The organism is Sutcliffiella horikoshii, from assembly GCF_008180725.1.
Taxonomy (GTDB): domain Bacteria; phylum Bacillota; class Bacilli; order Bacillales; family Bacillaceae_I; genus Sutcliffiella_A; species Sutcliffiella_A horikoshii_B.
In genome coordinates this window covers 1-53,431 of the sequence record NZ_VTEV01000015.1, presented here as the reverse complement: position 1 = coordinate 53,431, position 53,431 = coordinate 1, and the positions used below count along the sequence as shown (strand labels likewise).

General features: G+C 41.6%; 80 protein-coding genes. 76 read left to right on the top strand and 4 right to left on the bottom strand.

Translation table 11 applies throughout. The features are described from left to right. Positions 1–88 precede the first annotated feature (88 nt). Positions 89–1,228, bottom strand: a complete 1,140-nt coding sequence (gene queG / locus FZC76_RS21940; RefSeq protein ID WP_148990234.1) for a tRNA epoxyqueuosine(34) reductase QueG — start codon at positions 1,226–1,228, stop codon at positions 89–91. 122 nt (positions 1,229–1,350) lie between these two features. Between queG and FZC76_RS21935 the strand changes: the two genes are divergently transcribed. From FZC76_RS21935 to FZC76_RS21910, 7 genes are all read left to right on the top strand, one after another. Further along, positions 1,351–2,022: a B3/B4 domain-containing protein gene (locus tag FZC76_RS21935; protein WP_148990233.1), complete on the top strand. Its 672-nt coding sequence runs from the start codon at positions 1,351–1,353 to the stop codon at positions 2,020–2,022. A gap of 55 nt (positions 2,023–2,077) precedes the next feature. Further along, a complete protein-coding gene (locus tag FZC76_RS21930) occupies positions 2,078–2,827 on the top strand; it encodes a nuclease-related domain-containing protein (protein ID WP_148990232.1) in 750 nt (249 codons plus the stop codon). Between the two features lie 595 nt (positions 2,828–3,422). Beyond that, positions 3,423–4,313, top strand: coding sequence for an amidase domain-containing protein (locus FZC76_RS21925; RefSeq protein WP_148990231.1), 891 nt, complete (start codon positions 3,423–3,425; stop codon positions 4,311–4,313). A gap of 66 nt (positions 4,314–4,379) precedes the next feature. Continuing rightward, positions 4,380–4,880: a tRNA (uridine(34)/cytosine(34)/5-carboxymethylaminomethyluridine(34)-2'-O)-methyltransferase TrmL gene (gene trmL, locus FZC76_RS21920; protein WP_088017409.1), complete on the top strand. Its 501-nt coding sequence runs from the start codon at positions 4,380–4,382 to the stop codon at positions 4,878–4,880. A gap of 648 nt (positions 4,881–5,528) precedes the next feature. Next, entirely contained in the window at positions 5,529–7,424 is a 1,896-nt protein-coding gene (locus FZC76_RS21915; protein ID WP_148990230.1) for a PrkA family serine protein kinase, read from the top strand. 94 nt (positions 7,425–7,518) lie between these two features. Further along, entirely contained in the window at positions 7,519–7,674 is a 156-nt protein-coding gene (locus FZC76_RS23330) for a hypothetical protein (protein ID WP_187442186.1), read from the top strand. 307 nt (positions 7,675–7,981) lie between these two features. Next, positions 7,982–8,956, top strand: coding sequence for a DUF444 family protein (locus FZC76_RS21910; RefSeq protein ID WP_262372760.1), 975 nt, complete (start codon positions 7,982–7,984; stop codon positions 8,954–8,956). Here FZC76_RS21910 and FZC76_RS21905 read toward each other — a convergent pair. Beyond that, on the bottom strand, positions 8,941–10,491 hold the full coding sequence (locus tag FZC76_RS21905) for a recombinase family protein (RefSeq protein WP_148990229.1): 1,551 nt from the start codon (positions 10,489–10,491) through the stop codon (positions 8,941–8,943). The two genes, FZC76_RS21910 and FZC76_RS21905, sit on opposite strands and share 16 nt — an antisense overlap. A 286-nt stretch (positions 10,492–10,777) precedes the next feature. Beyond that, positions 10,778–10,981 (bottom strand): helix-turn-helix transcriptional regulator, encoded by a 204-nt coding sequence (locus tag FZC76_RS21900; protein WP_262372759.1) that lies wholly within the window; start codon positions 10,979–10,981, stop codon positions 10,778–10,780. Between the two features lie 52 nt (positions 10,982–11,033). Between FZC76_RS21900 and FZC76_RS23610 the strand changes: the two genes are divergently transcribed. Further along, a complete protein-coding gene (locus FZC76_RS23610; protein WP_262372758.1) occupies positions 11,034–11,165 on the top strand; it encodes a hypothetical protein in 132 nt (43 codons plus the stop codon). A gap of 187 nt (positions 11,166–11,352) precedes the next feature. Here the strand turns inward: FZC76_RS23610 and FZC76_RS21895 are convergent, their stop codons facing one another. Then, on the bottom strand, positions 11,353–11,718 hold the full coding sequence (locus tag FZC76_RS21895) for a helix-turn-helix domain-containing protein (protein ID WP_148990227.1): 366 nt from the start codon (positions 11,716–11,718) through the stop codon (positions 11,353–11,355). A gap of 261 nt (positions 11,719–11,979) precedes the next feature. Between FZC76_RS21895 and FZC76_RS21890 the strand changes: the two genes are divergently transcribed. The 68 genes from FZC76_RS21890 to FZC76_RS21595 form a co-directional block, all read left to right on the top strand. After that, the gene (locus FZC76_RS21890) at positions 11,980–12,231 is read left to right on the top strand and encodes a helix-turn-helix transcriptional regulator (RefSeq protein ID WP_262372757.1); all 252 of its coding nucleotides are present in this window, start codon (positions 11,980–11,982) and stop codon (positions 12,229–12,231) included. A gap of 38 nt (positions 12,232–12,269) precedes the next feature. Then, positions 12,270–12,446, top strand: a complete 177-nt coding sequence (locus FZC76_RS23325) for a hypothetical protein (protein WP_187442187.1) — start codon at positions 12,270–12,272, stop codon at positions 12,444–12,446. A gap of 46 nt (positions 12,447–12,492) precedes the next feature. Further along, positions 12,493–12,936 carry a hypothetical protein gene (locus FZC76_RS21885; RefSeq protein ID WP_222928525.1) on the top strand — a complete coding sequence of 148 codons (444 nt, stop codon included), beginning with the start codon at positions 12,493–12,495 and terminating at the stop codon, positions 12,934–12,936. A 51-nt stretch (positions 12,937–12,987) separates the two neighbouring features. Further along, positions 12,988–13,143, top strand: a complete 156-nt coding sequence (locus tag FZC76_RS23320; protein WP_187442185.1) for a terpene synthase family protein — start codon at positions 12,988–12,990, stop codon at positions 13,141–13,143. Positions 13,144–13,282: 139 nt separating this feature from the next. Further along, on the top strand, positions 13,283–14,692 hold the full coding sequence (locus FZC76_RS21880) for an AAA family ATPase (RefSeq protein WP_187442184.1): 1,410 nt from the start codon (positions 13,283–13,285) through the stop codon (positions 14,690–14,692). Between the two features lie 5 nt (positions 14,693–14,697). Further along, on the top strand, positions 14,698–14,925 hold the full coding sequence (locus FZC76_RS21875) for a hypothetical protein (protein ID WP_148990224.1): 228 nt from the start codon (positions 14,698–14,700) through the stop codon (positions 14,923–14,925). A 9-nt stretch (positions 14,926–14,934) separates the two neighbouring features. Continuing rightward, entirely contained in the window at positions 14,935–15,186 is a 252-nt protein-coding gene (locus tag FZC76_RS21870) for an AbrB/MazE/SpoVT family DNA-binding domain-containing protein (protein WP_148990223.1), read from the top strand. Between the two features lie 11 nt (positions 15,187–15,197). After that, positions 15,198–15,833, top strand: coding sequence for an AAA family ATPase (locus FZC76_RS21865; protein WP_148990222.1), 636 nt, complete (start codon positions 15,198–15,200; stop codon positions 15,831–15,833). Between the two features lie 13 nt (positions 15,834–15,846). Then, positions 15,847–16,830, top strand: a complete 984-nt coding sequence (locus tag FZC76_RS21860) for a metallophosphoesterase family protein (RefSeq protein ID WP_148990221.1) — start codon at positions 15,847–15,849, stop codon at positions 16,828–16,830. After that, a complete protein-coding gene (locus FZC76_RS23605; protein ID WP_262372756.1) occupies positions 16,827–17,117 on the top strand; it encodes a hypothetical protein in 291 nt (96 codons plus the stop codon). The genes FZC76_RS21860 and FZC76_RS23605 overlap by 4 nt, the downstream gene beginning before the upstream one ends. Then, positions 17,102–17,566, top strand: a complete 465-nt coding sequence (locus tag FZC76_RS21855; protein WP_262372755.1) for a hypothetical protein — start codon at positions 17,102–17,104, stop codon at positions 17,564–17,566. Before FZC76_RS23605 ends, FZC76_RS21855 begins: the two co-directional genes overlap by 16 nt. A gap of 10 nt (positions 17,567–17,576) precedes the next feature. Then, on the top strand, positions 17,577–18,095 hold the full coding sequence (locus FZC76_RS21850) for a hypothetical protein (RefSeq protein WP_148990220.1): 519 nt from the start codon (positions 17,577–17,579) through the stop codon (positions 18,093–18,095). Further along, positions 18,077–19,759, top strand: coding sequence for a DEAD/DEAH box helicase (locus FZC76_RS21845; RefSeq protein ID WP_148990219.1), 1,683 nt, complete (start codon positions 18,077–18,079; stop codon positions 19,757–19,759). Before FZC76_RS21850 ends, FZC76_RS21845 begins: the two co-directional genes overlap by 19 nt. Before the next feature lie 49 nt (positions 19,760–19,808). Further along, positions 19,809–20,516 (top strand): hypothetical protein, encoded by a 708-nt coding sequence (locus FZC76_RS21840; RefSeq protein WP_148990218.1) that lies wholly within the window; start codon positions 19,809–19,811, stop codon positions 20,514–20,516. 28 nt (positions 20,517–20,544) lie between these two features. Beyond that, positions 20,545–23,622, top strand: a complete 3,078-nt coding sequence (locus tag FZC76_RS21835; RefSeq protein WP_148990217.1) for a DNA primase small subunit domain-containing protein — start codon at positions 20,545–20,547, stop codon at positions 23,620–23,622. Positions 23,623–23,634: 12 nt separating this feature from the next. Beyond that, on the top strand, positions 23,635–23,853 hold the full coding sequence (locus FZC76_RS21830; protein ID WP_148990216.1) for a hypothetical protein: 219 nt from the start codon (positions 23,635–23,637) through the stop codon (positions 23,851–23,853). Positions 23,854–24,111: 258 nt separating this feature from the next. After that, on the top strand, positions 24,112–24,822 hold the full coding sequence (locus FZC76_RS21825; RefSeq protein WP_148990215.1) for a GIY-YIG nuclease family protein: 711 nt from the start codon (positions 24,112–24,114) through the stop codon (positions 24,820–24,822). Positions 24,823–24,837: 15 nt separating this feature from the next. Then, positions 24,838–27,270, top strand: coding sequence for a bifunctional 3'-5' exonuclease/DNA polymerase (locus tag FZC76_RS21820; protein ID WP_148990214.1), 2,433 nt, complete (start codon positions 24,838–24,840; stop codon positions 27,268–27,270). Beyond that, positions 27,271–27,603: a nucleoside triphosphate pyrophosphohydrolase family protein gene (locus FZC76_RS21815; RefSeq protein WP_262372753.1), complete on the top strand. Its 333-nt coding sequence runs from the start codon at positions 27,271–27,273 to the stop codon at positions 27,601–27,603. Then, complete coding sequence (locus tag FZC76_RS21810; RefSeq protein WP_148990213.1) at positions 27,600–27,935, top strand: hypothetical protein; 336 nt, start codon at positions 27,600–27,602, stop codon at positions 27,933–27,935. Before FZC76_RS21815 ends, FZC76_RS21810 begins: the two co-directional genes overlap by 4 nt. Further along, on the top strand, positions 27,871–28,164 hold the full coding sequence (locus FZC76_RS21805) for a hypothetical protein (protein ID WP_262372752.1): 294 nt from the start codon (positions 27,871–27,873) through the stop codon (positions 28,162–28,164). Before FZC76_RS21810 ends, FZC76_RS21805 begins: the two co-directional genes overlap by 65 nt. Then, positions 28,148–28,606, top strand: a complete 459-nt coding sequence (locus tag FZC76_RS21800) for a hypothetical protein (RefSeq protein WP_148990212.1) — start codon at positions 28,148–28,150, stop codon at positions 28,604–28,606. Before FZC76_RS21805 ends, FZC76_RS21800 begins: the two co-directional genes overlap by 17 nt. A gap of 16 nt (positions 28,607–28,622) precedes the next feature. Further along, positions 28,623–29,018: a hypothetical protein gene (locus FZC76_RS21795; protein ID WP_148990211.1), complete on the top strand. Its 396-nt coding sequence runs from the start codon at positions 28,623–28,625 to the stop codon at positions 29,016–29,018. Then, positions 29,015–29,800, top strand: coding sequence for a hypothetical protein (locus tag FZC76_RS21790; protein WP_148990210.1), 786 nt, complete (start codon positions 29,015–29,017; stop codon positions 29,798–29,800). The genes FZC76_RS21795 and FZC76_RS21790 overlap by 4 nt, the downstream gene beginning before the upstream one ends. Then, positions 29,797–30,510, top strand: a complete 714-nt coding sequence (locus tag FZC76_RS21785; RefSeq protein ID WP_148990209.1) for a sigma-70 family RNA polymerase sigma factor — start codon at positions 29,797–29,799, stop codon at positions 30,508–30,510. The genes FZC76_RS21790 and FZC76_RS21785 overlap by 4 nt, the downstream gene beginning before the upstream one ends. Then, the gene (locus tag FZC76_RS21780; RefSeq protein WP_148990237.1) at positions 30,510–30,716 is read left to right on the top strand and encodes a hypothetical protein; all 207 of its coding nucleotides are present in this window, start codon (positions 30,510–30,512) and stop codon (positions 30,714–30,716) included. Before FZC76_RS21785 ends, FZC76_RS21780 begins: the two co-directional genes overlap by 1 nt. Continuing rightward, entirely contained in the window at positions 30,709–31,062 is a 354-nt protein-coding gene (locus tag FZC76_RS21775) for a BC1872 family protein (RefSeq protein ID WP_148990208.1), read from the top strand. The genes FZC76_RS21780 and FZC76_RS21775 overlap by 8 nt, the downstream gene beginning before the upstream one ends. Then, a complete protein-coding gene (locus FZC76_RS21770) occupies positions 31,040–31,543 on the top strand; it encodes a hypothetical protein (RefSeq protein WP_148990207.1) in 504 nt (167 codons plus the stop codon). The genes FZC76_RS21775 and FZC76_RS21770 overlap by 23 nt, the downstream gene beginning before the upstream one ends. Positions 31,544–31,657: 114 nt before the next feature. After that, positions 31,658–31,888 (top strand): hypothetical protein, encoded by a 231-nt coding sequence (locus FZC76_RS21765; protein WP_148990206.1) that lies wholly within the window; start codon positions 31,658–31,660, stop codon positions 31,886–31,888. A gap of 2 nt (positions 31,889–31,890) precedes the next feature. Further along, positions 31,891–32,679: an HNH endonuclease signature motif containing protein gene (locus FZC76_RS21760; protein WP_148990205.1), complete on the top strand. Its 789-nt coding sequence runs from the start codon at positions 31,891–31,893 to the stop codon at positions 32,677–32,679. After that, positions 32,676–32,843, top strand: a complete 168-nt coding sequence (locus FZC76_RS23315) for a hypothetical protein (protein ID WP_187442183.1) — start codon at positions 32,676–32,678, stop codon at positions 32,841–32,843. Before FZC76_RS21760 ends, FZC76_RS23315 begins: the two co-directional genes overlap by 4 nt. Before the next feature lie 34 nt (positions 32,844–32,877). Then, positions 32,878–33,162, top strand: a complete 285-nt coding sequence (locus FZC76_RS21755; protein WP_148990204.1) for a hypothetical protein — start codon at positions 32,878–32,880, stop codon at positions 33,160–33,162. Between the two features lie 40 nt (positions 33,163–33,202). Continuing rightward, entirely contained in the window at positions 33,203–33,364 is a 162-nt protein-coding gene (locus tag FZC76_RS23310) for a hypothetical protein (protein WP_187442182.1), read from the top strand. 61 nt (positions 33,365–33,425) lie between these two features. Further along, positions 33,426–33,617: a hypothetical protein gene (locus FZC76_RS21750; RefSeq protein ID WP_148990203.1), complete on the top strand. Its 192-nt coding sequence runs from the start codon at positions 33,426–33,428 to the stop codon at positions 33,615–33,617. Between the two features lie 45 nt (positions 33,618–33,662). After that, on the top strand, positions 33,663–33,902 hold the full coding sequence (locus FZC76_RS21745; protein WP_148990202.1) for a hypothetical protein: 240 nt from the start codon (positions 33,663–33,665) through the stop codon (positions 33,900–33,902). Then, complete coding sequence (locus FZC76_RS23600; protein ID WP_262372751.1) at positions 33,886–34,020, top strand: hypothetical protein; 135 nt, start codon at positions 33,886–33,888, stop codon at positions 34,018–34,020. Before FZC76_RS21745 ends, FZC76_RS23600 begins: the two co-directional genes overlap by 17 nt. Before the next feature lie 14 nt (positions 34,021–34,034). Continuing rightward, entirely contained in the window at positions 34,035–34,169 is a 135-nt protein-coding gene (locus FZC76_RS23595) for a hypothetical protein (protein WP_262372750.1), read from the top strand. Continuing rightward, positions 34,169–34,411 (top strand): DUF7446 family protein, encoded by a 243-nt coding sequence (locus FZC76_RS21740; RefSeq protein WP_148990201.1) that lies wholly within the window; start codon positions 34,169–34,171, stop codon positions 34,409–34,411. Before FZC76_RS23595 ends, FZC76_RS21740 begins: the two co-directional genes overlap by 1 nt. 15 nt (positions 34,412–34,426) lie before the next feature. Further along, positions 34,427–35,032 (top strand): hypothetical protein, encoded by a 606-nt coding sequence (locus tag FZC76_RS21735; protein ID WP_148990200.1) that lies wholly within the window; start codon positions 34,427–34,429, stop codon positions 35,030–35,032. A 119-nt stretch (positions 35,033–35,151) separates the two neighbouring features. Next, positions 35,152–35,697 (top strand): spore protease YyaC, encoded by a 546-nt coding sequence (gene yyaC, locus FZC76_RS21730; RefSeq protein WP_148990199.1) that lies wholly within the window; start codon positions 35,152–35,154, stop codon positions 35,695–35,697. Positions 35,698–35,710: 13 nt separating this feature from the next. Beyond that, on the top strand, positions 35,711–35,869 hold the full coding sequence (locus tag FZC76_RS23305; protein ID WP_187442181.1) for a hypothetical protein: 159 nt from the start codon (positions 35,711–35,713) through the stop codon (positions 35,867–35,869). Then, complete coding sequence (locus tag FZC76_RS21725) at positions 35,866–36,231, top strand: IDEAL domain-containing protein (RefSeq protein ID WP_148990198.1); 366 nt, start codon at positions 35,866–35,868, stop codon at positions 36,229–36,231. The genes FZC76_RS23305 and FZC76_RS21725 overlap by 4 nt, the downstream gene beginning before the upstream one ends. Beyond that, on the top strand, positions 36,224–36,526 hold the full coding sequence (locus tag FZC76_RS21720) for a hypothetical protein (protein ID WP_148990197.1): 303 nt from the start codon (positions 36,224–36,226) through the stop codon (positions 36,524–36,526). Before FZC76_RS21725 ends, FZC76_RS21720 begins: the two co-directional genes overlap by 8 nt. Beyond that, positions 36,514–36,777: a hypothetical protein gene (locus tag FZC76_RS21715; protein WP_148990196.1), complete on the top strand. Its 264-nt coding sequence runs from the start codon at positions 36,514–36,516 to the stop codon at positions 36,775–36,777. Before FZC76_RS21720 ends, FZC76_RS21715 begins: the two co-directional genes overlap by 13 nt. 103 nt (positions 36,778–36,880) lie before the next feature. Next, positions 36,881–37,279 (top strand): hypothetical protein, encoded by a 399-nt coding sequence (locus tag FZC76_RS21710; RefSeq protein WP_148990195.1) that lies wholly within the window; start codon positions 36,881–36,883, stop codon positions 37,277–37,279. After that, positions 37,279–37,554: a hypothetical protein gene (locus FZC76_RS21705; RefSeq protein ID WP_148990194.1), complete on the top strand. Its 276-nt coding sequence runs from the start codon at positions 37,279–37,281 to the stop codon at positions 37,552–37,554. Before FZC76_RS21710 ends, FZC76_RS21705 begins: the two co-directional genes overlap by 1 nt. After that, complete coding sequence (locus tag FZC76_RS21700) at positions 37,547–37,750, top strand: hypothetical protein (RefSeq protein ID WP_148990193.1); 204 nt, start codon at positions 37,547–37,549, stop codon at positions 37,748–37,750. Before FZC76_RS21705 ends, FZC76_RS21700 begins: the two co-directional genes overlap by 8 nt. Then, positions 37,747–38,073, top strand: coding sequence for a hypothetical protein (locus tag FZC76_RS21695; RefSeq protein WP_148990192.1), 327 nt, complete (start codon positions 37,747–37,749; stop codon positions 38,071–38,073). Before FZC76_RS21700 ends, FZC76_RS21695 begins: the two co-directional genes overlap by 4 nt. Positions 38,074–38,375: 302 nt before the next feature. Then, positions 38,376–38,735: a hypothetical protein gene (locus FZC76_RS21690; RefSeq protein WP_148990191.1), complete on the top strand. Its 360-nt coding sequence runs from the start codon at positions 38,376–38,378 to the stop codon at positions 38,733–38,735. A gap of 142 nt (positions 38,736–38,877) precedes the next feature. Next, positions 38,878–39,255: a phBC6A51 family helix-turn-helix protein gene (locus tag FZC76_RS21685; RefSeq protein WP_316246632.1), complete on the top strand. Its 378-nt coding sequence runs from the start codon at positions 38,878–38,880 to the stop codon at positions 39,253–39,255. Between the two features lie 484 nt (positions 39,256–39,739). Further along, the gene (locus FZC76_RS21680) at positions 39,740–39,934 is read left to right on the top strand and encodes a hypothetical protein (protein WP_148990189.1); all 195 of its coding nucleotides are present in this window, start codon (positions 39,740–39,742) and stop codon (positions 39,932–39,934) included. 43 nt (positions 39,935–39,977) lie between these two features. Further along, complete coding sequence (locus FZC76_RS21675) at positions 39,978–40,286, top strand: BC1881 family protein (protein WP_148990188.1); 309 nt, start codon at positions 39,978–39,980, stop codon at positions 40,284–40,286. Positions 40,287–40,301: 15 nt separating this feature from the next. Then, positions 40,302–42,077, top strand: coding sequence for a phage terminase large subunit (gene terL, locus FZC76_RS21670; RefSeq protein WP_148990187.1), 1,776 nt, complete (start codon positions 40,302–40,304; stop codon positions 42,075–42,077). A gap of 11 nt (positions 42,078–42,088) precedes the next feature. Next, positions 42,089–43,573, top strand: a complete 1,485-nt coding sequence (locus tag FZC76_RS21665) for a phage portal protein (protein ID WP_148990186.1) — start codon at positions 42,089–42,091, stop codon at positions 43,571–43,573. Then, on the top strand, positions 43,563–44,486 hold the full coding sequence (locus tag FZC76_RS21660; RefSeq protein WP_148990185.1) for a phage minor capsid protein: 924 nt from the start codon (positions 43,563–43,565) through the stop codon (positions 44,484–44,486). Before FZC76_RS21665 ends, FZC76_RS21660 begins: the two co-directional genes overlap by 11 nt. A 78-nt stretch (positions 44,487–44,564) precedes the next feature. Next, complete coding sequence (locus tag FZC76_RS21655; protein WP_148990184.1) at positions 44,565–45,161, top strand: hypothetical protein; 597 nt, start codon at positions 44,565–44,567, stop codon at positions 45,159–45,161. Positions 45,162–45,187: 26 nt separating this feature from the next. Beyond that, a complete protein-coding gene (locus tag FZC76_RS21650; RefSeq protein WP_148990183.1) occupies positions 45,188–46,099 on the top strand; it encodes a major capsid protein in 912 nt (303 codons plus the stop codon). Between the two features lie 53 nt (positions 46,100–46,152). Next, positions 46,153–46,329 carry a hypothetical protein gene (locus FZC76_RS21645; protein ID WP_262372747.1) on the top strand — a complete coding sequence of 59 codons (177 nt, stop codon included), beginning with the start codon at positions 46,153–46,155 and terminating at the stop codon, positions 46,327–46,329. Between the two features lie 21 nt (positions 46,330–46,350). Then, on the top strand, positions 46,351–46,749 hold the full coding sequence (locus FZC76_RS21640; RefSeq protein ID WP_262372746.1) for a hypothetical protein: 399 nt from the start codon (positions 46,351–46,353) through the stop codon (positions 46,747–46,749). A 1-nt stretch (position 46,750) separates the two neighbouring features. Further along, positions 46,751–47,083, top strand: a complete 333-nt coding sequence (locus tag FZC76_RS21635) for a hypothetical protein (RefSeq protein WP_148990182.1) — start codon at positions 46,751–46,753, stop codon at positions 47,081–47,083. Next, complete coding sequence (locus FZC76_RS21630; protein ID WP_148990181.1) at positions 47,080–47,517, top strand: HK97 gp10 family phage protein; 438 nt, start codon at positions 47,080–47,082, stop codon at positions 47,515–47,517. The genes FZC76_RS21635 and FZC76_RS21630 overlap by 4 nt, the downstream gene beginning before the upstream one ends. After that, complete coding sequence (locus FZC76_RS21625) at positions 47,514–47,921, top strand: minor capsid protein (protein ID WP_148990180.1); 408 nt, start codon at positions 47,514–47,516, stop codon at positions 47,919–47,921. Before FZC76_RS21630 ends, FZC76_RS21625 begins: the two co-directional genes overlap by 4 nt. Before the next feature lie 3 nt (positions 47,922–47,924). Continuing rightward, complete coding sequence (locus tag FZC76_RS21620) at positions 47,925–48,455, top strand: hypothetical protein (RefSeq protein ID WP_148990179.1); 531 nt, start codon at positions 47,925–47,927, stop codon at positions 48,453–48,455. Between the two features lie 36 nt (positions 48,456–48,491). Further along, the gene (locus tag FZC76_RS21615; protein ID WP_148990178.1) at positions 48,492–48,866 is read left to right on the top strand and encodes a hypothetical protein; all 375 of its coding nucleotides are present in this window, start codon (positions 48,492–48,494) and stop codon (positions 48,864–48,866) included. Between the two features lie 32 nt (positions 48,867–48,898). Beyond that, positions 48,899–49,213: a hypothetical protein gene (locus FZC76_RS21610; RefSeq protein ID WP_148990177.1), complete on the top strand. Its 315-nt coding sequence runs from the start codon at positions 48,899–48,901 to the stop codon at positions 49,211–49,213. A 15-nt stretch (positions 49,214–49,228) separates the two neighbouring features. Continuing rightward, the gene (locus FZC76_RS21605; protein ID WP_148990176.1) at positions 49,229–52,015 is read left to right on the top strand and encodes a phage tail tape measure protein; all 2,787 of its coding nucleotides are present in this window, start codon (positions 49,229–49,231) and stop codon (positions 52,013–52,015) included. Further along, positions 52,012–52,845 (top strand): phage tail family protein, encoded by an 834-nt coding sequence (locus FZC76_RS21600; protein WP_148990175.1) that lies wholly within the window; start codon positions 52,012–52,014, stop codon positions 52,843–52,845. The genes FZC76_RS21605 and FZC76_RS21600 overlap by 4 nt, the downstream gene beginning before the upstream one ends. 13 nt (positions 52,846–52,858) lie before the next feature. Continuing rightward, positions 52,859–53,431, top strand: a 573-nt coding sequence (locus tag FZC76_RS21595) for a hypothetical protein (RefSeq protein WP_148990174.1), incomplete at its 3' end; no start/stop codon positions are given.

The following is a 53,431-nucleotide window of genomic DNA, read 5'->3' as shown; positions in this document are numbered from 1 at the left end:
TTGGGGTCTTTTTTGTTACTTTTGATGTTCATAGCTAAAAAAGCCACAGAGCAATATTATGTTCTGTGGCTTTCGTATGTGTTTCACTCTACTCAGTAAGCATGCTAATTCCTTTTTCAAGTTCTTTTAACACTTCAGGATCTTTTTCTTTTGTTTGATAATGTTGCAGTGCTTCTAGAGCTTGCTTGTCCCCAATTTTTCCTACTGCCCAGGCTGCTGTTCCCCTTATTACCGGACGAGGATCATTTTTTAACAAGCTTAGGAGATCTGGTATAGCCGAAAAATCTTTGTAATGGGCCAGCGCGATAATGGCATTTCGTTGTATCGGTTTTTTTCCACGCCAGGAACCGGAGATCTTACCAAAGTTCTCTTTGAATTCTTTGTTGGAAATGGTCAAAAGAGGTTTTAGCTTCGGTTTTACGATTTCAGGATCAGGCTCCATTTCAGGATGAAGGTGAAAATCTTTTCCTTTATTTTCAGGGCACACAGTCTGGCAAGTATCACAGCCGTAAAGTCTGTTACCTAATTTGGTGCGATATTCTTCTGCAAGGAAGCCTTTTGTTTGTGTCAGGAAGGCAATGCATTTATTAGAATCGAGTTGTCCACCTTGAACGAGTGCACCTGTAGGACATACTTCCACGCATTTATTACAGGTCCCACAGTTGTCTTCAAGAGGTGTATCAGGTTCAAAGGGTAATGTAGTAATCATTTCCCCTAAATACACATAAGAACCAAATTCAGGCGTTATAATGGCACAGTTCTTGCCGCTCCAGCCTATACCTGCGCGTTCTGCAACAGCCCTGTCACTTAGCTCACCGGTATCTACCATAGATTTCGTTAGAGCGTCTGGACGTCTTTCTTTTATAAATGCTTCTAACAATCTAAGTTTCTCCCGTAAGATATCATGGTAATCGACACCCCAAGATGCACGGCAAAATATCCCTCGACGTTCTTCACGAGTGCTTCTTGGAGCGTCTTTTAATTTGGAGGGGTATGCAAGAGCAATGGCAATAATGCTTTTAGCCTTGGGAACTAGTAGTTCTGGGTTTGTACGTTTTTCAATATCAGGTTCTTCAAACCCGGATTGGTAGTTGAGTTGCTGTTGAGTGATTAGTCTCTCTTTTAGACCGGTGAACACTCCAGCACTTGCAAAGCCAATCTTATCGATGCCTATTTGTTTACTATAGGCGATTATTTCTTCTTTTAGTTTGATTGTTTCCTCATTCAATGTGAACACCTCCTTTATTGTATTTTAGCCAACCTATATTTTAACATATTTAAAAGCAAGAAGTAGTATGGATCAAGTTATATGATACAATTACCATAATAATGAAAGGAAGGATGGGCTAGATGAGAGTATTGGTTGATAGAAGTGTTAAAGACAGAGTTACCTCTGGAAAATTCGGTATCATTAAATATAATGATATTACTGTTAGTTCGTCACCACAGATGTTAAAAGGCAGAATTCGTCTTTTCCAAGAATCGCTTCACTTGGATTTAGAAGATAAGGATATGAAAGATATTCCGGGGGTCGCAGAGTGGCGCTCTGTATTCAAGGAAACAGGGATAGATGCATCTAGGTATCGCCCATCCGTGGAAGCGTTGTACCGTAGAATAAAAAAAGGACAATTCCTTGAGCCATTCAATTCTGCTGTGGATTTGAACAACTTTTTTTCAATGAAATATGAAATTCCCTTTGGAATCTATGATGCTGAGAAGATTGTTGGTGATGTAACGGTTGCAGTTAGTGATGAGACTGCAAGTTATGAAGGGTTGAATGGAAGGGATATTAAGTTATCTAAAATGCTTCACACTAGAGATGAGGCAGGACCATTCGGGAGTCCTTTTGTCGATAGTCGCAGGACGGCAGTTTCAGAGGGGTGTACATCTGCGCTGCATGTTGTGTATTTTAAGCCTTCCATGAAAAGTGGCGAATGTGAAGAAATGCTTGCCGCGATTAGCGAGATGTTTCTACAGGTTCATGGTGGAACGAGCGAGTATGGAGTATTTGGTTTTGGATGAAAAGTAGGTAATTAGGTTTGCCTGCTTTTTTTAATTTTGGAAGGGAGTGTTGTGGATGAGTATTATGATGAAGGAGCGTTTTGAATCAGAGGAGCTGAAATTATTAAGAATGCTTAAGGCTCGAGAAGGTCTCGTGGATGATAGCCGATTTTGGAATCTCGAAAAAGGTTATCAGGGGGAGGTGCTTTTTGATAAATGGTTTTCTGGCTTAGAAGGGGATTGGATTGTGGTGAACGACCTGCTGCTGGATTTCGCAGGCAGTTTGTTTCAAATTGATTCCCTCGTGATTGGAGGGGATAGGGTGTATTTGTTTGAAGTGAAGAATTTTGAGGGTGATTTTTTACTTGAAAAAGACAGGTGGTATTCTGGCAGTAAAGAAATAAAAGATCCCTTATTACAAATGCAACGATGTGAAACCGCCTTAAGGCAACTCCTCAGAAGCCTCGGCTATCAACTCCCCATAGAATCAAACCTCATATTTGTTAACCCCGAGTTTAATCTATATAATTGCCCACCTAAATTACCAATAGTGTGTTGTTCCCAATTAAATCGGTTTTCTACTAAATTATTGAAGCAATCTTCTGGTTCTGCAAAGTTAACTGCACGTCACTCTCGTTTGGCTGAGAAGCTGTGTGAGCTGCATATTATGAAGTCACCGTATGAAAGACTCCCTGAGTACAAATATGAGGATTTGCGGAAGGGGATTGTTTGTGTTGGGTGTGGGGGGATGGATATGCGCCATCATTATAGAATGATGGATGTAAAATATGCGGAAGTAAGGAAGATTTGGATATGGCTTTGGTAAGGGCTATAAATGAGTGTTGTAGTTTGTTTCCACGGATGAAGATCACTACAAAGATCATTCATGATTGGATTGGGGGTATGGTCTCTAAGAAAGTAATTCAAAGGGTTTTGCACAATAACTTTTCATTAATTGGACATGGAAAGTCGGCTAATTATGTTAGGGATACACAGAGAATAAATGGATCTGGTAATTTAATGTTGAATGACTCCCTTAGCTGGGAAAAGTAGGAAACATTGTCCTCATACGAAGTGAATGACTCCCTCCGCCAAGGGAAAGTAAGAAACATTGTCCTCATACGAAGTGAATGACTCCCTTCGCCAAGGGAAAGTAAGAAACATTGTCCTCATACGAAGTGAATGACTCCCTCGACCAAGGGAAAGTAAGAAACATTGTCCTCATACGAGAGGAATACTTTCGTGGCCAAAACCCAGATACCCAAAAGCATTTAACAAAGATCCAAACCAAACCCAAACTCACCACAAGCATTTCTAAAAAACAAAAAACAAAATCAAAACCAAAAATCCCCTACACATTACCCAAGCCCCCAACATAAACATATCTACAAGGACTATTACCCAGAGAGAGGGGCAAGCCCATGAGAGATAAGCTGAAAGCACATATTCAAGACCGCCTTGATACTTATGTCTACAAAAGCAAGCAAACTAGCAGAACGATTATGAACGATGCTACGATAAAACAAAAACAAGAAGCACATAAGCGAAGAGGAGCGGAGATCGTTAAGTGCAGTGCGACGGCGAGAATACATTCGCTACATGAGGATGAACAACAGCGGGAGGCTAGTGTATTTTATGAGATTCACATTCGGTATCTGATAAAGCAAAAAGAAAATTTGTATCTTGAGGAAGAAGCCGATCAGCGTTATTCAGAATGGATTGACGGGGAACTCACGCAAGACTTCTCTGTACAGGATGAGGGGGATCGGACTTCTCCTCGGTTCATTCCGCCACTAGAAGAGGATGAAAAACAGCAGCCTCTCCGTTTTAAGTATAGTCGTATGGAAGCGGTCAGGTATGCAGAGCAGTATTGGAATAGCTACAACCCACAGTTTAAGAAGTTTGAGGTGAATTGTACAAATTATATTTCGCAGTGTTTGTATGCTGGTGGAGCACCGATGGTCGGGTATCCAAAGAAATCTGGCGGATGGTGGATGCGGAATAATGATTGGAGTTATACGTGGGCGGTGGCTCATGCGCTCAGATGGTATTTACCAAGTGCAAAACAAGGTCTGAAAGCAAAAGAAGTAAGCAACGTATCGCAACTTATGCCTGGTGATGTTATTTGCTATGATTTTGAAGGGGATGGCCGATTTGATCATAATACGATTGTGGTCGCAAAAGATGAGAACGGGGAGCCTTTAGTCAATGCCAACACGTACAATTGTCGGATGAGGTATTGGAAATATGAAGATTCCACTGCGTACACCCCGAATATTAAATATAAATTTTTCCACGTCTTAGACCGTTAGTAGATACTTGATTCCGTTCCGATAAAAAGGTATTGTTGTATAGGATGAAAGTGAAAGAAATATGAGGTGACGATTGTGGGATTACATGTGGTATTATATCAACCAGAGATTCCAGCTAATACAGGTAATATTGCTAGAACTTGTGCAGCTACGAACACAACATTGCATTTGATCAGACCGCTTGGATTTTCGACGGACGATAAGATGTTGAAACGTGCGGGACTTGATTATTGGGAGTTTGTTAATGTTGTTTATTATGACTCGTTGGATGAGTTGTTTGAAAAAAATAAAGAAGCGGAATTCTTCTATATTACGAAGTTTGGTATGAAGCCGCATACTTCATTTGATTACAGCAATCTGGATAAAGATTACTTCTTTGTGTTTGGAAGAGAGACGACTGGGTTACCTAAAGATTTGATTCAGAGTAATTTGGATCAATGTTTGCGCTTGCCGATGACAAAGAATGTAAGGTCATTGAATTTATCCAATACTGCAGCAATATTAATATATGAAGCATTGCGTCAGCAGGACTATCCGAACTTATCCATTGAGTTTCCGGAAGAATAAGAAAAAAAGAGAAGCCCTCTACCTTTCAAGCAACAGTTGAAAGGTAGAGGGCTTCTTTATTTTATACGAATTACTTATTACGTGTACCAGGGCGTTCGTTATAGCCAGCAGTGAAGATAGCTGTAAGGAATGCAATACATACGCCTAAGATTAAGAATCCAGATGTACCCATGTTTGGTTCCTCCTTATGTAGGTTTAGTTCATGTAAGCATACTATCTATATTATAGCCCAATGGACGAGTTATGTGAATGAAATCTGTGGATAATTTTTGACAGTGTTATTTTCAACTCCCTGCTGCCTTTCGTTCCAGGTGTTCGCTTTCCGAGGGGCGAGCCTCCTCTCCTACGAGGACGCCACTGAAAAAGTCTATGAATTAAGATGCAGATTAGACACCGCTGTTGATTTCCGAAAAAGGCTTCACTTTCCTAGGGGCGATGCTGAAGCCTCATCGCTACGCCTGCGGGGTCTCCACCTAGCGCTCTCCCACCGGAGTCTCACACCTTGCACGTCTGGCAACAGGGGGAAGTATTACATTCATTTATGTACGTACAAACTTTTAAAAAAAGCATGTTTCACTCCCACAGCGCATAGAGTATATTAATCACGCAATCACGACTCTTGAAGATGTAATAAAAGGGGAGGTCCTTATGGATATTTTACGTAAAATTGAAAAGTATCGGGAAGAAGAACAGAGGCTGAAGTGGGAAGGAACCTTCGGGCAGTACTTGGAGATTTTGAAAGAGGAACCATGGGTAGCTCAATCCGCACATTCACGGGTTTACAATATGATTAAAGATGCTGGGGTAGAAGAGGTCAATGGGCAGCGGAAGTATAATTTCTTTAGCAATGCCCTTTTTGGTTTAGAAGAAGCGTTGGAGCGGTTAGTGGAGGAGTATTTCCATCCGGCTGCGAAAAGATTGGATGTCAGAAAGAGGATCCTGTTATTAATGGGACCTGTCAGTGGGGGGAAATCCACTCTGGTCACCATTTTAAAACGCGGATTAGAGCAATATACTCATACGGACAGAGGTGCAGTTTATGCGATTAAAGGCTGTCCGATGCATGAGGATCCGTTGCATTTAATTCCTCACCATCTAAGAGATGATTTTTACAATGAATATGGTGTTAGAATAGAAGGTAATTTGTCTCCATTAAATATGATGAGGCTTGAAAAGGAATATGGAGGCAGGATTGAAGATGTGCTGGTGGAGCGTATTTTCCTTTCAGAAAATCAACGTGTCGGAATTGGTACATTCAGTCCATCTGATCCGAAATCACAGGATATTGCGGACTTGACCGGAAGTATCGACTTCTCGACGATTGCGGAGTTCGGTTCTGAGTCTGATCCGCGTGCTTATCGTTTTGACGGGGAGCTGAACAAGGCGAACCGCGGGATGATGGAGTTCCAGGAGATGCTGAAATGTGATGAGAAGTTCTTGTGGCACTTGTTATCCTTAACGCAGGAAGGGAACTTTAAAGCAGGACGATTCGCGTTAATAAGTGCGGATGAGCTTATTGTCGCGCATACGAATGAAACCGAGTATCGTTCCTTTATTTCCAATAAAAAGAATGAAGCCTTGCATTCGCGTATTATCGTAATGCCGGTTCCATATAATTTAAGACTTTCTGAGGAAGAGAGAATTTATGAAAAGATGATTAATGAAAGTGATGTGGCAAATGTCCATATTGCTCCGCATACGCTTAGAGTGGCTGCGATGTTCACGATCCTCACCAGGTTGAAAGAGGCAAAACGTGGCGATATCGATTTAGTCAAAAAGATGCGCCTGTATGACGGAGAATCTGTCGAGGGCTTTAACTCTGTAGACGTTCAAGAACTGAAGAAAGAGTATGCTGATGAAGGGATGAGTGGAATTGACCCACGTTATGTGATTAACCGGATCTCGTCCACCATCATTCGCAAAGAAATTCCGTCTATCAACGCACTTGATGTTCTGCGTTCTTTAAAAGAAGGGTTGGATCAACACGCTTCCATCTCTAATGAAGACAGAGAAAGATTCTTAAACTTCATTTCTGTAGCGAGAAAAGAATATGATAACATTGCGAAGAAGGAAGTTCAGAAAGCATTTGTGTACTCGTATGAAGAGTCTGCGAAGACATTGATGGATAACTATCTTGATAATGTCGAAGCTTATTGTAACAAGGCGAAACTCAGAGATCCTCTTACTGGGGAAGAGATGAGTGCTGATGAGAAGCTAATGCGCTCGATTGAAGAGCAAATTGGTATTTCTGAAAACGCGAAGAAGGCATTCCGTGAAGAAATCCTTATCAGAATTTCTGCTTATGCGCGTAAAGGGAAAAGGTTTGACTACAACTCCCATGAGCGCTTAAGAGAGGCAATTCAGAAGAAACTGTTTGCTGACTTGAAAGATGTTGTGAAGATTACTACTTCATCCAAGACTCCTGATGAAACTCAGCTGAAGAAAATAAATGAAGTGGTGGCCCGTTTGATTGATGAGCATGGATATAATTCCACCTCAGCAAATGATTTATTAAGATATGTAGGAAGTCTATTGAATAGATAACAAATAGGCAGCGGAGCAAATATCCGCTGCTTTTTCCCGTGTATAGGTTTGTATATTCAAAATAAGGGGAAATTAATAGTAAGAGGTGATTACAATGAGTAAAGAGAAAACCTATGAAAATACAATGGCCCCTAATGAAAAAGAGATGGAAAAGCTGGCAAAGGAAATGGAGCAGCTGAAGGAAAATAAAACCGACAAAGAGCGCAGTCCTAAGCAGTATAAAAACAACCAAGAAAATGAAAAAGAATAATCATACCTTCCAGATATTTTGGGAGGTTTTTTTGTTGTATATAAAGATATTCATCGTATAGTACGACCCTCTTGTCGCATAAAATTATTATTACTAACGAATCGTTACACGCTTGTCTCATTTAAAGGAATGCGCGCCCAATTATCTAAATAATCTGTCAATTATTTGAGATATGTGCATAGGATAGAGTAACCAACCCTAATTGTCTATGAGGTTGGATTCATTAAATTTCACCAAGATATTTTATGAAAATAGTGATGAAAAGGTTCCTAGAAACGTAAAATGAATTAAATAGGGAGGGATATCGATGACAATGTCAGATGATACGAATTTTGTAGTGTCCAAAGAGGATTGGTCCCTCCATCGAAAAGGCCACGACGACCAAAAACGCCATCAGGAAAAGGTCCAGGAGGCTATCAAAAATAACTTACCAGATCTTATTACTGAAGAGAATATTGTAATGTCCAATGGCAGAGAGGTCGTTAAGATCCCAATCAGGTCTTTAGATGAGTACAGAATTCGTTATAATTATGACAAGAACAAGCATGTTGGCCAAGGAGATGGAGACAGTCAGGTCGGGGATGTTGTAGCCAGGGACGGATCGGGTCAGCAGAAGGGTCCAGGTAAGGGGCAAGGAGCGGGAGATCAGGCTGGAGAGGACTATTATGAGGCTGAAGTGTCTTTAATGGATCTTGAAGCGGCACTTTTCAATCAGCTGGAGCTGCCAAACCTGCAGCAAAAAGAGCGCGATGAGAATATCATCGAGCACTATGAATTTAATGATATTAGACGCACTGGTCTTATGGGGAATATAGATAAAAAACGCACGATGATGTCCGCCTATAAACGGAATGCGATGACAGGTACGGCCAGTTTCCATCCGATTTACCAGGAGGATCTAAAGTTTAAGACATGGAATGAAGTGGTAAAGCCAGAGGATATTGAGTTTATCGCTCATCATACTGAGGCGAAGGTTGTGAGTGAAGAGGACTTCTTTTCAAAGGGAGAAAGTGGAGGTACAATCTGTTCTTCCGCTTATCGAAAAGCACTGGAGCTTATTGATACGAAATACAATCCAACACGTTTTAATATTTATCCGTTCCACTTTTCAGATGGAGATAACTTGACATCAGATAATCAGCGTTGCGTAAAATTGGTGGCAGAGCTTATGAAGGTGTCCAACATGTTTGGATACGGGGAAGTAAATCAGTATAACTCTACACCATATACACAAAAGAAAAACACTGGAGATTTTCTCTGCAGTGTTTATATCTTAGGGTAAAGCTGGACTTTAAATTGTCCTTGTTTATCCCATCCAGGTTTTCTTAGATACGTGGCTTTTTCTAGTATGGATTTTAGTAGCTTATTCTTTTTAACAATATCCGTTGTGGATCGGTAAGCGGAAATCACTTTCTCCACTTTAGGTACGAATTCGTGCATGTGTTTCTCTTGTAACTTCTCCTGGAGAATCAGATTCTGGATCTGGGAGCACTCATCTTGAAGTCGTTCCATTCGTTCCGTGATATTCTTTTGACGTGTCATGAATACCTCAATCGTGTAAACACCCTGTTCCAGTAGGTCATGCAGGTTGTTTTTTTGTTTTTCTAATTCTTGTAGTTCTTTGGTTTTGTTTTTAAGCAGTATCTCCTTCTCAGGAATCATGGAGGAAACTGTAATGTCCTTCTGGAAAGTAGTCAGCTGTAGTTCTGAGATATACCTTTCCAGTCCTTCCAGTACCCTTTCTTCCACTAAGGGCAAAGAAGATCCTTTTTGTTGCCCCCTGCAGCTCGGTTGGACGCACCGAATAGCCGGGTTTGGTCTGTCTTTTCTGGGTTGGTATTGTAGCGTGTACCCACAAAGTTCGCACTTCATAACTCCTGCCAGTGGGTTAGATAAAGTTTTGGATTCTACTGTAGATGGCCGGTGCCTTCCTGAGTGCGCCTTATTAGCTGCTTCCCAGAGTTCCTCACTGACTAGTGGTTCGTGGGCATTTTCACTGACGATCCAATCCTTTTTATCTACTTTTATTCGTTGGTAGCCGCCTTGCTGCTTTTTGTAACGGTATTTTCCCCAAATGATATGCCCCATGTATGCTTCGTTCTTTACTATCGCTGTAATGGATGATGGGGACCAAAAGTTTTTCTTATTCGGAGGCTTAACACCCAGCTTGTCTAGTTCCCTGGCGATATGCTGTCTTCCGAATCCATCTTTCAACATGGTAAATATCTTTTTAACTACCCAATCATTCTCCGGGTCAGGATATAACTTCAAATCATTGTCTCTCAGATAACCAAAAGGCGGCTTCTTAGAGATAGATTTACCTTCCAAGGCTGATTCCCTTCGACCAGTCTGTAAACGTCTTGTGATGGCCTTGAGCTCCTGCCTAGCTACAAGAGATTTGATACCGAACACGAGCTCCCAGGATTCATCTTCAGGATCATAATAGTCAACTGGAGTCAGTATCTTGGTTCCTGAATACCGAAATGCCCGATCCAGTAATCCTTGGTCTAACATGTCACCACGACCCAAGCGGTCTAGATCAATGACTAGAATAGCGTCCAGAAGCCCTGCTTCCACCCTACGTATTACTTCCTGTATTTTTGGACGCTCTGATATGAATTCTCCGGAAACTAGCTCTTCATGTATCTGGAGGAGGTTATGGCCTTCTGCTTTTAATACTGCCATTAACTGATTACGGTGTTTTCTAAGGGTATCAACATCTCCAATTGTGGTTTCCAGTAACCTCTTCTCTTCCTCGATATCTTTCCTACTTTTACGTAAATAAATATCTACGTTTAATCCTTTTGGTCTATACAATTAAACTCACCCCTACTCAATGTTCAAATGACACTAGCCGAATAAATAATAAATAAAATGTTCTAAAATATATAGAACATCCGTTCGTATTTATGGTAATATAAAGGTACAAATAAATTTACAAATAATGTCGAAATATGGTATACGATTTATGATTTTCGTCGAAAATTCTGTGTTATGCTTAAAAGTAAGATGCATTCAGTAATGCTAAACGACTACCTTTGTCGGTGAGTAGACCCTAATCTACTCAATCTGGTACCTAATGCACCCTTAGGTAAGGCTGGTATTATTCTTCATATAAATCCTCCATGGCAACATTTAAGATCTTTGCTACATTTCTTGCCATACCGTAGGACATGACTTGGTGATTGTTGACATACTTATTAATTTGTTGTTTTGAAGTATCTACTTTTGCTGCTAAGTCTTGTTGTGTCATACCAGCTTTATCTAAAAGGTCGGCAAGTAGGCAACTACCGACACGTTTAGTCAAACTGACACCTCTTTTATGTTGTTTTAAACTAATTTGACTGGGGGCTGTACTATTGGAGCACAAAGAAAAAAGGGAAACGATTTGTTTATCTACAGTCATGGAAAAAATAGAGAAAGAAAACAAGGGAAAATATGGTAAATTTCAACATGAAAAGGTTATTGGCCAGTTTAAAAAGGCTGAATAGCCTTTTTTGTTGTCTTTAATACTTTTGTTTAATTTACTTAAAACCAATTCTTCAAATAAACTCTAAATTAAATAACCTTCTCAAAAACCCTAAATAGACCTCTCAAAAAACCCCTAAATAAACTTCTTAATTCCTCTAAATATTCTCTAAGTAAATTTAAAATTAATTTATTAAACTTATTTCTAAATTAAGAATCAGTATATTTTCTATTATTGCTAATCCAGATGAGAATTTCTTTTAATTTTTCATCATTTACATCTTTATTTTCAAATATAAAATCATACTTTCTCTTTAGTTCTTCTATAGGTAAATGAATATCATTCAAAAAATCTTGTTCAGTTTTAGTAAATAAGCGAGAGTCTGATCTACCTTGTAAATAATCTATAGGAACCTCGAAAAACCTAGCAAATCTTTCAACAGTATCGATATCAGGCTTTCGAACAGCTCTCTCATATTGACTGACAGTGTTTTCAGCTAGTCCTACTTTTAACCCCAGTTGTTTTAAAGTTAATCCACGTTCCTTACGCAGAAGTTTTAATCTCTCTGCAATCATAAATTCACCGCCTTCGAAATACTAATTATTGGAAGAATTAAGGAAAAACATATCATGAATCTAAAATTTATTATACCTATGCAAATTGAAAATTAAAAGCATATATGTCTACAAATTGAAAAGTTTTACCAATAAGTACTAATTCTAAAAATAAAAAATATTTTCAATTTGTGCATTTTCTTATTGACACTCATCAGATTGAGTAGTAATATCAAGATACAAACTTCTCATATTGATGATTTTAAGGTGGTGGTAAACAACATGTGTATGGAAAAAAGTGCATTAAAACAATTTAGAAATGATGCGGGACTCAAAATTAGTGATGCAGCTGATCAACTAGAAATTCCGATGGGTTATCTCTCATTAATTGAAACAGGGAAACGTTCCGTTACTCCAGAAAGAGCAAAACAAATCGCTGACTTGTATGGGAAAAAGGTTAGCGAGATTTTTTTACCCTCTCGCTACTCAGTTCGAGAAGTCGAGCAAGCAACCCAAATAAGCGAAAGTGTGTAGAGGTTACTGCATACAATTAGAAAAAGGGGGAGTTGCTTGTGGGAGAAACACCGAAAGAGGCCTTCATGATCGGGGACACGGAGATCGTGGTTCATTCGCCATTGGTAGCCATGACATCAGAGCAACGGAAAGAATGGTTCCAAAAAGAACTGGAGAACAACAATCCTATCCTTAAAGAAATAATTGCTGCTGCAAATGATTGTTTCCTAGATTGATTGAGTCTAGTCGACAGAAACTGTGCAATAAGAGAGGAGAATGAAAATGAAAAACACAAAAATTATTTCAGGTTTCCCTGCCATTGGAAAAAGTTATTTAACTCAAAATACTGAATTAGTTGTTTTGGATTCAGATAGCAGTAACTTTTCTTGGATTAGGGAAGGTGAAAGACACCCTGACTTTCCAAATAATTATATCCAACATATTCAACAAAACATCGGAAAAGCTGATTATATCTTAGTTTCTTCACACGATATTGTCAGAAAGGCGCTGCAAGAAAACCAAATTGAATATGTACTTATATATCCTTCTAAAAATTTAAAAAATGAGTATTTAGAAAGATACCGAAACAGAGGGAGTGACGAAAAGTTCATCTCTTTTATTGATTCTAATTGGGATGCATTCATTGATGATATTGAAAATGAATCGTTTCCACGATTATTAAAACTAGAAAGTGGAGAGTTTTTAGAAGATGTGCTTATGTCGTAATACGAAGAAGTGGGACGGCTGGCCCAAACTGTGTAAAAGGAGGTTAAATAAATGTTAGCAAAAGAATATGAGAGTGAAGAAGAATCGGAACAGGGATATTGGAATGATGTTCATTGTTATATGGAGGAGAATAATTGTGATAAAGAAACAGCTATCAAAGCTATTGATAAAATATATGATGATTATGTAAGAAAGAGTAACGAATAATCCGAAGAAACTCTTTAAAGGAGGTGAGAACTAATGAAAGCATCGTATTGCTGGTTTGCAACGAAAGTGATGAAAGCCAAAGACGTACAAGCAAATGCCCGTATCTTTATGGACAAACACAAGAAGGGAGCCAAATAATTTGGAGAGTATCCAGCAAGTTAGGATCAAAGGCTTCCAGTCGCATGTTGATAGCGTCTTTACATTCTCCGCAGGATTAAATGTAATCACTGGTCCAAGTGACTCAGGGAAAACAGCCTTAATCAGGGCAGCCAGATGGGTAGCATTTAATGATCCACAAGGGGAAGCATTCATACATGAAGCTGTAGGGGAAGCCGAGGTTACGATTGAATTAGGAAACGGAATATCCATTACAAAGCGAAGACGAAAAGGGAAGACTACATATGAGATATCAACATTAGAACAGCCCTTTGAAAAATCAGAAGTACCAGAAGAAGTAAAACAGGTTCTTGGCATCGTGAAGCAAAGTTTCGGCGATTTTGTAACCGCATTAAATTTCGCCTTCCAGTTAGAAGCTCCTTTCCTTATCAGCGAAACCGCAAGCGCAGGAGCAAAAGTACTGGGGAAGCTCGCAGGGACAGAAGCAGTGGATCTTGCAGTAAAAAGCGTATCGAAAGACACATATGCAGCAAGACAGGAACGAACGACTGCTGATAAAGAAGTGGAAAGCTTAAATGGTAGATTGTTAGAATACCAGAACATTGACAATGAAAAAGAACAACTTGCTCTTGCGGAAATGGTTATCGAGAGAGTGGAGAAAGCAACGGAAGATAAGAAGGTTCTGGCAGAGTTACATCATATCCATGAACTTGCTTCGGAGAAAGTGAAGAGGTACAGTGCTCAACTGGAAAGTTTAGAGATTGTTCCAGTGATTTCAGAAATGATGCAACGAATAGAAAAAAGCCAGCAGCATAAAGAGTCGCTACTGGAAATGTTTAATCGTATGAATAAGGCTACCGCCACAGTAGATGATCTTACTCAGCGATTAAAGGTCCTAGAAACTGTAGAAGCTGCTTCCAAGAAACTATTGGTCGTAGAATCGATGGAAGAAACGCTTACTACTTGTACTACCTTATTACGAGAATACCAGAAATATACTGAAAACGTAAATTATTCTTTACGAATTTTAGAAAAGACATCTAACATTGAACAAGTAAATATAGATTTGATACAGCAGGAATTGGTAAGACTTCAAGAGTTGAAATCGTTGGGGTTAACCTATTTAAGAGTTCAAGCAAGCGTGGATTCTTTAGGGATAAAGGTTGATTTATGCCAAAACATCGGACAAGCTGATGGAATCCTTGGCACCATGAATCAAACCTTACAAACTTTAGAAAAGTTGAAAAACATACACTTGGATTACCAGGCAAGCAAAGCTCATTTACAACTTACATCAAGATCCTACGAAGACTCTTCCAGTAGTTTAATTGACTACAAGGAAGAACTGGAACGTGCTTGGGGAGAAGTTGGTGGAATGTGTCCGCTATGTGAACAACCATTAAATAACCATAATCATAAGGAAAGGGGATAACAAGAATGAAAGATCGTATCGAACGCGCAAAACAAAACCTGAAGCGTGCAGAAACCGCAAAGATCACTGCTGAAACGCAAAAGGAGAACGCTGAGCAACAACTGGAGGAAGTTGTGGCTAAGATGCAAGAAGCTGGAGTCACGCCAGAAACAATCGAAGCAAAGATTCAAGAGTTAGAAAATAAAATTAATGAGGACCTGGATAAAGCAGAGCGCCTCATACCCCAGTTGTAGGCGAAGCAAATGAAAGCAACTGGGATTGTAAGACAAGTTGATGAATTAGGCCGTATCGTGTTGCCAATGGAATTACGCAAGGTGTTAAGCATCAAGGAAAAGGAGCCCATTGAAATCTTTGTGAATGGAAACCAAATCATTCTGGAGAAGTATCAACCAGGCTGCCATCTTTGTGGGGAAGTTAAATTGAACCTTGGTGAAGTGAACAATAAGAAGATTTGCCCTGATTGTGCGGAAAAAGTTTACAAGCTTTATAGATAAGGAGGGTGCCTGTGTACCGGTTAATGAAAGCGAAAGCGGATATGCGCCAGGCATCAGAACGAATTGCCTCCCGAATCGGGCAACGTGATTTACTCTTGGAGCAACGTACTTCCGCATTAGAACGCAAAGAAAAGGCAGAAGCAGAACTTGCCAACTATGATTTGGTCCAAATACTTTTACAAAAGACCAGTGACTTTGCAAGGCAGCAAGCGAAATCACAGATTGAGGAAATTGTGACCAGTGCTTTGTCAGTCGTGTTCGGTAAGGATTACCGATTTACAGTGGTTATCGAAGTAAAAGCAAATCAACCGGTGGCAGAATACTGGTTAGAAAGTGAAGGAGTACAAACACAGCTTAAGCCTCCAGATTACGATCGTGGTGGAGGAGTGGCGGACGTTGTAAGTTTGGCACTTAGACTTGCAGTAGGAGAACTCAGTGGAGTCCGCGGCCCATTATTCTTGGATGAAGTAGGGAAGCATGTCAGTCAAGAGTATGCGCCAAATGTAGCATTCTTCTTGAAAGAATATAGTCAAAAGTTTAATCGTCAAATTGTATTGATTACTCATAACGCGCACCTGGCAGAGATTGGTGACGTGGCGGTTGGTGTGACTCAAAAAGCCGGAAAAAGCCACATTCAGACGTTATAGAAGGGAGGAAAAGATGAAATTACTGTATTTCGGAGATCCTCATATTCGAGGAACGAACCCCCGAAACCGAAAAGACGATTACAAGGAAGCACTTAAAGCGAAACTACTGGAGATATTTAACCTTGCCAAATATAAGGGCGTGGAAGCGATTATCCAGCCGGGTGACACGTTTGATAGACCGGAAGTAACAACGGGAGTATTACTGGAATTTGCAGAGGTCATGAGACAGTCTCCAGTTCCTATATACACAACAGCAGGGAACCATGACATATATGGATATAACCTAGATACTTATCAGCGGACAAGCTTAAAAGTACTGGAATTGATTGTCCCACAGTTCCATGTAATAAACGACCCAAGCATTCCAGTGATGCTAAGTAAGGATGGGGTAGACGTGCAGCTGACTTTTACTCCATATAGTAGCGAGATGGATAAGGACGGCTTTGGTTATAGTCCTACCTGCAAGAAAGAAGAAAACGTATTTTCTATTCATACTTCTCATGGGATGCTGTTAGATCACGAGCCGCCATTTGACCGATATACCACCATTAAAGATGTAAAGACATCCGCTAACCTGGTACTTTGCGGTCACGACCATTCAGGCTTTGGGATATATGAACGATCGGATGGCGTTACTTTTGCAAACATTGGGAGCATAACTAGGTTGTCTGCTTCTCAAACGGAGCTGCAAAGGACTATTCAGGTGTTGTTAATTGAAGTAACAGATTCAAAGACTTGTAAACTGGAAACCATTCCTTTACAAAGCGCGAAGCTGGGGGCAGAGGTTTTAGATCGTACCCGAATAGAAGCGGAAGAAAAGAGGGCATATGCGATGGAAGAATTCTCAGCACTCATTCAATCAAAAACTGGGGAGAAAGCATTGGTGGATATCAACAGTATTGTACAGGCCATCGCAAAGGAGCAAGGGTTAAGCACTGAAGTTGCACAAATTGCATTAAACAAAATTTCTCTATCAAAGGAGGGTATGAGGGCATGATTGTAAACAAACCACAGTTTGATGAAAACATTTTGTCAGAAGGAACGGCTATCCAAGTGACCACGAACAGAGGCTGGGAAGCTGTAAACAATTCATATCAATGGAATGGAATCGTAGTAGCATTCTCACCTCTTCTTATCTCAGTGGCAAGATACAATCCAGAAATGTCCGATGACATGGATATTGTAGATATAAAGATTGAAGAAGTATCGAAAAAGCACAATCCAGTCACGATTAAACTACTTATTCCAGTAACAGAGGAGGAAAAAGAATGTCAGCTTACCTAAAAATCATTTCGCCTGAAAAGGTTCAGGATACCTTTGATCAGTTAGACGCCGTTGTTCAAGATGTAGTAGCAAAAGGTGCTTCGAAAGAAGGTGCCTATGGCAATAAAGCGGAAAAGTTAAAGCTTAAGCGCCAATTGGAAACGGAAGTGGAATTGAAGGAGTCCGAGGCTTTAATGGATATCCGTGGTGAAGGGAAAGAAGCACACGTTATCATGGGCGATCAAAAAGTCAGTCTAACAAATGATAAACTCCGTGACGCCTATCGTAAAAATGCCAGCCGTGCAGAAAGACAAAGACTAGCGGAGGTGGAAGCAGACCTTGCCAAACTGGAAATTCATCAATACCAGGCAAACGATTCCTGGTCCACGGCTGTGGAGGCAGCGGGGGTCGTTAAAGCTAAAGCCAATTTACAAGCTTCTTTATTAAACTTTGTAAGTAAGAACTCTTAGGAGGATGTAAATGGATCCTAAGCAAATAGCATTGAAGAATAAGCAGAGGGAACGGAATCAGCGTGGGAACGATTTTCAGCAGGAGATACGTAGAAGCTGGAGACACATTCCAAATGTCTGGAGACTTCGACTCAAAGACGGAGGCGGAAGTACGAATGCTGCAGATGAACTTACCATTACGAACTACGTAAATGTGTTAGCAGAGTTAAAACGTACAGCGGGACAGAAATTTAAGCTGGGGATGTTAGAACCGAATCAAATCAAAGGACTTATCGATTTTGATGAGGTGACAGAACGAAATTATGGGCTTGTGTTCATCAGCTTTCATAACGTATCCAAAGGTTTAGATGAAGCCTATGCCATTCGTTTAAAGACGGCCCTCCAGTTTATGAGGAAACGTGATCAGCTCCATATACACATGGATGACTTGAGAAACGGCACAGTACCTTCCATTGCTATGAAACGAATCCAAGCAGCTGAACCTACCTTTGACTTGAAGGAGGTGGCAGAGTGCTCCAAATATTTGTAACCAGTAACATTCGTATAAAAGGGGCTCCTACTCCATTAAAAGCAGCAGTCACCAAAGCACTGACATATGATAATCCTGCTTACGTGGACCGTAAAAAGAAGCGCCGCCCAGTGTGGGGAATTGAAGCAAAGATTAAAATGTATTTCTACAACATGGGGGACTTGATTGTTCCCCGAGGGTTTTTGAAAGAACTAAAGACGCAAGTTTCTAACCTGGGCATTAACCCTGATAAAGTCATGGTCAATCGTCAGGTAGAGGTAGACCCTATTAGCTTCGGACAATGGAATCCTAGCTATCAATTGAAAGAAGATCAGCTACCATTCGTCAGTGCCATATTAAATGACAATGGAATCGGCGTAGCACCTGCGGGTAGTGGAAAGACAGTCATGGGAATGAAATACATCCATGAAAAAAAGCAACCAGCTTTATGGTTGACTCATACAAGAGACCTGATGTACCAGACCAAGAAACGAGCAGAAGCAACTCTACTGGGGGTGGGTAAAATCGGCCTAATTGGAGATGGTGTGCTTGATTATGGAGATGGTAAGTTAATCATAGCAACGGTTCAAACCTTACAAGCTAACCCTCATATCGTTGAAGGATTAAAGCAGTTGATAGGAACACTTGTCATTGATGAGGCTCACCACTTTCCAGCACCACAGTTTATTGATGTGGCGGGTCATCTTCCAGCAAAAAATGTTGTAGGGTTGACGGCTACACCGGATAGGAAAGACAACCTTGAAATTTACATGTTCATGGGAATTGGTCCAATCATCTATGAAATTAGCAGGGATGGATTGTATGAAAGTGGACGATTGATAAAACCCGAGATCCGGTTTGTGTACACCGATTTCCAATATGAGCAGGCCAGTGTACGTAACGAAATTAATAGTGTCGATGCCGGGGGCGAGGATCTTGATTACAACGCTCTTAAAAACGAGCTGATTCATGACGAAGCACGGGCAAAGTTAGTTGCGGAAAATATCTTGGAAGCTTCTAAACATGGTGCTCAAATCGTGATAACTGAAAGTGTCCGATACTGCTTTATCCTGAAGGATTTAGTAGAGAAACTGACCATAGAAAAAGGGAAAAAGATGCTTTCCACAGCGGTAGTTCACGGAGGCATAAGCCGTTTCAAATGGCTTAACGCCAAGAATGAAATGGATGCGATGACCCGAGTGAATACTGGGCGAGCAGAAGAGTACCGCCACCATAAGAAACTTGGTTGGCAAGTGAAGGTGGCGGACTACACCGAACAGGAATTCAAAGATTGGCAGGTCACGAAAGGCGAAAGAAAAGCAATACTGGAGGCTGCCGAAAACAAGCAAGTGGATGTTCTGTTCGCTACACAGCTAGCAAGAGAAGGGCTAGACCTTCCACACCTTGCAGTTGGTCACATGGCCATGCCAAAACGTGGGGATGCTGCAGGAAGTAGGAACGGTTCTGCAGTGGAACAAGAAATTGGAAGAATAATGCGTCCTGATCCATTGAACCCAGGGAAAAAAGCCTATTGGTTCGATTACGTGGATTACAACGTGGGGGTCCTGAAAAGTCAATATAACAGCCGCCGTTCTGTTTATAACCGTTTGAAATTGAAAGTTCCGTCCAAACCACGAACTCAGAAACAAGAGATCGAGGATTTCTTGGACAACATGCCCTGGTAACAATGCAACAAACCAATAAATCTATTCAATCTAAAGGAGAAATGTTCACATGAAAACTGAAAACCAAGTAACAACAACTGAAAACCAGGTAGCCGTATCCAATAACAGCAGCAATTACATTTCCGTCATTTTGGAAGAAACAAAACAAGGATTTCTTGAAGCTAACTCAGGGTTAGATCTTGATTTCGTCCGAATGGGTGACTGGTTAAAAATCAGCAAAAAAGGAAACTTCATCGAGAAAGACAACGAAGAAGTAAGCTACGGGGATCGCATTGATGTAGTAGTGGGGCACGGAGAAAAACGTTACACCTTATGGGGGAAAGATAACACTCCTGAAAAAGGGCAAATCATTACGATGGAACAAACACAAGAAGAAGCTGAACAAGCTCTTGCAGCTTGGTTAGAAGAGAATCCGGAAGCAGCGGAACGATATACATTTACAGATATCGATTTACGTTACTTGGCGTATGTAGTTCCTGTCTCCAGTATTGCTGACTCTGCAAAAAGTGGAGACCTGCCTGACATCTATCTAATGTCTTTCCCTAAAGGAGACACAATTGGATGGGGAAAATATGCGATGAGCCTGTTTAAAGGAAAGCACAAAGGCCTTGGTATCCCAAAAGGAACTGGAGCTAACCGAGTAGTTACTCGCTTGGTAACAGAAGAACGTGAGAACAAAGATAAAGAATCTTACCTTGGAATCAAATTTGAACCAGTTGGATTGTTTGTGCCATCAGAATATGGAATTGAAGCATAAAAAGGGTTAACAAAGGGGCGTTTACAGAATGGCTAAGAAAGAACTAACTGCAGAAGATTACAAATATGTAGACGCCTGGTACAGCGATCAAAATGGGAGGCAGATTCCTTGGACCCGTATTCTACGTTCGGATCTTATAAAGTTCCAGCAAGAGGAAGCATTAAACTACAACTGTTTTGCTACGGTCCAAGCATTTGCGAATCCGGAAAAAGTAAAAGGGGAAGCTTACACAGCTCCTCTTTACTTTGACCTAGATCATGCGGAAAACCCCGCAGTAAGCCAGGCAGACGCAGTGAAACTTATTAAGTTTTTCACAGAGGATCTAGATATACGAGAAAAAGATATCTGGGTGTATTTTTCAGGGTCAAAAGGTTTTCACATATTAATCAACAGTCAAGCGTTGGGGATTCATCCAAGAGCGGACCTTCATAAAATCTTCAAGCATATTGCTGGGTATCTCATTCACCGTTTAGAACTTACTTCCATGGACTTAGTGGTCTATTCTGATAGACGCCTTTTACGGTTACCTAACTCTGTTCACCAAAAAACAAAACTCTACAAAATTGAATTAAGTCTAGACGAGGTACGAACCCTTTCCTTAGAAGAAATTAAGGAGAAGGCCAGCACTCCAAGAAGAGAGCCTGTGTTCACCAAAGATTCCCGACTGGAAGGGTTAAAGCTCCGAGGGAAGTCAGGCCATTTCTATCACGATAAGATGCAGGAGTATCTTCAGGCTGCCGCAACAAATCGAAAGTACGATAACGAGGAATTTAATTTCAAAAAAGGCAGTCCTCCCGTTTGTGTGCAAGACATCCTAGAGGGTGGATGGAAGAAAGACGGGGACCGTAACCAGGCAACCGTGCAACTTGCTTGTTACTACAAAGATGCGGGACACAATCGAGAAGACACATTGAAGCAATTGGAAGAATGGGTCTTGAAACACACATCCGCAGGCAGTGACTACCAGAAGAAGCAAAGGCTTGCCAACACCCGAAGCGTAGTGGATGCCGTATTCAGTAAAGACAATACTTACAAATTCGGTTGTGCGTTCATTCGTAGCTTACACGGGCCAAAAAAGCCAGGGGAAAAAGATTACGAACGTGTGGCTTGTGCCGGGGACATGTGCCCTTGTGTGAAGAAAATCAGCGATGAGGATCAGGCAGAACCAGAAGTGCTCCACCTCTCCAAAACTGGAGATGCCAACCTTAGCGGAAAACTTGTGAAAACGAATGTCATGATTGCCGGGAAGAAACATACTCCGTATATCGTGCCTAGTAAGATTGAATACCATTGCTGGGGGAGAGACAGCTGCAAAAAGTATCACTGTCCTTTATACGATATCCCAACCAATACAGGGTTTAAGGATCTCGGAGTACATGACCGGGAACTGATCCAAATGACTGGGGTAGGCGATGACAACATTACCGGAATTCTGAAACAGTTATCTGGAATCCCGAATTGCGGAAAATACAATATTGAACGAATTGAGAACACAAATGTAGATGAATTACTTGTTATTCCAATGGCAGAGGAAGATGAAGAAGCCGAAGCAGGAGAGAGCAACAAATATGTTTTACGAAGGGTGTATGCGGTAGGCGGTCTTCCAGTTAATGAAAATAAGTACTACGAGCTGACTGGTTATGTGTATCCGCATCCGAAGAACCAAGAAAGTACCTTGTTACTAAAAAGCGCAAAACCGCTACAAGATGTGGTGGAGAGCTTCCGGTTAACGGAGGACGTAAAAGAACAGCTTGCCGTATTTCAACCGGCGGACTACACCGGTGAGGCAATTGAAGAAAAACTTGCTGCCATCTGTAATGACCTCACTTACAATGTGACACACATCGTAGAACGGGATGAAACATTGATGGCCATGTTGCTTACCTACCATAGTGTATTACGGTTCAATGTTCCTTGGGACAGTAGACCAATACGTGGTTGGGTGGAGACAAAAGTAGTAGGGGACACAGGTACAGGAAAGAGCGCCATGATTGAGAAAATCATGAAGTTCTGTGGACTAGGTTCTCGAGTAAATGCAGAAAGTACATCCAGAACTGGATTGACATACAAAATGGAACAAAGCGGGGCGAGTGGTGCCTGGTATATAGTGTGGGGAGCATGGCCATTAGCGGATAAAGAACTTCTTTGGATTGATGAAGATACAGGCATTGAGAAGGACGAGTATGGAGAAATGACGCTCGCACGATCAGACGGAAAGCTAGAAGTGAAACGAGCGGTTACAGCAGAAACACCTTGCCGTGTCCGTGCCATCCTTTCAGGAAACGTACCAAAAGGGAAGCGGCTGGCGGATTACGCACAAGGAGTGGAAAGCTTAAAGGATATTTTTAACAACGAGGATATCAGACGTTTTGACGCTGCTATCTTCATGAGGGCAGCGGATGTGGATCCAGCGCTTTATAACCAAAAGCTACCGACTTTTCCTTCTATGATTTCAGCAGAGACAATGAAAAACAACATCCTCTATGCATGGAGTAGGAAACCGGATGATGTGATTTTCACGGATGACACGATTGATCTATTACTGGAGACGTCAACGGAACTTAGTAGGGTGTATGGGAATGCAAATGACATTCCACTTGTAAGTCCTTCTGATCAACGGAATAAGCTGGCAAGACTCGCAACTAGTCTTGCAGCATTAACGCATTCCGTGGACGAAAGTGGAGAGAGAATTGTGGTTCATCCGGGGCATGTCCAGTTTATAGGGGCGTACCTAAAAGAGATCTATAATGCGCCAGGTTGTGGACTTAATTATTACGCGAAGCTTGCAATCAAAGAGGAAGAAATGACAACGGAGAAATTCAAGAAGATAGAACGGGATTTAAGAAGGTTGGATGTTATTAAGAAAGACGGAAAATACTACGAATTTATTAAACTCTTTGCACAACAGCGTTACCTTCGTTTGGGAGACGTAGAGGCAATGCTGAGCATTGAGAAAGAGGATGCCAAGGCCATTGTGAATCAGTTGGCTAGGATGCGGATGGTTACCATGACATCTGGTGGGTACCGCAAGACACCTCGTTTTAATAGCTTCGTAGCTAAGTGTTTCGAACTTGGACTGTTCGATATGGTAGATGACGAATATTAAGGAGTGGTTAAGGTGAAAGTAAAGTTAAGTTTGCGCCAGAAGGAAAGCGGTATTGTTCACGATTTGGAGAGAGACCTCACATCAACCGAATTGTCTGTTTTAAGAGAAGTCGGCTACTTGGTTTATGAAGAAAAGGCCTTCACTTTACAGAAAAACATGACGGTTATCTTACTTGATGAATTAGATCCTACTCCAGTATTACTATTGGTTTTTGTGCACTTTGATAGCTGATTACTAAAAGCTTATGGACAAGCATTAACATTTAGAACACTTATTTTCTAAAATTTTGTTCCGTGGGAAGAGCAGGATTTTAGTTTATATAAATTCAGTAATAATCGAAACCTCACTTTCTTACGGTAAGTCGTGTGTTGGGCACACGAGAACGCAAGACGCCTTCCTTCTTTGGGTCCAGTGGCAACGCGAAGCAAGACAGGGTACACCCTACTGTGGGAGTGGGGTGTACTGAAAAATATTAAGGATGTGAAGAAAATGTGGTTACCAACGTCTGCAGTTTGTGAAAAAGGCAGTACCCCAAAAATAGAACCTTACCCCGGTATATATCGAATTTATGATATTGCAGGAAAACTTCTTTATGTAGGGAGAAGCAAAAATGTACAAAAGAGATTACAGCAGCACTTTAATGGGACAACACACACTGCTTTATTTTGTAAAAATATGCATAAAGCCTTAATAACATACGCTAAGCATCTTGGACAGGATATTAACCTAAGAAAAGCGGAGCGCTTCTTTATACAAAAAACTAAACCTCTTTATAACAAGAAATGTGTAAACCAAGATGAAGAATTAAGTTTTGAAGATTTATTGGACTATGCCCCCGAGGTAAGGTTTTTCAACGCAATCTCAAAATTAATTGAAGAAGGAAAAGCGTACCTAATGAAAATGGGTGATTACGAGGAAAAAGAAGGCTGCTTAATTGGATATGAGGACAACAAATATTATTACTTATTACCAAAAGTAGTGTTTCCTCAAGTTGTTTTATTCTATGAGGAAAAGGGAGAAGAGTTTGATTTAACAACACGAGCCTTGTATAAAAGTCTAGCAGAAGAAAAATTAATTCTTTCAAAAGTAGAAAACGGCACTTTAAGAACAACTTTAAAAAAACGAATACCTGGAAGGCCAGAAACTATGACAAGGCTATTGTTTGTACCGAAGAAAAACAATCGAGGATTTGTAATATAGAAAGAAGGTGTCCACATGAAATTAGGCTCGCTATTCGGAGAAAAACCAAAAACACTAGCAAAAGTACCAGTTAAAAAAACTGGTTTAGTGTTTAAAGACGATGGGTCACCAGTACCCAGCTTGGCTGATGTTTTACCCAAAAAGAAGAAGCCCGGGGAATTTAACATAAAGTGGCCGAAGATTTCGCCACAAAAAGTGAAAGACTACCAACCAATTGTAACTAATGAAGAACTAATACAGTACTTAAAGAAATGTGAAGAAACAGGTCTTGCGGGATTTGACTGGGAAACGGCTGCAGATGAACAAACACGAGAAGAGTACCAAGCTGCAATAAGCCTTTTAGAAGGAGCAGAGGCCTCCGGAGGCATCACAGTGGAAGAAAAAGAATCGGAGATGGAGAGACTAACAGATGCCTATAAACGCACCCCTTTAGATCCTTGGAAAGGGGAGATATGCACGGCTTCCATCTCAGCAGCTCCTCACGAAAGCCGGGTCATTCCTATCAGTCATCGAGTAGGAAACGTATTTGAACCGGAGTTAAGCAGAGAAGAAGCACGAAAGCTGTTCATGGACACACTGGAAACGCATCTTTTCCACAATGACAAAATCATCAAGATAGCAATCAACCTAATCTTTGAATCAAAATGGGCAGCGAAATATGGAAAGTATATTTTGAATCCGGTAGCCGATCCATTGATGATGTGGGTTCGATGCTTACAAATCGTGGCTCCTCATCGATTGAAAAACTTAAAGAAACCAACAACAGGCTGGGGACTAAAGCCAGCAACGAAAGCAGTATTTGGAGTCGAAATGAACGACTTTATGAAACTACTGGAAAGGCACAAAGTAGACTTCTTCGACGAAATAGCTGCGGATAAAGGTGATGGACTTCTCTACTCAGCAGAGGATGCAGATTACGCGGTCCAGCATTACCAGTATTGGTTAGAAGTAGCAAAACAGATACCGAATTATGAGAAATGGCTACATGACATTGAAATGCCCTTCCAGCGTGTTATAGGGCTGATGGAATACTGGGGCATGAAATGGGACAAAGCCCTTGCTACCAAGAAACGCGAAGAAGCGCTGCTGGAGCAACAGAAAGCAGCGGAAGGCATCGCAGAGATTGGAAAAGAGTACTTTGGATTAGACATTAACCCAGGTAAGTCAGGAAAGACCGGCGCGGTAATGGAACTACTCTTTGACCATGTGAAAATACCCGCAGCGAAATTTGGGAAGACAGGTCCAAGTTTAGATAAAGAAGCTTTGATAGACATGAAATTCATGCTAGAAAACAAGCTTCATAACTTGGAAGAAGAAAAGTATCTAGCGGCGGAACTTCCTCCTAACTGGGAAGCGTTAGACCCGGAGAAGGATCCTAATTTAGAGAAGCAGGTTAGGGGTGCCGTAAGGATTGCACAAAGGCCAGAACATCCCTATAAAAAGCAAGGGTTGAAACTTATTGCCCTACTGCAGAGAATCCAGTCTTACAGTACATTGATTTCCTCTCACATCGTAGGTCGAGAGAAGTATCTAAATGAACGAAGCGGGAGGATTCATGCGGGCTACAGTACATTCACAGACACGGGACGATGCAACAGTTTTAATCCGAATGGTCAGAATGTTCCGAGTCCTCACAAGGATGAACTAAAAATCCGTAATTTCTTTGTACCGGCACCAGGAAAAGCATTGTTCTTGATTGACTTCTCAGGGTTTGAACTCCGGCTTATGGCTTGGAAGGCAAAAGATGAAACGATGATAGAGCTCTTTAATAATAACGGTGACATGCATAGAAAGACGGCTTCCGTTTTAACTGGAAAGCCCGAGAAAGAGATCACCAAGATAGAACGAACTAATGCAAAAGCGGGTAACTTCGGAATTTCATATGGTGGAACGGAACATGCCCTGCAAAAAACGTTTAAAGTAGATTACCAAGTTCGTAAGACATTAGATGAATGCTATCAGATCGTAGAGGCAGTAAAAACGGCTTATCCAAGAATTCCACAGTATCAAAGAGAGATAGTCTTGGAGGCACGGGAAGATGGTTATGTATCTACGATGTACGGGTACATCCGGTTGCTACCAGGTATCAACAGCCCTCACAGGGGAGATAGAGGAAGTGCAGAGAGACAAGCTGCTAACACTCCGATTCAGGGGGCTGCGGCAGATGTTATGAAACGTTGCCAGAACGAAGTGTATGAAGCAATTGGACGTAAAGAAGGCGCCATGATGCATGGTAGTACAGACATGATCGCACAAATTCATGATGAAATTATCTTTGAAATGGATGATGACCCGGAGATTATTCAAGCAGCTGGTAACCTTGTAAAAATGATTATGGAAAAAGATCCGATTCCAAACTTCCCGGTACCTGTAGAAGCAGAAGCCAGTGTCGCGTATAAGTGGGGAGAAAAACAAGATTTAGAGGATTGGTTAAAGGGGAGAAGCTAGATGACCATGACACGAAAAGACTTAGAAAGCATTGTAGAAAGCGGTCCAGAGAGCATACAGAAATTTGCTCACCTGCTACTGCAAGTCAATGAAGATGTGTTAAATGAACGACTTAGACAAAACGAAAAATGGGGCCATCAGCGTCATGATCTTGGTACATGGTTAATGATCTTGATTGAAGAGGTTGGGGAATCGGCTCAGGCGATGCAAGTGAAAAAAGGCTGGGGAAAACCAACGGACGCTTCCAATCTGTATGAAGAATTGATTCATGTATCAGCTGTTGCCTCTGCCATTGCGGAGCAAGTCTTGGAAGAGAGTAGGAAGCGGAAATGAGAGAAAAGTCACCGACATTAACCATTAAATCCTCTCATTATGTAGGAGCAATTAAATCAGGCAGTGCTTATAGACCTTCAGGTAAAAGGGTAGGGGTTATTGCTGTTAAGAAAAAAGGGACATCAGATGAAGATTATAACCCCTTAGTCTTGGATTGGGTGGTCTCCCGGTATCGGAAAGACAAACGGACCGGGGCGATTGCTCCAGTTGTTAAGGATCCATATAGTGAGGATTTATTCAACAGTATGTTCAAGAAATGGAGGGAGAATGGTGCAGCAGAAACTATCGAGGCAACAACGAAGAGACCAAGAAAGAAGAAGTCAAAAGTTTAATAGCCGGTCTAGTTTTTCCAAAGAAGAGCTGGAAAAGACAAATGAGATCAGCTACAGCATTGGGGTAGGCTTATCGCTTAAAGCCGTTGCAGAGGTCCTTGGAATCGGAGAAGTGAGGCTTGAAAGAGTAAGGACGAAAATCAAGGAGCTTGAATTTGAACACTTCCATCAGTTAAAGCCGTTTGATCCAAAACCTTTTACGGAGGGTCCTTATGAAAAAACCAAATGATTTCGATATGTTTCTGGCCATGGCAACGGACGTGTTTATTCAAAAGGACACGGATTACGATAGCCGTTTTATGCGGGGGATGATGAAACTGGATGCCCGAACATTGTGGGAATGGGAAGTGGACAAAAAGCTGGACCGCCTTCGTACATGGCTTACCCGTGGTGAGCTTTTGGTAAAAGAAGAGGGTGTGGAGAATTCGGTAGTGGATCTCTTCAATTACACCGTTCAATACGTGTATTATGTACAAGTTTATGTAAACGGAATGAACTATCTGAAACCACACAATATTCAGGGATGGCAGGAAAAACGAGAACGAAACTTTTACCATGTAGCATCCAAGTTAAAGCCGGAGGAATGGGTGAAATTCTTGGAGTCAAAAGGAAGAATTCAGAAAGAGGAACGAGTATTAAAGGCGCTGTTGCTGGAGTTTATGGGAGCTTAAATCTAAAGGGGGAGAAATGATGGTGAAGAAGCAGAAAACGAAAGGGTACAATCGCCGTCAACTAGACAAGCAACTTGATAAAAGCAAACGCAACTTAACAAAGGCCGTGAAAAAGCAAGAAATGATTCAAAGAAAGGGTGTGCAGAAGAAAGTGAGTTCAGAAACTACTTCCCAGTTAACGCAAATGGGAGAAGAGCTTAGGGAGTCTATGGAGATATCCGATCAGTATAAAAGGATGTGGAAGGCGGAGAGGTTAACGGTGATGAGTCAGCATAAGCAAATGGAAGCTTTAGAAGAGAGAGCCGGCAAAAGGTATCGTGAAGGATTGTATCTTGGATTTGTCGGATCTGCAGCAGTGGTTTGTATCATTTATGTACTTTCCATTTTGTTAACTGGAGGGTTTTCCGTATGATACCTAAACAACTGTTGATCGGCGGGGTTCCTTATAAAGTGACTAAGGAAAGCAACATGAAGAATGAAAGGGGTCAGGACCTGGTAGGACACATTTCTTATCTGGATCAAACGATTAAGGTAGACACGGATGTTACCGGAAAAGAAGCCGAAGCAAAAGTAATCTTGCATGAAGTGGTACATGGCCTTCTTTGGGAATTTGGGCTGTGTCGGTATGACAAAGAACCACTTGTGCAAGGTCTGACGCAAGCGATTTGGGATTTCTTAAGAAACAATGACATAGAGTTTCTTCGCGCTAACAACAAGCCTGAACTTTTCAATGGTGGTTTTTTAGATGAAGCACGCTCAAATTTCACAAAAACGATTGAAGTAAAAGTAGAAGACTTAGTTGCTCTACACAAGGCGGAAAAATTAAAAGAAGAACAAAAACCAAGCAAGTTCTTGCCGTTAACTGGAGGCTCTTCCAATAGCTTTCCCCTAGCGGAAGTAGCAAAGGTTACGAAAAAAGAAAAGCCGCAAGAAGAGGTCAATGAACCCGAAGAAGATACCTCCCATTGGGAAACAGGTGTAAAAGTGAAAGACGGGGTGGATTGCTATCGTACCTGGTATCAATGCCCTAACTGCGGCGGAAGAGGAAAAAGATACGTTCCACAAGTACAGACCATCGTTCAGTGTAGGGAGTGCCAGGCACCTTTGAAGAAGGTTCCTGTGGATGAGAACGATCCACTGGCAAGGGATGACTTCGGAAATTACTATACGGCTCGGGAGGTTGTGGAAACATGACCTCAACCGTACAAACTAAAATGATTGATGGTTTGATGCTGCGGAAAGAAGACGCCGTTCTAAAAAATATGAAACTAGTTAGGAAGGTCTGTCATAAATACGACATGATGGCCAAGGTTAACGGGTTAGAATTTCAGGATCTTGAAAACATAGGAGTTATTGGCTTGTTAAGAGCCTATGATGCTTACGATTCAACTGGAGGAGCAAAGTTCGGAACATATGCTTACACCAAAATACTAGCACAGCTCCAGCGTTATTTTGAGGAAAATTCTAGAGGTCCACGGTTCTCGGTGAACGTGATCCAAATAGGAAAGAGCATCAAACGTTATAATCTCGAGCATTTAAGCGATGAAGAGCTCATGGAGAAGTACAACTTAGGACAAGAGAGGCTTCGAATGGTTCGAGATTACCTTAGAGGTATTGGCACTACGCTTTCCCTAGATGCGGAAAATGATGTTCAAAAACCGGGAGGCTCTAAAAGTGATATTGCTGGGTTACATGAGGCCCTCCCAGTTTATGTGGATATGACCAACATCTTTGTTGAGGAATTTATGGCAAAGTTATCTGACAAAGAAAGAAAAGTGGTCATAGCCAGTTTAAATGGCAGAACGAATAAAGAGATTGCCAACACCATGGGTGTTACCGATGCGTGTGTCCGCTTTTGGAAGAAGCAGCTACGGATCAAACTGACCAATTACATGGTGAGTTAATGAAAGCAAGTGAAGCTCTGCTCCGGGCCATCGCATCCAATGGAAACGAGATACCAGCTGTGCAACTAGATGTATGGTTCGGAGAATTAGAGAAAGCTAGACTTGTAACTCGTGTCATCAAGGATGATAAAAACGTATTTTACTGGAAATTGACGGATGCTGCCATTGCCTTTTTAAAAAAGAAGGGAGTCGAGATGAATGAGTAATGTGACATTGCGTATTAAGCCTCAAAGTAAGTTGATTGCAGAGAAAGTGATGGGTTGGGAGTTAGATCAGTACGGGTTTTGGGTAGCGGAGCCATTCGACTTGGATGCGGAGACAGAATTCAACCCAACAGAATCGCTGGAAGATGCTCGCCTGGTAATGGACAAGCTTCGGGAAGAAGGGGAAATCGAACTGTATGCCAACAAGAAAGGCTATACCTTTTCCTTTAAGCGCTACGGAGACGATTTTGCTACTGCGACACTCCATGACAGTCCGATGATGGCGATTTGTTTGACCGCATTAAAAGTGAAGGGGGTTGAGATTAATGGTTCAGTGTTTCAAAAGTAAGCCAGGCACTCACTATGATTTGGCAGTGAAAAAGTATATTGATCTTGTTCCAAAGTGGGGAAATGTAATTGACGAGGTAGCGGAATTATTAGCTGAAAATGTAACGAAAATTGCTTTTGAACCAAAAGAATTGTGGGTTGATTCCAGTGAGATTAAATTCCTAGAAAATCGGAAGCTTTTTACTAAGGATGGTAGGTTGAAAAGCAACACAAAGAGAGCAAAGGAAATTCGAAAAGCTTATCTGGATATCGTTGAATCCCAGGGGCTTACAGAATTTAGAGAGCTGCGAATGATTAATTTTTCTTACGGTGTCATGAGAAGTAGAGGGCAAAAACTAGAAAGTTATATTTCTAGTGAAGGAGATATCTACTTTCGAGCAGATTTTGACCTAGCAAAACGTTCTGATGGTTCAGTCGAATCTATCACGGAAGTCCAGTACCAAGAAAAATACTTGAAAGAACTGAAAAAGAATGAAAAGTGATCCCGTTTTCGTGATCAAGGAAAAGAAAGGGGTCGCTACAGTCATTGAGTGGAACGGAAACACGTATCAGCTGCAGCACCCTAACCAAATAAAACGTGGTGGGAGGAAGGAGAATTGAAAAACTCTTTAGGGGATTTGAATAACCACTTATTTGCACAATTGGAGCGCTTAAGCGATGAAGACATAAAGGGTGACGAGTTAAAAGAGGAGATTGAGCGAGCGAAAGCCGTGACCACTGTTGCCAATCAAATCATCTCTAACGGCACACTCGTCTTACAAGCTCAGAAATTCCATACAGAGTATAAATCAAAAGACCTTCATAAACCTAAAATGCTGGAGGGGTAAGTGTGGGGCATAGATACACAGAGGAGCAACGGGAGTTTATCCGGTCCGTTGCTCCTGGTAGGTATAACGTCGATATCGCTGACTTGTTCAATGAAAAATACGGTACCAATGTTACAGAAAAGCAGATTAACAGTTTTAAGAAGAACCACAGTATTCAGAGCAACCTTCCAAGGAAAAGAAAGTCAGAACAAGAAAAGCTTTTCACTGAAGAACAGGCAGCGTTCATCAAGCAACATGTGAAAGGGATCTCCAATCAAAAGCTTGCTGATTTAGTGAATGAGACATTTAACCTGACCATCACGAAGAGGCAGATGAACACCTGGAAGAAAAACAACAGGCTCTCCAGTGGTTTGAAAGGGTCAGAGGGTATGGATCCTCCGAATAAAGGAACAAAAGGAGTTTACAATGTCGGGGGAAATGAGACGTCTTTCGTCAAAGGGCAGAAGGCTCATAATTACAAGCCAGTAGGGTATGAACGAATGGATGCTGAGGGTTATATCTTAATAAAAGTTCAAGATGAGGGTCCCTGGCATAAGCGTTGGAGACACAAACACAAAGTGGTATGGGAAAAGGTTCATGGTCCTATCCCTAAAGGGAAATGTCTCTTGTTCTTGGATGGAGACAAAACAAACATAACGGTAGATAACTTACTGCTAATCACCAAGAGTCAGTTGGCAAGGATGAATCAACATCACCTGATCACCAATGACGCGGAGCTTACCAAAACTGGTGTGGTGATCGCGGACATCTACAGTAAGATAGGCGAAAGAAAACGGGGGGCAAAGGAATGATAGAACTGAATGAAGAACAGCAGCAGGGTTTAATTGCCGGGATTGAAGAAGGACTAAATCGTATCGGTCTCCAGCTTACAACAAGGGAGCAGCTGATCTTGGATGTGGCCGTTAAAACGACGTTAAAGTCGTTACCTAAGATAGTCGTAGCTCAAAATGACTAACGTACTACCGATCCAATAGGAAGGAAGGTAAGTTATGGCTAAATATAGAAAGAAGCCGATCGTGGTAGAAGCTGAAGTGTATGTAGAAGGGATGGAGGACTATTTCAAATACCACATTCCGATGTTTGGCTTTTTCACAAAGGACGAATGTCTGAGCGCAGGATTCACACCCGATTTTGAGAAAGATAAAATGCCTTTCCTCAAAACTTTGGAAGGAGAACATATCATTAGTGAAGGCGACTATATCATCACGGGTGTCAAAGGAGAAAGATATCCATGCAAACCGGATATCTTTCGAATGACATACGAAAAGGTTTGAGTAGTAGACCCATTAACTACTTAAAAATGGAGGTTGAGCTATGAGCGGAATTGTAATAGTCCATTTTGATGACGATGGAATTTTAGCTTTTACTCTTGAAGCCTTTGAAGATAGGAAAGAGAGAGGGTTGAACGGAGTAAAATACTATGAGCATTGGCTGGATAAAAATGAAGCTAAGAAAAAATACAAATGGTTAATTTAATGTCGTAGTCCGAAAATACGCGGTTGACCGAAACTATGCGGAAAGAACAGGAGGTTAAGAAATGAGTAAAAGATGGATGGTATTAGATACTGCGTCAGGAGACGAGGTTTTTCACGATTCATTAGAAAAAGCAAAAAAAGACTACAATGACGCTATTATCGACATTAAAGAAAGTAAGTATGTCGGAAAAACTACGGTGTATTTATTCGAGGTAAAGGAACAAACAGATTTAACTTTTTATCCCGAAGATTGATGCACTGTACGAGTAAACACGGTAGCAAAAGGAGAGTGGGAGATATTGAATAACATTGAAATTGCTTTGAAATATGTATGTGAAAAGCAAGTGTTCCATATGCACTTTTCATTTGATGAAGAGAACGAAATCTTTATTAACACGACAAACAATATGGATGATTCACAGCATGATTTTTCACTAACCAAAGATGACTACTTGTACTTGAGAGAACAATTCGATAAGCACTTTAACATCAGAGTAGAACAAGCTTTCAAGGAGACAAACAATGTACAAGATTGTTAGATTCCTAATCCTGCTGCCTTTTGAAATTAGTGTGTTTATCTTCATCTTTGTGATGAACATGACGCATAGCCGGAACTGGAAAGATTTTATAAAGGCGATGAAGGATGCTTATAAATGATGGGAGGCCGTTTTATGGAAATCTGTCAATCGTGTAAAGAGCATCTAGTATCGCAAAACACCTCTCCAGCTTCTTTAGGAGAAGACATGTGTCAGGCTTGTTACACAGAATGGGTCGAGACAATCTTTAAAGAAAGAAGGACAGAATAATGCCAAAACAAATTGTTGTTACAGCATTAGGAAATAAAATTGAGTACGCAACAACGAACGGCAAAGGCTTGATAACTGGAAAGCGTGAAGATATTACAGACGAAGCAATTAAGGCGGTTTTCCAACATCTTATGGAAGAACATAAACGAAATGATAAGGGTGAAGAATCTTTCGGTTACGGGTTCAAGGGACTGGGAGAAATACACTATCACCCACCTACTAAAGACCGAAACAACCTATAAAGAAAGGAGCAGCCAATGAATAGAGATCAAGCATATGAACTGGAACGGCTGTTATCAGAGCTTGAAAAGTATGACTACACCTTTATCAAGCCCAAGATTACAAGAGTAAAAGAAATTGTTCAGCCTATTATCATCAACGAGAAAGAAAAAGAGAGTAAGGACAGGTTAAAGCTCAAGTTTTCTTACAACAAGTTCACCCCCAGTACAGAAGTGCAACGTGCCATAGGTGCTTTATCGAACTCCATCGCCTTTTACGAGGAGGCTGGAAGAGATATAGCGACCATACAACGGAAGCAGCAAGACATCCTTCATGCGTTAGAATTAACAGATTTGGATGACGTAAAACTAAACGAGCTGATGAAAGAATTGCAAGAGATCCGTATTTTACGAAGGGTAGCAAAAAACTTTCAAGAAGCGCTGGAACCCCTTTATCATTACGCTACCAAGAACCGGCACATAGTCAAAGAGCTCGGCAGAATACACAATGAAATCATGTTACTACAAAAGAATATAGCGGATAAAAAGTATCATGTAAGGGAAAAAACAGCTCTTGCCGAAGCATTTGAGAATGCAGAAGAGCTAAGTAACCGAGTAGAGAAACTTACATTGGTAAAAGAGTAAAGGAGGTAATGATACATGACTACATTTGGTGTGTTTGTTCTAGGTGCCTTATTTGGATTTATCGGGAACTTAATCGGTGTATTTGGACCTAAAAAGAAGTAAATAAGGAGGCACGGGGGATGGAAAATACAAAAAGCCTTTACCTAACATTGCGTGATTTACTGAAACCACATCTTGGAAAAGAAATTATTGTAGTATGTGTCGGGACCGATCGTTCTACTGGAGATTCCCTGGGCCCGTTTGTCGGGAGTCATTTAGAAAAACGAAAACTGAAGACTATTCAAGTGTACGGCACCATTGATCAACCAGTCCATGCGGTAAACCTAGAAGAACGCATGGCAGCCATCTTCCAGTCTCACCCCGGCGCCTTTATCATCGGTATTGATTCTGCCCTTGGAAGACGCGATTGTGTAGGGGAAATCAGGGTTCGTAATAAGCCGTTGAAACCCGGTGAAGGGGTAAAGAAAGAGTTAATGGAAGTCGGGGAATGTTCCATTACTGGGATTGTGAATGTCGTCGGGTTCATGGAATATTTCGTGCTCGGTAACACCCGTCTGAGTGAAGTCATCAAGATGTCCAATGAGATAGCTAACCTGATTAAGGGTGTCGATAATTATGTTTCTAGAAAAGTAAAAACGCTGGGAGTCGCGGCTCGTATTTCGTAAAGGGAGTGTCGTTTTGGACAAGCGTAAGGGGAAGAAAAAACCGAACAAAGAGCAGCGTGACAAAGCCAGGGCCGAACGTGCAAGCATCTATGAACAAGGATTCGGCCATGGTTATTCCATGGGATATGAGCAGGCGAAAAAGGACATGAAGAAAGGAGAATCAGAGAAATGAACAAGGACACATTCGACAGTTTATCCTACTCCATGATCGCGGCAGCAGATGTTTATAAAAGAATCACAGACCGAATGCTGAAATCAGGGGATTGGGCCACGGTAAAAGGTTGCCATCCAAAATATAACGGCATCACTGGCTATATCCTTCGAATGGACCACAAAGAAAACCGGGCAGAATTGAAAGTTACCAGTAAGAAAGGGAAGCAGGCTCCAGACTACGGTATCCTTTGGGTCCACACCGAATACCTGGTGAAAGCCAACGAAGAGCCTGTTGCCAAAAAAGAGCTTATTGACATGGCACTGGATATGAAGGATGAAGACTGGTTCTTGGAGCTTGTGGGAGGGGTTACACGTGTGTAGGGAAGAGTTAGTGAAATTTATGATGGCGAACTTCATGATCAGTGTGCAAGATGCGGAGAATCTGGTGGAAGGACTGCAAAAAGGCTACTTAACTGGGAAGTGTAATTATGCCATGGTGCTTGGGGAACGGGACAGGAGAATTGAAAGTATAGAAAAGGAGTTTAAGGATTGCTTAGTCACACTTTCCGAGATTAAACACCTTACAAACGATGTTGTTTACAGTGAGGCAAAACTAGAAATTATAAGGAACCTCGCAAATAAGCATTTATTGGAGGCCCGAGTATGCGAGTCATAAAAGACGAGATTTGTAGAATACTAGCCGAGGAAGGAGAAACGTCCATCGTGCGTCTAACGTCAGAATTCGGGACCACTGAAGCACATATCCGGCACCTTCTCCAGCAATTGAACAAGGAAGGCTTTCGCACAGAGGAAGACGAGGACGAAAACGTGTATCTCGTGACATCGTTCTGGGTCCCTACAGCTGCAATCTTCGGGTCATTCGGATTCTTGTTTCTGGCAGCCTGGGTAATCAATTATGTTTCTTGACCGTGTCAGGCAAAAAGGATCTCGTGGGAATTGGATGTTACACGTGTTACGGGTTTTGGTGGCAGGGTTTGACAGAATACAAAACTGGAAGGGGAAATGAGCCATGCGAACATACAATTACAGTACGATTGAAATCATTGAACAACTGAAAATAGGGGAGGTAGCTACCCCAGACAATAAAACGTTTCATGGAGTAAAGCGGACAAATGCCGGGATCATTTGGTGGGACATAAATATCGGGAGGCCTTCAGAAGCAGAAGGAGATTCTCACATGCATCTTTCCCATGAAGTTCTGGCACTTAAATGGCACATCCAAGAGCAGAAGCTATCTCTTACAGAGGCGATGAAGGAGATCCTTGCGGGCAACTCGGTTATCGCGAGAAGGGTAAACGTGGAGGATAATGCCGTCATCACCACCAGATACAACAGAGACAGCAGTGTTATTGATATGAGGGACATTTTCGGGGCTATTTTTATACTGGAAAGGCAGGCGGCTAACTAATGCCCGTTAAATTCATTGTAGTCATTTTAGACGACAACAAATTAGCGAACCACTTAGATCATATCAGCAGAGACATAGAAAGGGAGCATTTCAAGATAAGGTACTTTTCTGTCGGACAGGCGATGGTAGGGCTACAGTTTAAAGGTAATCGTCCTACAGAAGTTATTGACCTGACAACAGTGCGTGATGACGACTATGACAAAAAGTGGCGTACCCATTGCGTCAAACCCATGATTGACCATATTGAACGAAGAAGGAGACGATTATATGAGTAAACAATTCTATATTCTAAATCTGATTTTTTGGTCACTTGGTATGGGTGTTGTTCTGACCCAGACGTATATTTATCACAAACTTGGTACAACGACACCCGTTGTTTTCATGAATGGTCTTAGTCTAGGGATGATTACGGTCTTAATTGTCGTTTACTCTATCCTGCTGTACAAGAAAGTGAAGGAGGAAGGCCAATGAAGGGTCTAACACTCGGGCCACCTGTTATGACGGAAGTGTATAGAGCCACAAACTACGTCGTGTATGATATGCAATGTTTGACTCAGCTGTTGTCTATGGAAGGACTGGAAGATGACACAAAGGCAAGCATTAATGCCACGATCCGTTATCTTGCGGAGGAACTGCAGCAGGAAAAGAGGCACGGGTGCCAGGATTCGGAAGTCGTCGTTTGTGACACGGGAGAAGTTTTTCGTGTTTCGGATGAAGAGGTTCCAGGTAAAAAAGATGAGGTTCAGGAGTCGGAAAACGAAAAATGGAGCAAATGGGAGGAAACAAGAGAATGAGGGAGCTTGTAAACTAGTATATGTAGGGTAAGAAAAACGGCGGAATTTGGACGAATTTGAAGGATTCCAGTATAGGAAACAAAAAATATATAAGTTCAAAAAATTAAGGAGGGGGTAACTACAGTAGTAATTCTCCCTAAAGAATTGAAAACAAAAATAACCCCCTTAATAATTATATATTATATATATTATATTTATATTTATATTTATATATTATATATGTTATATAAGTATTACTATATATAGATGTTTTTTAAGATTTTGAGAATGGGATTTTTTAACAATGCAATTGGGGGTTTTTTATGACCAGCGTGAGCAAGAAGGTAGTGAAGCAATGGCTGGAGTATTATCATGAATTACAAGCTGGAGAAGCTTTGGAGAATGGCTTCAGTTTTGGTGGCCCGAAACCCGAGGACGGAGTCACGAGTGGGCAGCTCAATAAGATCATGTTGGATCAGGCAATCAATGCCATGCCATTGAAACTGTACCAGGCTGCTTCGTGCCGTTTTATTAGGGACTTATCAACGAGAGACGCGCTTAGGGAATTAAACTGTAGCCGAGGGACTTACTTCAAAAGAAACCGGGACTGTATCAACTTTGTTTATGCTTATGTGAACGGGCTAGAGTTTGATTTGGAGAAACTGAAAGAAACTTATAGATAACACTGGACAAGCCTTATACTAAAATGTTAAATTTAAGGTAAGATGAAATACGTGCGTATATAGAACAAAAGGGCTTGGGGTATCTTTCCCGGGCCCTTTTCCTATTTACAGAAAGGAGTGGTGGATCATGGCATTAAAATCATTGCGTACAGAACAACTGATAGCTATTAACTACATTGCCCTACCGAAACGCGGCGGTCTAACAATGCAGCAGATTGCTGATGAATGCAAAGTATCCCGGCAGACTTTATACGAATGGATGAAGGACCCTTTATTTGAATCAGAATTGAAGAAGCAAATGATTAGGAATACACGTGAGCGCTTACCAGAAGCAATTGCCTCCATGATAGACCATGTTGTAGATGGCGGTAATGCGGCAATGATGAAGCTACTACTGCAAATGAATGACATGCTAACCGACTCCGTATCTGTAGATGATAAGCTCACCAAGGCTGGAGATGTAGATGCTATGAAGGAGCGCATAGCTAAGTACAAAGAGAAGAGTAATGTCAACCAGTAGTGTTTTACTGGCTACTTAGTAAGAAGACGTTGGAACGGATAGTTAGACTCTAGGCGACATGGTATGCAATTACACCCACTGCCACCTTCTGCTGGACACTGCCCTAGAATTTTTGGGGCGGCTACCATGCCACGATCTACTACCACGAATGCATAGACATGTATTGTATATACAGGATTGGTAGACATAATTCAGGTTATAGGGAATTCATTCGATGTATAAACGTTGATTTACCAGCGTTTCGAGAACTTCCTGATTTTATCTTTTATTCATAATTTTATTCATTGTTGATTTACCAACGTTTTGAAAGATCGTTCTCAGATTATTTCCCTCAATTCTTGCATAAAAAATGAGTGGAAATTTGGGCTTGAACACCCCCTCCCCCGGGGGGCCACCCGGACGGGCCTCTGCGACTAGGGCTCCTTCAATCCGAGCACCGAAAAAACGTTTGGACTTTCGAAACCCTAAACTGGAGGCACGAACCATGAACCTAAAAAAGGAAAGCTGCCCTTCCAAAGTGAAGAACACGAAATGCGACTGCAAGCTCATTTGCCAAGAGCTTTATGGCAAGGAAGCACGGCGCTTGAGAAAAGAAGCACACGAAGCGCCTCCAGAGACCCGGGAAAAGAAGCACAGGGAATGGCAGCTGTTTGTCGGAAAATATAGCAAGCATCTTTAGGCACCCATTGTGGTGCTTTTTTATTTGGAGGAGGAAAGAAGCTATGACAAGAAGAGTAGATGACTTGCAACGTCATTTGGAAGCTTTGACACGAGCGAATGTGGACCATGTGTATCAAGAGGAGATTCAGGCAACGGTAGCCGAGATCCAAAAGGAATTAGGGATAGGCACGGAACCTTCCCTGACGAACTACAGCACAAAAGAGCTGTGGGAAGAGGTAGTAAAGCGCCAGGGCGTGAAGCAAGTCAAGGTAAACGTGGAGCAGGAAGCAGTGCTGCATGTGTATAACGGTGAAAATAGCAAAGATTATTCGGTGCAAGGACCGGTGTTAGTAGCATTTAATCACGATTAGGAAAGGAGCTCCTTTATGGCATGGGTACAAAACCGCTGGCTGAACCGCAAAGAAAGAGCGGAACTGATCACGACAACTAAAGAAGTCATTGACGTGATGCTTCAGGCAGAAGGGGAATTGACGACCGATGAACTGGAGGAGCTCGATGAATATATACATGAACTGGAGCGCTTAGAGAGGATTCATCGTTCGGAAGTGGATTTACTGTATCTGTCGATGGAATATTTCTCCGAGCGGTTTAACCCGGGGAACACAGGGAACTGGGAAGACTTTGACATTGAATCAACGGAAGACGCTCCAGACTTTCATAAAGAGATATGTCAGCGGATGGATGAAATCTCCACCGAAGAGAAGAATGCAAAAGACGCAACCGCAGCTCCCCGGGGTCATGCAAAGAGTACGTACTTGTCAAAGGCAAATCCACTGAGGGAGATTTTATTCCGCCTAAGAAAATACTTAATTTTGATTTCAGAGACTCCTTCCGTTGCCACAGCTAACTTGGAATGGATCGCGACACAGTTGAAGCACAATAAAAAGTTGATTGCCGATTTTGGTCCTCTCTTGCATGTCAAACAACAAATGAACCCAAGAGACAACAACAACGAATTCATCACAACGGAATACCTTTCTGAAACGGAACGGAAACCATTGACGCTCGTGCAAGCCGCATCTACAGGTCAAGCCTTGCGTGGGCGCTCATGGAATGGGGCACGTCCGGACATGGTGATTTGTGATGATTTGGAAGATATTCGAACGAATGCTGCCACCAAAGAGCAGCGGGAGAAGCTGAAGAACTGGTTTACTCAAACGGTTATGCCATTAGGCGGACCGATGGGAAAACGGACTGCGTTTATCTACATGGGAACCATTGTGCATGCGGAGGCCTTGCTCAATGAGGTCATTCATAAGCGGGCGGATTTCAAGTCCCGTCTATTTAAAGCGTTGATCAAGGAACCGGATAACTTGGATTTATGGCAAGAGTGCGAGTCCATATACAAAGATTTGAATCTTTCAAAAGAAGAACGAAAAGAGAAGGCGGTCGCTTTTTACAAAGAGCACCGGGAAGAGATGGACAAAGGGACGAAAGTACTGTGGCAAGAAGCGCAGCCGATTTTCAAACTCTTCATGTGGAAATGGGATAACGGCAGCAAAGCCTTTAATACCGAGTACCAAAACACCCCGAGGGATGACGAATCGATTATATTTAATCCGGATACGTTTTCGTATTTCACCGATGCGGATCTCATCGATGCGTTTGGGAGACCGTTGCCTCTGGACTTTTACGGCTTTTGGGATATCGCACAAGGAAAAACACGACGGTCGGATTACAATGCCATTGTTACGATTGCGAGAAACCGGGTATCGGGTGCCATGTACATTATGGATGCCTGGGCAAAGAAATGTCAGGCACACATTGCCCTCGACAAAGCGATTGAGTTTATGAAACTTCGAAACTATAAAACATTCGGGGTGGAGACCATTGGGGTCGGGTTTGATATGTACCGGCAGTTGAAGTCAAAAGCCATGAAAGAAATGATTTACTCGAAAATCAAGGCGATTGCGTCCCACCAAGAGAAAAACAAAGAAAAGCGTATAGAGAACTTGGAGCCGTTGGTGGAAAACGGTTTTTTGCGTTTTAGAAAAGAACACAGGCTGTTGATTGAGCAGTTTGAGAACTTTCCAGGCGCTTCCCATGATGATTTACCGGATGCTACTGCAGGAGCGGTGGATTTGGCAGGCGGTGCGAAGCGTACCAGACGGACATACACGAAGAAACCAGTAGGATTGTAGGGGGTGAGAGGATGAGTGTTTTTAAAGTTGGCGGGTATTTTCCACCGGAGGACCACGAAGAACGAATCAAGCGGTATGTAGAAAACAAAAAACTCTTTAAGGGAGAACACTTCGAAGTGTTTCAAGATCAGCGGAAACATTTCTCGAAGAAGCAAGAGGAGCTTTTGTATTTAGCGGTGAACCTCCCGGCCATCATTTGTAAAAAGAGCGCCGATTTTTTATTTGGAGAGCCTTGCGCCTTTAATGCTGGGAATGACGATAATTCCAATGAGCAAAAAGCGTTGGAACGGATTTACTACCAGAATGACTTTAATATCTTAAACTACGAATCAGCCCTCGGTAGTGCCTACAGGGGTGATTCGTTTATCAAGTTACGGTATGGTCAACGCTGGGATGGATTAATAAAAGACAAGAATATTGATCCTTATCGTGTGTTTATAGAGTCTCAAAATGCGGAATACGTGTTTCCAGAGACGTTGCAGACGGATGCAAAGACTATTTTTTGCTACCATATCGCTTTCCCAGTGAAAGAAAAGAGGATTACCACTAGGTACTTCTTGAAAGTAGAGAGTCACTATCCTGGATTGATTGTTTACAGAGAATATGAGCTATCCCCTTTTACAACAGACGTGAAAGGCAATGTGACGCAATATAAAATCATTGCCGAGGTAAAGGACTCCATTCGGGAAGTGAAAACGGGGTTACCGTTTCCGTTGGTCGTACATATCCCGAATTACAGCTTAGATGATGAGTGGCAAGGGATAGACGATTTGAGTGAACACAAGTCACTTTTTGACGAAGTGAACATGCGCTTGAGTTTGATTGCAGAAATTCTTGACAAGCACTCTGACCCTGCCATGGCGGTCCCTACTGGGTCACTTGGGGAAGATGAACAAGGCAACCCTATTTTTCATGCGGGAAGAGATAAAATCTTTGAGTATGAAAAAGGAGACGCCGAGCCGAAGTACATTACTTGGAATGGACAACTAGACGCGGCTTTTAAAGAACTGGAGAAGCTTCTGGATATCATTTTCATTTTGACCGAGATTCCTCCTGTGGTGTTGGGCAAGGATAACAGCGGAACGAGTGGTTCTTCTGGACTTAGTATCAAGTGGCGAATGAACAGCATTCTTTCCAAAGTGAACAGGAAAAGGCAGTATTTCGAGAAAGCCCATAAACGTATCCTGTTGATTGCTCAGTTATTAGAGCATAAGAAGATGAGCCCTGATTATCAGATCATCGAAAACCCGCGTATTCTTTATAAAGACGGTCTGCCGGATGATGAAATGGAAAAAGCGAACATCGCCAACATGCGTACAGGTGGCATGCCGACCAAATCACAGAAAACCGCGATTATGGAGATGGACGGGTTAACCGAAGAACAAGCGGAAAAAGAGATTCAAAGGATTAGAGAAGAAGAACAGCAAGCTTCTTTTGTTTCTGGTTCCATATTCAACGAGGTTCCTAATCAGGAGACTGAAGTAGATGAATCTTAATATAAAAGACCCTGATTACCACTACGATGCTACAAAGATTGCGGAAGAATACCGTAAAGCAAAGATTGCCATAGCTAGGGAGCTAGCACGGGTTGATGTCACAGACTTGTCTAAAAGACAAACGAAAGCGACTTTTGCCCGCATCCTAGTAATCTTAGAAGCTCTCAATGTAGCAGCAGAAGAATGGGTTACTGAAAACATTCCTGCTGCAGTTTATCAAGGTGTGGCTAGTACCTTAGTGGTTTTAGGTGTAGCGGAAACAATCGCAGAAGCTCGTGAATTGGTAAAGTTGAACCCTATCAATAAACGAATGGTGGATGCCATAATTGCAGATACTTTTTCTGATTTGTTGACGGTGACTCAAAACATGGATAGAAAAACAAAGGCCATTTATCGCCAAGTGTTATCGGAAGCCATGCGGTCGAATTACGCGCAAGGAATCAATGGAGTAAAAACGATAAAAGCCGAGACTATCTCCTTGTTAAAGCAAAAACTGGAGGGTTCCGCAAACATTGGAATCATAGATGCTGCCGGACGAAAGTGGAGACCTGAGACCTATGTTGAAACAGTAGCTCTTGAGAAGATGAACCAGGCTTACCGAGAGGCTACTGTGAATGAAGCGGTGCAACGAGGAACACTGTACGGAATCATCTCTTCTCACAATGCTTCGGATGGTTGTAAGTTTCACGAAGGAAGAATTGTGAAACTGGTTCCTGAAGCCCCAGGTAGTTACCCTACAGTGGATGAACTGCGAGCAACCAATCAAATTTTTCATGTCCGATGTAAACATCAGGTCTTACCTATTCGTAATCCTGAAATGTTACCGCAGGCAGTCAGAGACAAGGCGGAAAGACAAGAAGCTACCGGAAGGAAAGCAATCGCTGCCGGTGGAAGAAACCCGAATATCAGTTAGGCCTAAGTTGAGAGTACTTAGGCCTTTTATTATTTACCGAGGCGTTGCTCGAAAAACACGAAAATGGAGGAATGAAAAATGACATTTAAAAAAGTGAAACAACCATTAATTTTAGACCTACAGTTTTTTGCAGAGGACCCGCCAGCTGATCCACCATCAAACGACCCGCAAGACCCTCCGGCTGATCCGCCGAAACAGGATCCACCAAAGGAGCACATGATTCCCAAGTCTCGCTTTGATGAAATTAACAACAACTATAAAACGGCAAAAGAGCAGTTGGACAAGTTGTTGGAAGAGAAGAAAGAACAAGAACGTCTTTCTGCTGAGCAACAAGGGGAGTTTGAGAAGTTGTATAAGCAAGCGAGTTCAGAACTGGAAACCTTTAAAAATCAGCATAGTACAGCCGAAACTAGAGCGAAAGCTTTAGAGGGGGTCATTACGAATATGCTGGAAGCCAAACTTACTAGCATTCCAGAAGAGTTCCATGATTTAATTCCAGATAATTTGTCGCCGGAGCAGAAACTGGACTGGATAGGTAAGGCGGAACAAAAGGGTTTTTTCGGGAAAGAGCAAGAGCAGCCGTTGGGAGGTTCAACAAACCCACCGAAAGCAACGGGGGAGTTAGAAAACCTCAATACTTTTCAGCTTTTACAAGCTGGCTATTCAACAAAATAAAAAGGGAATATTAGGAGGAATGCAAAATGGCTTTAACTTTGCCTGAAGCAGCGAAACTATCAACAGACGTATTACAAAGAGGAGTAATTGAAACATACGCACGAAACAGTGCTGTACTGGAAATGCTTCCGTTTATGGACATCCAAGGTAACTCTTACAGATACAACCAAGAACAAACACTACCTGGTGTAGGTTTCCGTTCTGTTAACGAAGCTTACGAAGAAAGCACTGGAGTAGTTAACCAATTATCCGAAGGTTTAGTAATTGCCGGAGGGGATCTTGACGTCGATCGTTTTATCGTGCAAACGCGAGGAAATGTAAACGATCAGCGCGCTATCCAAACGCAAATGAAAGTAAAAGCGTTGTCCCTAACTTGGACGGACTATTTCTTCAATGGAGACGTAGCAACTGATCCTAAAGGGTTTGACGGTCTTAAAAAGCGATTAACTGGAAATCAAGTTCTTTCTGCGGGAACTGATGGTGGGAATTTAACTATCATGATGCTTGATGAGTTAATTGACTCCGTTGAGGGTGAACCGGATGTAATTTACTGTAACAAAGCCATGCGCCGTGAAATTAAAGCGTTAATCCAAGGACACACAGGATACAGTGAAGGTGACTTTGATGCATTTGGTCGTAAAGTTATGACTTACGGAGGAATTCCTATCCGTGCGGTGGAAGAGAATTCCACTGGAACTGCTATTCTTGGTTTTGGCGAAACACAAGGAACTGCTTCTGATACTTCTTCTTTATACGCTGTGAAGTTTGGTCCTGAACAATATGTGTCTGGTCTTCAAAACGGAGGAATTGACGTAATGGATCTTGGTCAATTACAAGAAAAGCCTGCTTATCGTACTCGTGTAGAGTGGTATAACGGTATGGCAGTATTCCACCCACGTGCAGCAGCTCGTTTAAAAGGTGTTAAGAAGAAAGCATAATTTAGAAGGCGCCCATAGCGGCGCCTTTTATTTTTGAGAGAGGAATGACGATAATGTTTACGATTAAAACTCCGAATAACAAATATAGTGGTGTTACAGAAGGTGTCGCCTTTGCCGATGGTGTAGGGAAAACGGAAGATGAAAATGTGCGTAACGTACTAGTGAATGATTATGGATACGAAGACGTTACCAAAGAGGACAAAAAATCAAAGTCAGGTAAGAAAGATTGACCCTAGATAGGGGTGTTAATTATGCTTTCTATTGTTGATGCCGATGCATATATTGAGACAAATGTTATTGATATAGAGGATTGGCAAGAAGCAGATCAAGCAAAAAAACAACGTATCATTAATGCAGCAAACACCACTCTTCAAAAAAGGTTCAAAAAATATGAAATTCCTGAGCTTGCGGTCTATCATTTTGCGGCTATTCTGGCGATTGTTTTTAGTGACATAAACCGATTACAACAACACGGAGTTGCGGGTATCTCAGTTACGGGGGTTTCTTCCACAACATTTAAAGAGAACAACGTAAAAACTCCAGGCGGTACAACACTCCATAAATTTATCCCAGAAGAAGTCTACGATATGATTAGCGAACTTAATAACGTAAAACTGGCTCCACGTCGAATAGGAAGGTCGGTGAGGTAATATGCCTATTGTTCCTATGAAGCAAGAAATAACTGTAGAACGTGGCAGTACCATTAACCGAGAAGGTAAAGCAATTCCCGATATTACTTTCTCACTTAAATGCCGTGTAGATGAAGGATCCTTTTTGGTTCAGCATAAAACCACCGGCACTATTGGAAGTGAAACGGTAGTTGCTACCCTTAAAATCCTACTGGACAAGCTAGCGGATATTGACTATTCTGATGTAATCACATATCAAAACGAGTTAAATGCCACCATAAAAGGCAAACCCAAAAAGATTAACGTCAAGAGAAGTCTTAGCGGCAAGCCTGTTTTAACGGAAGTGCTTTTATGAGTTTTGAATTTGATGCATCCGAATTCTTTTTTCGTTTGGACGAGATAGAGAATCTACTACTGAAAACCGCTGAGAGAAGCATGACAGACAGTGTCGAAGACCTGGCTCGAATTGCATCTCAGATCGCTCCCATAGATACCTCTACCTTAAGAAAATCGGTTAAAACGAAAGTCACCTGGAAATCTGGAAAGCTTCAGGGTGAAGTTTGGTTTTATGCGGTAGAGCGTTCTCCTAAATACGGCAGATTTAACTATGCACTATGGACACACGAATACATGGGGGATAGTCAACTAGGACCTTTGTCTTCCGGAGCAGGTGGTACAGATGGCTACACTGTAGGGAGTAAATATCTAGAACGACCTTTAAAAGGGGAGTCCAGTAAGTATTTAGTGGAGTGGATGGCTAAGGAATTGAGGAAGGTGTTGGGGTCATGAGGATAAAGGATTTAGTTGACTTCATCGAATCACTTTATTCATTCCCTTATTTTTATAACAAATTTCCGCGAGAGCACGCGCCTGATGAGTGTGCGGCTGTCCGGTTAACTGGGGGATTCCCAGTAGAACAGTGGCTAGGTAAACGTCAACCTTCCTTTCAAATCCTAGTTAGGGGTCTGAAAGATGTAGATGATCCTGACAGTATAACAAAATGTGAGGAGAAAGCTTTCAGCATCCACTCATTATTAACCAATAGAAGAGATTTTAAAATAGGTACAGAATCTGTGGTAGTCATTAGAGCCATGAATTCTGTGCCTATTTATATTGGAGATGACGATGCTGGGCGGCCCATTTACAGTATGAATTTTGACGTGGTTATCAGACCCAATTTAAAGGAGGAATAAAGGATGAGCCAAGAAACATTAAAAGTACCAATCGGTCCTGCTACAGTGGAATATGGGTCTACCATCTTTGATATTACAAAAGGTGGAGTGGAATTCGAAGTTACCACAAATACAAAGGACATTACAGTAGATCAATATGGCGACGCTCCAATTGATACGGTTCTTAAAGGACGTATTTGTAATGTAATGGTTCCATTTGCCCTGCATGATTTAGCAAAGCTAGCAGATGCAATTCCAAACAGTAAATATACGACAGACGGAACGAAAAGCAAGTTAGAAGTTTACGGGGATGCTGGATTCCGTTTACTAAAAACTGCAAAACCATTAATAATTAAGCCTACTGATCCTGATGCAACGGCAGACGACTGGATTACGGTTCCACTTGCGGCAGCATTAGGAGATCCTAAATACACATTTAACAGTGACAACGAGCGTGTGGCACAACTACGTTTTGTTGGGTATCCTGACACAACAAACAAAGGACTGTTATATGTATTAGGAGATGAAACAGTAGTGGAAGGCGGCGCGGGTTAATTCCGCGTCTATTCTTTTTTAGGTGGGTGAAAACAAATGATGGAATCAATTAAAGATTATTTTAATACACCAGACTCTGTTCTTTTAGGTAGCAAGCGGGCAAAGGTGAAAAAAGTAACTCCTGAAGTTTTTTTAGAGTTAATGAAGACTATTGAAACGTTACCAGGTTTAATCTTGAGAGTAGCGGTGACACCAAAGGAACACATGATGGAGACTGCTATCATAGCTGGGGAAATTGCCATGGATGATTTGTTGGCCATAACTTCCGTATTGTCAGGAATTGATCAGGATTACTTAAGAAAAGAAGCCGGTTTATCCGAATTGGTGGACTACCTGACAAAAACTTATAAGAAAAATGATTTCTTCACCATGATAAAAAACGTGAAAAGCCTTCTTCCGAAACAACAGTAACAAAAAATGAGGAAGAGGGCTTACTTTATACATTGGAAGATTGGCTTAAAGATGCGGCCATTTCATTGAACGTCACGCAAAAAGTACTGGAAACCCAGTATTACATGATAGACCTACCGGATCTCCTAGAGAAAAAACGAGTGGAGCAATCCCGACTGAAATTATTAGACCTTCATAATTTAATCGCCTCAAATAACCGAGCATACGAATCGGAAGACTACATCAACCACGTAAATTCCCTGTTAAAAGTAGCAGGTTTTGATGATAGAAACACAACAAAGTTTAACCGTGAAAAAATGGATCGTCTTCACTTTATAACAAAACGTGGAGCGAACCGAACGAATTAGGAAGGAGGTGCGCTCATGGCAACTGAAGCAAATGCTGGCTCCGTCAAGGCAAAGCTAATACTGGAATCAGAAGCATTTAAAAGAGCTATGCAAGAAGCACGAAATGAAATGAGAAGTACGCAAGGAGAGGCCCGAAGTACATCAAGGGATATTGAAACCATAAATACGGCTGCTTTTGCTGTCGGAACGGCTGTAGCTGCAGGTATTGGTGCCTCTGTAGCAGTAGCTGCGAACTTTGAAGAAGCGATGTCTAGAGTTAAAGCTATTTCCGGTGCGACAGAAAGTGAATTTGAGCTACTGAAAAATAAAGCGGCCGAAATGGGAGCTGCAACACAATTTTCTGCAACCCAAGCAGCTTCTGCACTAGAGTACTTAAGTATGGCCGGTTTTGATGTTAACGAACAGATTGGCGCACTTCCTTCTGTGTTAAGTTTAGCAGCTTCTGCAAAGATAGACTTAGGACGTAGTGCTGATATTGTATCCAATATCATGACTGGTTTTGGTATTTCAGCTGATGACACGGGGCATGCAGTAGACGTTCTAGTTAAGACAATGACTACAGCAAATACTGATTTGCCTCAACTTGGAGACGCAATGAAATACGTAGCTCCTGTAGCTGCATCTTTAGGTTTATCCATAGAAGAGACTGCCACTGCCGTTGCCAAAATGTCAGATGCGGGTATCCAAGGTTCTCAGGCTGGTACTTCTTTACGAGCTACGTTATTAGCGCTGGCTAACCCAACAGGACAAACGGCAGATGCTATAGAAGATTTGAATATCAAAATCAATGATGCTAATGGTGAAATGAAACCTTTACCAGAACTTATTGGTCATATATCTGATCGTATGGATGGAATGACAGACGCCCAGAAAACACAAACGGCGGCTCAATTGGTCGGTACGGAAGCAGCCAGTGGTTTCCTTGCCTTGTTAAAAGTAGGGGAGGACGGGTTACGAGAATATTCTACGGAACTTGAAAACGCTGGAGGTACGGCTGATCAAGTAGCAAAAACACAAATGGAGAATCTAAAAGGTTCTTTTGTAGAATTCCAGTCGGCTTTAGAAGGACTAGGAATTAAAATCGGCGATGAATTTCTTCCGCAGTTTAAAGAAATTGTTGAAGTGGGAACGGATATTGTCCGAAAGTTTACTGACATGGACACAGGTGCCTATGTTACTGGATTGACCATGGCAGGGACTGCCGCATCCATCGGAATCTTAATTACTACCTTTATGAGACTTAGTGGAGTAATTGTTGGTTTAATGGCTTCAATGGGCCCAGCTGGTTGGATCATCGCTGGGGTATCTATTCTTGGTGGTCTTTTAGTAGGATTGAAAATGGGATATGACGAAGTAAACGAGGTCAGTTTAGATAACATCAATGCAATGTCTGAACAACACGGGCATTTGGAAAATCTTATTAATGAATATGACAATCTCGAAAGACGTTCAAGACTAACAACTGATGAATTAGCGAGATTCGTAGACATTAATGCAGATATTGCAAGAACTTCGGACCCGACTACCATAGCTGCTTTAAGAGAAGAACAAGAAAAACTTGCAAAAAACTCTGGGTTGTCTAATGAAGAGCTGAACAGAATGGTCGAATTAAACAATAGCATTGTAGAGATTGTTCCTGATGCGAATTACCACCTAACTGATCAGGGGAACATCCTTTTAGACAATACAGATGCCGCTAAAGCGTATAATGACGAGCAGCTTAAAAGAATCCAGTTAGAACTTGAAGCTGAACGAGCAAAAGCAGAAGCTAACTTGGCAGAAAACCTTGGTAAAGAGGAAAAGTTACTCCAAGAACAAAATGAAGCTCGTCAAGTTGCTATTGGTCTTGATAAAGAAATGGGAGATCAAAAGAAGATAATAGGCGAGATGCAAAGAGACTTGGATGACAAACGCCACGAAATGAGCGGGCTTGAAATACAAGCCGCTGAAGATAAGATTTGGCTGGAGGAAAGAGAGCTTGGAAAATTACAAGATAAGTATGCCCAACAAATGGATATCGTGCTTAAGAAAGAAGATGAATTGACCAAAGTTAGGGAAGAGATTCAACTCCTTGATGATATTGTCCATAAAATGGTGGACGTCGAATTGAAACAGGTAGGTATTACAGCCAAGAAAGGTGAGAGTATCAAGGCCATTGATACTGAAATATCAAAACTCCAATCACAAAAGAGAGAACTGGAGCGTAATACTAGTGAGGCCATGAAACAGACGGACGAATACAGAAATGGTCAAAGTCAGATTGATGGGCAAATCAGTAAACTTCAAGGGGTTAAAAACAAAGTTTACGACATTTTAGGTACAGCCAGGAACTTAAACTACGAACTTGGTAAAAACATAAGTAAAAATGTATACATCACCCAGTACTCAAATACTGGAGCATATATGCAGTACCATACAGGTGGTGTCGTAGGGAAAAAACCACAAGGGAACTCCTTACCTAAAATGCACGAAGGAGGATCTGTATCTTCTCTAATGAAGGACAGGCCCATGCACAATGAAATAGACATTCGTGCCCTAAGAAACGAAATGATCTTAACAGAAGGCATGCAAGCAAACCTAATGGAACTTCTGGAGACTGGGAGAATTGGTTTTGATAAACAAGGATCCGTCCAAGATTTGCAACCTTTAGTGGACGCGATAACAAAGCTTGCTGGTCGTCCGGTTATTGTGGAGTTAGATGGGGAAGCCGTTGGTTCAGCTACCTTTGATGTTAGCATGCGTTTTGAGGAAGATTTGACTACCACACAACTATTAGTGAACGGGGTGAAAGAGCGGTCATGATTGTAAAAACTTTAGACAATTTTAAAATTGTTACCAGAAATGATGATGCTTATGACATGGCCGACGACCTTTCCACTTTGGTTAGAAGTCTTAATATTTCACCTCCTCCTCCTAACTTTTATAGAGAAAAGATGCCAGGTCGAAATGGGTCGGTACGTGTGGGCATGGATTACGACGAACGGGTATTAACGGCTGTATGTACTCTGTTTGGCGAGGATTACCTGGATTTCCTTTTAAGAAGGAATAGGCTCATCAATGTGCTCACATCTGGTGAGCCTTTTTATATTGTAACGGATGCGGAACCGGGGAAGAGATGGGACGTGGAAGTAGCTAACGATTGGACACCAAATAAGATTGGTGCAAGTGGTGATTTTACTATCCAGTTTGTCTCTGCTTCTTCTTATTGTGAGGCTGTAGGAAAAACAACCGACCCCTTAACCTTCGATTCTGGGTTGTGGCAGTTCGGGCAAGGGTTAATATCAGAGGATGTTTCTTATGTACACACTACTAACCGCTTTGATATTTATAACGCTGGTCTTGAAATAGATCCACGAGAAGTTTACCTGAAAATAATATATACAGGTGCCTCCAGTAATTTAAAGCTGAAAAACCATACCACTGGAGAAGAGTGGACATATACCGGCACATCAAATACCAGTGATGTTATAGAAATTGACCGAATAAGACCGGTTAAGAACGGATTAACCATTGTCAGAAACACGAATAAAATGCCCATCTCATTAGCGCCTGGATGGAATGATATAGAAGTTATCGGTACAAGCGGATCATTCGAAATTACATTCGATTTCCGCTTTATTTATTTTGCATAAGGAGGTCATTTAGGTGAGTAAATTCCCGAAAATAGAGACAACACGAATTGACGAAAACTGGAGGCTTTCTTATAACCAAGGGGTCGAAGCAGTAGAACAGTCGTTATCAAAATCTGAAGGAGACGCAGCTAGTGCCCTCCAAAAAGCAACAAGTGCAGAAACAAAAGCAGACGAAGCAAAAGGTATTGCAGAAGTTGTGAGCGAGGAATTTAATCGAATCATTGCAGAAGAAGGAGAGATCAATCCAGAGGTCGTTCAAGCTCGTGGGGAGTTTGTGAATTTGAACGAAAGATTGAACTCTCAATCCGTACAGTTGGCAGAAAAAGCTCAACAAACAGAAGTAGATAACTTGAATGTTAGAATGGAAGATGTAATACAGTCGGCTGACCTAGACCCCAATAAAGATCAAGAGGTCGTGGATGCTCGTGACGGGCAAGCAACTTTAGGTAGCAATATAAGAAATGTTAAAGATGAGTTATCTATCATTAAAAGGGCGAATGTTTACTATAAAAACCTTGTTGACAACGGTGACTTTACAGAGGGTACGACAAATTGGAGTGGTGGAGTTTCTACAATTAGTGTGGCT

Excerpts from the sequence above, each read along its gene's own strand:
- FZC76_RS21770 (WP_148990207.1), top strand. The coding sequence starts at position 31,040 with ATGGTTCAGTGTTTCAAAAGTAAGCCAGGCACTCACTATGATTTGGCA.
- FZC76_RS21600 (WP_148990175.1), top strand. The coding sequence starts at position 52,012 with ATGATTGTAAAAACTTTAGACAATTTTAAAATTGTTACCAGAAATGAT.
- FZC76_RS21790 (WP_148990210.1), top strand. The coding sequence starts at position 29,015 with ATGATACCTAAACAACTGTTGATCGGCGGGGTTCCTTATAAAGTGACT.
- FZC76_RS21715 (WP_148990196.1), top strand. The coding sequence starts at position 36,514 with ATGCGAGTCATAAAAGACGAGATTTGTAGAATACTAGCCGAGGAAGGA.
- terL (WP_148990187.1), top strand. The coding sequence starts at position 40,302 with ATGGCATGGGTACAAAACCGCTGGCTGAACCGCAAAGAAAGAGCGGAA.
- FZC76_RS21690 (WP_148990191.1), top strand. The coding sequence starts at position 38,376 with ATGACCAGCGTGAGCAAGAAGGTAGTGAAGCAATGGCTGGAGTATTAT.
- FZC76_RS21915 (WP_148990230.1), top strand. The coding sequence starts at position 5,529 with ATGGATATTTTACGTAAAATTGAAAAGTATCGGGAAGAAGAACAGAGG.
- FZC76_RS21680 (WP_148990189.1), top strand. The coding sequence starts at position 39,740 with ATGAACCTAAAAAAGGAAAGCTGCCCTTCCAAAGTGAAGAACACGAAA.
- FZC76_RS21930 (WP_148990232.1), top strand. The coding sequence starts at position 2,078 with ATGAGTATTATGATGAAGGAGCGTTTTGAATCAGAGGAGCTGAAATTA.
- FZC76_RS21650 (WP_148990183.1), top strand. The coding sequence starts at position 45,188 with ATGGCTTTAACTTTGCCTGAAGCAGCGAAACTATCAACAGACGTATTA.
- FZC76_RS21815 (WP_262372753.1), top strand. The coding sequence starts at position 27,271 with ATGACCATGACACGAAAAGACTTAGAAAGCATTGTAGAAAGCGGTCCA.
- FZC76_RS21705 (WP_148990194.1), top strand. The coding sequence starts at position 37,279 with ATGCCCGTTAAATTCATTGTAGTCATTTTAGACGACAACAAATTAGCG.
- FZC76_RS21660 (WP_148990185.1), top strand. The coding sequence starts at position 43,563 with ATGAATCTTAATATAAAAGACCCTGATTACCACTACGATGCTACAAAG.
- FZC76_RS23600 (WP_262372751.1), top strand. The coding sequence starts at position 33,886 with ATGTACAAGATTGTTAGATTCCTAATCCTGCTGCCTTTTGAAATTAGT.
- FZC76_RS23315 (WP_187442183.1), top strand. The coding sequence starts at position 32,676 with ATGATAGAACTGAATGAAGAACAGCAGCAGGGTTTAATTGCCGGGATT.
- FZC76_RS21620 (WP_148990179.1), top strand. The coding sequence starts at position 47,925 with ATGAGCCAAGAAACATTAAAAGTACCAATCGGTCCTGCTACAGTGGAA.
- FZC76_RS21890 (WP_262372757.1), top strand. The coding sequence starts at position 11,980 with ATGTGTATGGAAAAAAGTGCATTAAAACAATTTAGAAATGATGCGGGA.
- FZC76_RS21675 (WP_148990188.1), top strand. The coding sequence starts at position 39,978 with ATGACAAGAAGAGTAGATGACTTGCAACGTCATTTGGAAGCTTTGACA.
- FZC76_RS21800 (WP_148990212.1), top strand. The coding sequence starts at position 28,148 with ATGAAAAAACCAAATGATTTCGATATGTTTCTGGCCATGGCAACGGAC.
- FZC76_RS21640 (WP_262372746.1), top strand. The coding sequence starts at position 46,351 with ATGCTTTCTATTGTTGATGCCGATGCATATATTGAGACAAATGTTATT.
- FZC76_RS21755 (WP_148990204.1), top strand. The coding sequence starts at position 32,878 with ATGGCTAAATATAGAAAGAAGCCGATCGTGGTAGAAGCTGAAGTGTAT.
- FZC76_RS21645 (WP_262372747.1), top strand. The coding sequence starts at position 46,153 with ATGTTTACGATTAAAACTCCGAATAACAAATATAGTGGTGTTACAGAA.
- FZC76_RS23310 (WP_187442182.1), top strand. The coding sequence starts at position 33,203 with ATGAGCGGAATTGTAATAGTCCATTTTGATGACGATGGAATTTTAGCT.
- FZC76_RS21885 (WP_222928525.1), top strand. The coding sequence starts at position 12,493 with ATGAAAAACACAAAAATTATTTCAGGTTTCCCTGCCATTGGAAAAAGT.
- FZC76_RS21870 (WP_148990223.1), top strand. The coding sequence starts at position 14,935 with ATGAAAGCAACTGGGATTGTAAGACAAGTTGATGAATTAGGCCGTATC.
- FZC76_RS21825 (WP_148990215.1), top strand. The coding sequence starts at position 24,112 with ATGTGGTTACCAACGTCTGCAGTTTGTGAAAAAGGCAGTACCCCAAAA.
- FZC76_RS21875 (WP_148990224.1), top strand. The coding sequence starts at position 14,698 with ATGAAAGATCGTATCGAACGCGCAAAACAAAACCTGAAGCGTGCAGAA.
- FZC76_RS21840 (WP_148990218.1), top strand. The coding sequence starts at position 19,809 with ATGAAAACTGAAAACCAAGTAACAACAACTGAAAACCAGGTAGCCGTA.
- FZC76_RS21935 (WP_148990233.1), top strand. The coding sequence starts at position 1,351 with ATGAGAGTATTGGTTGATAGAAGTGTTAAAGACAGAGTTACCTCTGGA.
- FZC76_RS23595 (WP_262372750.1), top strand. The coding sequence starts at position 34,035 with ATGGAAATCTGTCAATCGTGTAAAGAGCATCTAGTATCGCAAAACACC.
- FZC76_RS21775 (WP_148990208.1), top strand. The coding sequence starts at position 30,709 with ATGAGTAATGTGACATTGCGTATTAAGCCTCAAAGTAAGTTGATTGCA.
- FZC76_RS21850 (WP_148990220.1), top strand. The coding sequence starts at position 17,577 with ATGGATCCTAAGCAAATAGCATTGAAGAATAAGCAGAGGGAACGGAAT.
- FZC76_RS21665 (WP_148990186.1), top strand. The coding sequence starts at position 42,089 with ATGAGTGTTTTTAAAGTTGGCGGGTATTTTCCACCGGAGGACCACGAA.
- FZC76_RS23605 (WP_262372756.1), top strand. The coding sequence starts at position 16,827 with ATGATTGTAAACAAACCACAGTTTGATGAAAACATTTTGTCAGAAGGA.
- FZC76_RS21895 (WP_148990227.1), bottom strand. The coding sequence starts at position 11,718 with ATGATTGCAGAGAGATTAAAACTTCTGCGTAAGGAACGTGGATTAACT.
- FZC76_RS21795 (WP_148990211.1), top strand. The coding sequence starts at position 28,623 with ATGATGGTGAAGAAGCAGAAAACGAAAGGGTACAATCGCCGTCAACTA.
- FZC76_RS21810 (WP_148990213.1), top strand. The coding sequence starts at position 27,600 with ATGAGAGAAAAGTCACCGACATTAACCATTAAATCCTCTCATTATGTA.
- FZC76_RS21785 (WP_148990209.1), top strand. The coding sequence starts at position 29,797 with ATGACCTCAACCGTACAAACTAAAATGATTGATGGTTTGATGCTGCGG.
- FZC76_RS21835 (WP_148990217.1), top strand. The coding sequence starts at position 20,545 with ATGGCTAAGAAAGAACTAACTGCAGAAGATTACAAATATGTAGACGCC.
- FZC76_RS21655 (WP_148990184.1), top strand. The coding sequence starts at position 44,565 with ATGACATTTAAAAAAGTGAAACAACCATTAATTTTAGACCTACAGTTT.
- FZC76_RS21750 (WP_148990203.1), top strand. The coding sequence starts at position 33,426 with ATGAGTAAAAGATGGATGGTATTAGATACTGCGTCAGGAGACGAGGTT.
- FZC76_RS21630 (WP_148990181.1), top strand. The coding sequence starts at position 47,080 with ATGAGTTTTGAATTTGATGCATCCGAATTCTTTTTTCGTTTGGACGAG.
- FZC76_RS21740 (WP_148990201.1), top strand. The coding sequence starts at position 34,169 with ATGCCAAAACAAATTGTTGTTACAGCATTAGGAAATAAAATTGAGTAC.
- FZC76_RS21605 (WP_148990176.1), top strand. The coding sequence starts at position 49,229 with ATGGCAACTGAAGCAAATGCTGGCTCCGTCAAGGCAAAGCTAATACTG.
- FZC76_RS21860 (WP_148990221.1), top strand. The coding sequence starts at position 15,847 with ATGAAATTACTGTATTTCGGAGATCCTCATATTCGAGGAACGAACCCC.
- FZC76_RS21615 (WP_148990178.1), top strand. The coding sequence starts at position 48,492 with ATGATGGAATCAATTAAAGATTATTTTAATACACCAGACTCTGTTCTT.
- FZC76_RS23320 (WP_187442185.1), top strand. The coding sequence starts at position 12,988 with ATGTTAGCAAAAGAATATGAGAGTGAAGAAGAATCGGAACAGGGATAT.
- FZC76_RS21695 (WP_148990192.1), top strand. The coding sequence starts at position 37,747 with ATGAAGGGTCTAACACTCGGGCCACCTGTTATGACGGAAGTGTATAGA.
- FZC76_RS21725 (WP_148990198.1), top strand. The coding sequence starts at position 35,866 with ATGAACAAGGACACATTCGACAGTTTATCCTACTCCATGATCGCGGCA.
- FZC76_RS21910 (WP_262372760.1), top strand. The coding sequence starts at position 7,982 with ATGACAATGTCAGATGATACGAATTTTGTAGTGTCCAAAGAGGATTGG.
- FZC76_RS21780 (WP_148990237.1), top strand. The coding sequence starts at position 30,510 with ATGAAAGCAAGTGAAGCTCTGCTCCGGGCCATCGCATCCAATGGAAAC.
- FZC76_RS21925 (WP_148990231.1), top strand. The coding sequence starts at position 3,423 with ATGAGAGATAAGCTGAAAGCACATATTCAAGACCGCCTTGATACTTAT.
- yyaC (WP_148990199.1), top strand. The coding sequence starts at position 35,152 with ATGGAAAATACAAAAAGCCTTTACCTAACATTGCGTGATTTACTGAAA.
- FZC76_RS21805 (WP_262372752.1), top strand. The coding sequence starts at position 27,871 with ATGGTGCAGCAGAAACTATCGAGGCAACAACGAAGAGACCAAGAAAGA.
- FZC76_RS21635 (WP_148990182.1), top strand. The coding sequence starts at position 46,751 with ATGCCTATTGTTCCTATGAAGCAAGAAATAACTGTAGAACGTGGCAGT.
- FZC76_RS21710 (WP_148990195.1), top strand. The coding sequence starts at position 36,881 with ATGCGAACATACAATTACAGTACGATTGAAATCATTGAACAACTGAAA.
- FZC76_RS21820 (WP_148990214.1), top strand. The coding sequence starts at position 24,838 with ATGAAATTAGGCTCGCTATTCGGAGAAAAACCAAAAACACTAGCAAAA.
- FZC76_RS23330 (WP_187442186.1), top strand. The coding sequence starts at position 7,519 with ATGAGTAAAGAGAAAACCTATGAAAATACAATGGCCCCTAATGAAAAA.
- FZC76_RS21700 (WP_148990193.1), top strand. The coding sequence starts at position 37,547 with ATGAGTAAACAATTCTATATTCTAAATCTGATTTTTTGGTCACTTGGT.
- FZC76_RS21855 (WP_262372755.1), top strand. The coding sequence starts at position 17,102 with ATGTCAGCTTACCTAAAAATCATTTCGCCTGAAAAGGTTCAGGATACC.
- FZC76_RS21625 (WP_148990180.1), top strand. The coding sequence starts at position 47,514 with ATGAGGATAAAGGATTTAGTTGACTTCATCGAATCACTTTATTCATTC.
- FZC76_RS21735 (WP_148990200.1), top strand. The coding sequence starts at position 34,427 with ATGAATAGAGATCAAGCATATGAACTGGAACGGCTGTTATCAGAGCTT.